The sequence below is a fragment of the Nocardiopsis salina YIM 90010 genome, assembly GCF_000341025.1.
GTDB lineage: Bacteria > Actinomycetota > Actinomycetes > Streptosporangiales > Streptosporangiaceae > Nocardiopsis > Nocardiopsis salina.
The window spans coordinates 1-51787 of the sequence record NZ_ANBF01000024.1 but is presented as its reverse complement, the minus strand read 5'-3'; the positions used below and the strand labels follow the sequence as shown (position 1 = coordinate 51787).

Sequence of the window (51787 nt, the reverse complement as noted above, 5' to 3'; positions counted from 1 at the left end):
ACGGTGAGGCTGGCGGTGGGAACCGTACCCACCGCCTCGGCCCACGCCTCGGGACCTCCGAGCTCGGCGGTCAGGTCGTCGGAGGACCCGGCCGAGCGGGTGTCGTTCCACAGCAGCGCGGGGCGCACGACCTCGCCGGTGGCGTCGACGGTGACCATGCCGTGCTGTTGTCCGGCCACGGCGACGGCCTCGACCCCCTCGAGAAGTCCGTCGGCCGCCTGCGTCAACGCCTCCCACCAGGCGTTCGGGTGGACCTCGGTCCCGTCGGGGTGCGGGGCCCGTGCCTCGCGGACGACGGCGCCGGTTGCCGCGTCGCAGATCACGATCTTGCAGGACTGGGTCGAGCTGTCGATCCCGGCGACGAGGGACATGTGGGGAGCTCCAGGGGACGGGGGTGGTGTCGTTCACAATCTATGCCGTGAACATCCGCCGCGAAAGCGCGGGTCCCGCGCATCGCACGCCCCCGACCCTCCCGGGCGCGGGCGCTGGGATCGCGGCTGTGCCTGCCGACCACTCCTCGCTCCAGCCGGCGGATCCCCGCCGTGCGGTGCCGCACCCGCCCCTGGTCGAGGATGGGCACGGCACCGCAGGTCAGGGAGCTCGATCCCTTCAGCCCAGGCAGAAGAGCAGGTCGCCGCCCTCCACCTTCTGCACCGCGTCCACCGCCAGGCGCGTGACCCGACCGGAGACGGGTGCGGTGATCGAGGCTTCCATCTTCATCGCCTCGATGGTGGCCACCGTCGCCCCGGCCTCGACCTCTTCCCCCTCCGACACCGTGAGGCTGACGGCCCCGGCGAAGGGTGCGGCCACGTGCCCCGGATCCGACTTGTCCGCCTTCTCGGCCGCGCGCACGTTCGAGGCCAGGGCGCGGTCCCTGATCTGGAGAGGGCGCAGCTGGTTGTTGAGCATGGCCACCACCGTGCGCACCCCGCGCTCATCGGCCTCGCTCACCGCCTCCAGCTCGATGAGCAGGCGCACACCCGGGGACAGGTCCACCGAGTGCTCCCCGCCCGCGGTCAGGCCGTAGAAGAAGTCTGCGCTGGACAGCACACCGGTGTCCCCGTAGACGGCCCGGTGTTCCTCGAACTCGGCGGTCGGCCCGGGGAAGAGCAGCCGGTTGAGTGTGGTCCGCCGTTCCTTGGCCAGCCCGGTGCGGTCCTCCTCGGACAGCTCCACCGTCGCCAGCTCCCCGGGACGCCCCTCGAGCGCCCGGGTGCGGAACGGTTCCGGCCACCCGCCCGGGGGCAGGCCCAGTTCGCCGCGGAGGAAACCCACCACCGAGTCCGGGATGTCGAAGCTGCCGGGGTCGGCCTCGAACTCCTCCGGCGAGACCCCCGCCCCGACCAGATGCAGCGCCAGATCACCCACCACCTTGGAGGACGGCGTGACCTTGACCAGGCGGCCGAGCATCCGGTCGGCGGCGGCGTACATGGCTTCCACGTCCTCGAAGCGCTCGCCCAGCCCGAGTGCGACGGCCTGCGTGCGGAGGTTGGACAGCTGCCCGCCCGGGATCTCGTGGTGGTACACGCGTCCGGTGGGTGAGGACAGACCGGCCTCGAAGGGCGCGTAGACCCGGCGTACCGACTCCCAGTACGGCTCCAGGTCGTTGACCGCGTCGAGGGACAGGCCGGTGGAGCGCTCGGAATGGTCGAAGGCGGCCACGATCGCCGACAGCGACGGTTGGGACGTGGTCCCGGCCATCGAGGACACCGCGCCGTCCACCGCATCCGCCCCTGCGTTGGCCGCGGCGAGGTAGGTGGCCAGCTGACCGCCCGTGGTGTCGTGGGTGTGCACGTGTACTGGCAGGTCGAACTCGCGGCGCAGCGCCGAGACCAGCTTGTCGGCGGCGGGTGCGCGCAGCAGCCCGGCCATGTCCTTGATCGCCAGCACGTGGGCGCCCGCGTCCACGATGCGCTCGGCCAGCTTCAGGTAGTAGTCCAGGGTGTAGAGCTTCTCCGACGGGTCGGACAGGTCGGAGGTGTAGCACAGGGCGACCTCCGCCACGGAGGTGCCGGTCTCGCGCACCGCCTCGATCGCCGGACGCATCTGCTCGACATCGTTGAGCGCGTCGAAGATCCGGAAGATGTCCACGCCCGTCTCCGAGGCCTCCTGCACGAAGGCGTTGGTCACCTCCTCGGGATAAGGCGTGTACCCCACGGTGTTGCGGCCGCGCAGCAGCATCTGCAGACAGATGTTGGGCACGGCTTCGCGCAGCGCGGCCAGCCGCTCCCAGGGGTCCTCGGCGAGGAAACGCAGCGCCACGTCGTAGGTGGCGCCGCCCCAGGCTTCCAGCGAGAGCATCTCGGGCAGGGTCTGCGCCACCGTCGGTGCCACGGCCAACAGGTCCTTGGTGCGCACTCGGGTCGCCAGCAGGGACTGGTGGGCGTCACGGAACGTGGTGTCGGTGACTGCCAAGCGGTCGGATCCGCGCAGCCACCGTGCGAACCCGTCCGGGCCGAGCTCCGCCAGGCGCTGACGCGCCCCCGCCGGCGGTGTACCCGCAGGTAGCGGCGGCAGTTTCGTCGCCGGGTCCACCAGTCGGGGGCGCTCCCCGTGCGGCTTGTTCACCGTCACGTCGGCCAGGTAGGTCAGCAGGCGGGTGCCGCGGTCCGCTGAGGGGCGGGCGGTCAGCAGGTGGGGGCGCTCCTCGATGAAGGAGGTCGTGACCCGCCCTGCCTGGAAGTCGGCATCGTCCAGCACTGCCTGGAGGAAGGGGATGTTCGTGGCGATGCTGCGGATGCGGAACTCCGCCACGGCTCGGCGGGCCCGGTTGATGGCCGTGGCCAGGTCGTGGCCCCGGCAGGTCAACTTCACCAGCAGGGAGTCGAAGTGCGGGATGATCTCGGTGCCCGCGGCCGAGGTTCCCCCGTCCAGCCGGATACCCGAGCCGCCGGGGGAGCGGTAGGCGCTGATGATCCCGGTGTCGGGGCGGAAATCGTTGGCCGGGTCCTCCGTCGTGATCCGGCACTGCAGAGCGGCACCGCGTACGTAGACACCTTCCTGGTGGATGCCGAGGTCGTCCAGCGTCTCACCCGAGGCGATCCGCATCTGGGACTGCACCAGGTCGACGTCGGTGATCTCCTCGGTGACCGTGTGCTCGACCTGGATGCGCGGGTTCATCTCGATGAAGACGTGGCTGCCGTCCTCGCCGACCAGGAACTCGACCGTTCCCGCGTTGAGATAACCGATCTGCCGGGCGAAACGGACCGCGTCCGCACAGATGCGTTCCCGCAGGTCGGGGTCGAGGTTGGGGGCCGGGGCCATCTCGATGACCTTCTGGTGGCGGCGCTGGAGAGAGCAGTCGCGCTCGTAGAGGTGCACGACATTGCCCGCGCCGTCGGCGAGGACCTGTACCTCGATGTGGCGCGGGGCGGTCACGGCGCGCTCCAGGAACACGGTGGGGTCCCCGAAGGCTGTGGCCGCCTCGCGCATGGCGGCCTCGAGCGCGTCGCGCAGTTCCTCCTGTTCCTGCACCCGTCGCATACCGCGGCCACCGCCGCCGGCAACGGCCTTGACGAACAGTGGGAAACCGATGTCCTCCGCCGTGGCCAGCAGGGCGTCGACGTCGTCGGAAGGGGCGCTGGACTCGAGAACGGGGACGCCGGCCTCGCGGGCCGCGTTCACCGCACGTGACTTGTCACCGGTCAGCTCCAGCACCTCGGCGGGCGGGCCGACGAAAGTGATGCCGGCCTGCTCGCAGGCGCGTGCGAGATCGGGGTTCTCCGACAGGAAGCCGTAACCCGGATAGACGGCGTCGGCCCCGGCCTCGCTCGCGGCGCGGACGATCTCGTCCACGGACAGGTAGGCGCGGACCGGGTGTCCGGGTTCGCCGATCTGGTAGGCCTCGTCGGCCTTGAGGCGGTGCAGGGAGTTGCGGTCCTCGTGCGGGAAGACGGCGACGGTGCGGGCACCCAGCTCGTATCCGGCACGCAGCGACCGGATGGCGATCTCGCTCCGGTTCGCGACGAGTACTTTGCGGAACATGCCGGCTTCCTCCTGGTCGTTCAGGTGTGCGGCTGAGGGACGGTCGGCGACGCTGCCGGGGCCGGTGGGAGATACGGATCATGGGCACCATAACCGCAGGGGCGGGGCGGCGACCGGACCGGGGTCAGTACGTCCGGATTCCCACTCGTACCTGCGCGGCGTAGGCGCCCGGGGTCGTCCCGAAGTGCTGCTTGAACACGCGACGGAAGGCGCCCGTGTTGGTGTAGCCGACCCGGTTGGCCACAGCGTCGAGTGTCGTACGCGACCGCAGCAGATCGGCCGCCGCCTCCATCCGGTTGCGGATCCGCCAACGCCTCAACGTCATCCCCGTCTCGCTGAGGAAGGCGCGCTCGACCGTGCGCGCGGAGACGTGGGCGGACTCGGCGAGCTCGTCGACGGAGCGGTCGTCGCCCGGGTTGAAGCGCAGGGTGCGGGCCACGGTCAGGGCAGCACGGGAGGTCGGCATGGGCAAGGCCGTGACGGAGGCCGGGCGTTCCTCGATGAGGGCGAGGATGCGGCGTGCGATGTTCACGTCCGGCCGGATGCGGCTGTAGGTCGCCTGCAGGAACCCCAGGAAGAGCGTGTGCAGGTCGCGGTCGACCCCGATGACGGCCGGTTCCGCCAGTGTCGTGGCGGTGGTGGCCGTGTCGAAGAACATCGGCAGGAGCACCGAGTTCTCGTGCAGGGTGAAGGCGTGCCGGGTGCCCGCCGGGATCCAGAGCGCGTGTCCGGTCTCCAACGAGCGGGGTGCGCCGCCGACCGTGAACTCCGCACTGCCGCGTGTCTGCCACAGCAGTAGGTGTTTGTCGTCCTCGCGGAGCCCCTCCAGCGTGACCGGGGGGAGATGGAGGTGCCCGGGCGGGCCCGCGTCCAGCCTGGTCTCCGGCGCTGGTGGTTTCAGCACGGTCCTCCCCGTCGCCCTTCTGTGTCCTGGCGCGAATTGCGCCCGTCTTGTCGGGAACTGCACTCCGATCGAGGTCAGGTTTGCCTAACCTATCCGACGGGCGTGCTGTGCTCGGCCGTGCTCACCTGCGCCCGCGGCCTCGAGCGCCTGCTTCCCGACCCCTGAAAGAGAACCAAGGTGAGGACACCATGACTGTCACCATGCCCGGTCGCCCATGGATGCTGCCCGCGGCCGCATCAGCGCTCCTGGTCGCGCTCGCGGGCTGTGCCTCGCCGAACGATGCGGGATCCGGGGACGGGGCCGGCGCCTCCGAACCGGGTGCGCTGCTCCCGGCGGCGGAGGGCGAGACGGAGTACCCGCTGACCTTGGAGAGGTGGGCGGGCGAATCCGTGGTCGAGGAGCGGCCGGAGCGGATCGCCGTCATCGGGTTCTCCCCCAACCTGGACTACCTGGAGGCGATGGGCGCCACACCCGTCTACACCACGGAGGACGAGCCGTGGGAGTGGAGGGACCCGGAGTGGGTGTCCGGGATCGAGCTCGTGGACTCGGCGACGCGCCACGACCCGATCAACTTCGAAGGGCTCGCGTCGACCGACCCCGACCTGATCGTCGCGTCCCACTTCCTCCAGGACGAGAGCGACTTCGACCGCCTGAGCGACATCGCCCCGGTCCTGGAGAGCGAGGAGCAGGTCCCCGGCGACCGGATCGACTGGCGGCAGACCCAGCGCACCATCGGCGAGGCGCTCGACCTCGGGACCGCGGCCGAGGAGGCGATCAGCGACGCCGAGGAGGAGATCGAGGCCGCGGCCGACGACCATCCGGACTTCTCCGGCAGGACGCTCACCATCGCCTACGACTACGTCGAGACCGGCATGGACTACTACACCGTGACCGACGGCACGGCCGAGGAGATCGTCGGACAGTTGGGGTTCGAGCCGAACCCGCTCGCCGAGGACTTCGTCGACGATCCGGGGGTCTCCGACGAACAACTGGCCCTGTTGGACGCCGACGTGCTCATCGTCTTCTACAACGATCAGGTCGGCCGCGAGGCCCTTGAGGAGATGGACCTCTTCCAGGCCCTCGACCCGGTCGCCGACGGACGTTACATCTCGGTCGTGGCGAACGAGGAGGACTCCGGGGCCAACGCGACGTGGGTGCTGCGCCGCGGCGCCAGCACGCTGAGCGTGCCGTGGGCCGTGGACGTGATCGCCGAGTGGGTCGACGGGGTAGACCTGCCGTGAACAGGGGACTGGTGAGCCCCGGTGTCCGCAGCGTCCCGGGGTTCCGGCGGGGCCTGGGGCTGTTGGTGCTCCTCGCGGCTCTGGTGGCGGCGGCCTCGGCCGGACTGGTGGTCGGGTCGAACCCCCTGGCGCCGGAGCAGGTGTGGCGCGGTCTGTTGCAGCCGGACGGTTCCGAGGGCTCGATCATCGTCTGGACGCTCCGTGTGCCGCGCACCGTGGTGGGGGTCCTGGCCGGCGCGGCGTTCGGGGTAGCGGGTGCGTTGATCCAGGCGCTCACCCGCAACCCCCTCGCCGACCCGGGCATCCTCGGCGTGAACGCGGGAGCGGGGTTCGCGGTCACGCTCGGCGTCGGCTTCTTCGGGCTGCCGAGCATCACCGGCTACGTGTGGTTCGCGTTCCTCGGCGCGGCCGCCGCGACGGTCCTGGTCCACCTGATCGGTTCGGCCGGCGGGGGCCGGGCCTCACCGGTCACGCTGGTCCTCGCCGGGGTGGCCCTGGGTGCCGTGCTGAACGGTTTCTCGACGTTCCTGACCCTGATCGACGAGGAGACCTTCCGGTCGGTCCGCAACTGGGGCCTGGGGTCGATCGCCCGGGTGAACCCCGACGACACCTTGGCTGTGCTGCCGTTCCTGGTCGCCGGGGTCCTCGTCGCCCTGGTGATCTCGGGCCCCTTGAACTCGATCGCTCTCGGCGACGACCTGGCCGCCTCCCTGGGCGTGCGGGTGACACGCACCCGCGTGCTCGGTGTCGTCGCGGTGACGCTGCTGGCCGGCGGTGCCACTGCGCTGACCGGAGGAATCGCGTTCGTGGGGCTCATGGTGCCGCACATCGTGCGCTGGTTCGTGGGACCGGACCAGCGGTGGATCATCGTCCACTCGGCGCTCGCCGCGGCGGTCCTGGTCGTGGTCGCCGATGTCCTGGGCCGGGTGGTCGTGCGGCCCGACGAGATGGAGGTCGGCATCGTCACCGCGGTGATCGGTGCACCGGTACTGATCGCGCTGGTGCGGAGGAAGAAGGCGAGCGGGTTGTGAATACGGCGGAGCACATCGGGGCCCGGCGGCCGGGCACGGCCCGCGTGGATCCCGGGTACACCACGCGCACACTGCGCACACGCTGGTGGTCTTTCAGGGTCGGCCTCAGGCGGCTGGCTGTCTCGGTGTTCCTCTTCGCGGCGGCCGTCTGTGCCGCCGTCGCGGCGATCGGGATCGGGGACTACCCGCTGACACCGCAGGAGGTCCTCGCGGCCCTCGCCGGGGGAGGGGAGAGCTTCCACCGGATCATCGTGATCGAGTGGCGTCTGCCCGTGACCGTCGCGGTGATCGTCTTCGGTGCGCTCCTCGGCCTGGGCGGGGCGATGTTCCAGTCCCTGACCCGCAACCCCCTGGGGTCTCCGGACGTCATCGGGTTCGACGCCGGCTCCTACACCGCCGTGGTCCTGACCATCATCGTCGCCGGGTCGAGCGAATACTGGTCCATCGCGGTCGCGGCGCTCCTCGGCGGGCTGGGCACGGCGTTCGTCGTCTACGTGCTCGCCTACAGGCAGGGCATCCAGGGGTTCCGGCTGATCATCGTCGGTATCGGTGTCTCAGCGGTGCTCGGCTCGGTCAACGCCTACCTGATCACCCGGGCCGAGATCGACGACGCGATGACCGTGGGTTTCTGGGGAGCCGGATCGCTCACCCGGGTCGCGTGGGACGGCATGGTTCCGTACCTGGTGATCGCCGCGACCGTGGTGGTCGCGGCGGCGCTGCTGGCGCCCGCGCTGCGACGACTGGAGTTGGGCGACGACACCGCCGTGACCCAGGGCGGGCGTCCCGGACCGGAACGGCTGGNGGCCGCCGGGCCGATCGGGTTCATCGCCCTGGTCGCCCCGCAGCTGGCCCGGCGCCTGACACGGTCCCCTGGGGTGAGCCTGGTGTCGGCCGCGGCGATGGGTGCGGCGCTGCTGGCCGGCGCGCACCTGATCTCGCTCTTCTTCGCCCAGGTGTACCGGCCGGTCCCGGTCGGCCTGATCACCGTGTGCTTGGGCGGCCTGTACCTGATCAGGCTCTTGATCCGGGAAACCCGCAAACAGGGCGGAGGGCACTGATGGGCCCGACCCACGACAACGCCAGAGAGAGGACGGCACCGAGGATGGACGAGGCCCACGTGCCCCGGAGAGACGGATCCGCGCCGGGAATGGAACGCCTCGCGGCCGTCGACGCGACGATCGGCTACGACCGGCGCACCGTCTCCGAACACCTGTCGGTCTCCGTGCCCGACGGGTCGTTCACGGCCATCATCGGCCCCAACGGATGCGGCAAGTCCACGCTGCTGCGCGCCCTGGGACGCGTGCTGCGCCCTGCCACCGGCCAGGTGCTCCTCGACGGTAGGGCGATCGATGCCTACGGGTCGAAGGAGATCGCCCGCAGGCTCGGTCTGCTGCCCCAGACCTCTCTGGCCCCGGACGGGATCCGCGTCGCCGACCTGGTCGGACGCGGGCGGGCGCCCTATCAGAACCTGATCCAGCAGTGGCGCGGATCCGACGAGGACGCCGTGGCGGCCGCGCTCGCCGCGCCCCGCCTGACCGAGCTCTCCGGCCGCCTGGTCGACGAGCTGTCGGGCGGCCAGCGCCAGCGGGTATGGGTGGCGATGCTCCTGGCCCAGCAGACCCCGATCATGCTGTTGGACGAACCGACCACCTTCCTGGACATCGCCCACCAGTACGAGCTGATGGAGCTGTTGCGGGGTTTTCACGACGAGGGCAAGACCGTCGTAACCGTCCTGCACGACCTGAACCAGGCGGCCCGCTACGCCGACCATCTCGTGGTCATGCGCGACGGGAACGTCGTCACACCGGCCCGCCGGCGCAGATCGTGACCGCCGAACTCATCGAGGAGGTCTTCGGCCTGCGTGCTCTGGTGGTGCCCGACCCGGTGACCGGGACCCCGGCCGTCGTGCCCCTCGACCCACGGACCGCTGCCGTCGACCCCCGGTGACCTCTCCGCGTCCGTTGCCGGGCGCGCGTGAACCCGCGGCGCGCCGGTGCAGCCGCCGGCGGGCCACGGGGTAGCGCGTGTCGCGCCGCTACTACCTACTATCCATGTAGGAAATGTGGTTTACTGCGTGGCATGGCAGACCGAGCACCGGTCCGGCGGCCGTGGCGGTCTCTGGCCTTCGACGAGCGCTGTTGCTGACCGGCCCACACCGGTACCGACGACCCACTCCACGAAGGCAGACGACCATGACCGTCGACGACACCGCCCACGCACCGACCCCGCTGACCCTGGAGCGCCTGTCCGCCCTGACCGCCCGGGTCGCCGAGGAGGTCCGCCAGGGCCTCCACGAGATCCGCTTCGACGCCGAGGACCGCTGGTCGGTCCGGCTCCACGCCGACGACCAGACCGACGTCTGGCTCATCTCCTGGACACCCGACCAGTCCACGCGCCTGCACGACCACGCCGGCTCCCTCGGGGCGCTGACCGTGGTCACCGGCGCCCTCGTCGAGCGGTACTGGGACTCCGGCCTGCGCGAACGCACCCTCGCCGATCACGAGGGCGGCGCCTTCCCGCTCGGTCACGTGCACGACGTCGTCAACACCGGCGCCGAAGCCGCGGTGAGCGTGCACGCCTACTCGCCGCCCCTGACCGCCATGCACTACTACGACGTCGGGCCCGACAACACCCTGCGCCGCACCTCGAGCGTCCTGACCACGGATCCCGAGCCGGACGTGCCCACCCTCGAGGACGTCCCGGACCGCGAGGAGGCACGGTGAGTGCCGTCGCCCACCTGCTCGAGCAGCGCCGCGCCCGGCTGGACCGGCTCGACCCGCACCGGGCGCGCGAGGCCCAGCTGGGCGGCGCCCTGCTCGTGGACACCCGGCCCGCCGTCAACCGCGAGGCCGAGGGGCACATCCCCGGCGCCGTGGTCGTCGACCGCAACGTCCTGGAATGGCGCCTGGACCCCACGAGCCCGGACCGCGGCCCCGAGGCCCACGCGCACGACCTGCACGTGGTGCTCTTCTGCAACGAGGGATACGCCTCCAGCCTGGCCGCGGCGCAGTTGCAGGAACTCGGCCTGACCCGGGCCACCGACCTCGACGGGGGGTTCCGCGCCTGGAAGGCCGCCGGGCTCCCCGTCACCGAGCCGGCCCCGGCCCCTTGACCCGGTGGCGGGGCAGCGCCGTCCCGCCACCGCACCGTCCCCCATCCGTCGAGGAGAAGGCACCACGCCATGACCGAGACACCCTCCACCCCCGAAGCCCCCGAAGCACGCCCGAAACGGCGCCTCAGCGAGGACTGGGCCGCCACCCTCACCGGCCTGGCGCGTTCACCAGTATCGGACTGGAGTTCGAGCTCGGGTCGCTGCGTGAGGCCGGCCGGCGCCCGATCGGGGTGTTCGCCTCGGCGACCGTGTTCAACCTGCTCCTGGGGCTGGCCCTGGCGGTCGTGCTCTTCCAGGGCTTCGTCTTCTGACCCGGGTGGTGCGCGTGTGGGCCACACCACGGTGAAGTAACGCAAAAAGGACTATTCCGACCAATAACCATGGATAGTCTCTGAACAGGCATGTCGGCCTGTGTGTCCCGGGTCGTCGCGCCCTGCGGCCGGCGCCATCGGCGCCACCGTGTACCCCCCGAGATCCTCCACCCTTTCGATCCCGAAGGAGTGCACATGCGCACCACCCCGCTCGCCGCCGGAGCCACGGCCCTGGTCCTGGCGATGACCGCCTGCGGCGCCCCCAGCGAACAGTCGGGCGGAGGGGACGGCGAGGACGGCCCGCTGCGCGTGGGTGTGAACCCCGTGCCGCACGGCGACATCCTCTCCTTCATCGACGAGAACCTCGCCGAGGAAGTCGGCCTGGAGCTCGACATCCAGGAGATCGCGGACTACAACACGCCCAACACGGCGCTGGTCGACGACGACCTGGACGCCAACTACTTCCAGCACAGGGAGTTCCTGGCCGAGTGGGAGGAGAACGGTCCCGACGCCGACCTGACCTATGTTACCGACGTCCACATCGAGCGGCTCGGCCTGTACTCGGAGGATGCCGAGGCGCCCGACGACATCGAGGACGGCGCCGAGATCGCCGTGCCCAACGACCCGGCCAATCTCAACCGCGCGCTGCGCATCCTCGAGACCGAGGGCCTGATCGAGATCGACGCGGAGGCCGGCGAGGGCGCCACCGAGAACGACATCACCGAGAATCCGCAGGACCTGGTCGTGACCCCGCTCGAGGCCGCCCAGCTCCCGCGGTCGATCGCCGACGTCGACGCTGCGATCGTCAACGGCAACTACGCGATCGAGGCGGATCTGGCCGAGGAGGCCAACGTCCTGGCTTGGGAGCCCGAGGGCGAGGACTACGTCGAGTCCTATGCCAACGGCCTCGTCACCCTGGACGAGAACGCCGATGACGAGCGTGTGCAGAAGCTGGCCGAGCTGATGCACGACGAGCGCGTGCTCGAGCACATCCAGGACTCCTGGGAGGGCGTGGTCCTGGGTGTGGACCCCGACGGCCGGGTCGTCGAGGGCGCCGACGACGAGGGGTAGTCCCTCACCGGAACCGCTGTTCCGGGCCCGGGGAGCACACCGCAGGGGTGCGTTCCCCGGGCCTTTCTGCGTCTGCGGGGATGCCCGATTTTGTGACGTGAACCACTCTGAGCGCATTCTCCATTAAAGCTACTTATTCAGTAGGGTTTACCTCGAACCCCGATCCGTTTCGAAGGACCCCCCGATGAGACAGCACAAGATCCTGCCTGCCGCCTCGGCCGCCCTCTCCGTGACGCTGACGGTCACCGCGTGCGTGGGAGAGGGGGACGGGGGCGGTGGAGACGAACTGCGGCTCGGTTATTTCCCCAACGTCACCCACGCGCCGGCCGTGGTCGGGGTGGAGGACGGCATCCTCGACGAGGCGCTCGGGGGCGTCGAGCTGAACACCCAGACCTTCAACGCCGGCCCGGACGCGATCAACGCCCTCTTCTCCGGTGAGGTCGACTCGGCCTTCCTCGGCCCGACCCCCGCCGTCAACGGCTGGTCGCAGTCGGGCGGCGCGCTGCACATCATCGCCGGGTCCACGTCCCGGGGCGCGGGCCTGGTCGTGGACGAGAGCATGGAGGGAATCGACGACCTGCCCGGCTCCACACTCTCCACGCCCCAGCTCGGCAACACCCAGGACGTCGCACTGCGCTGGTTCGCGCGCGACCAGGGCTGGGACGTCGACACCGAGGGCGGGGGAGACCTGTCGGTGCTGCCCCAGGAGAACTCCGACATCGTCAACGCCTTCGGCGCCGGCGAGATCGACGGAGCCTGGGTTCCCGAACCCCACCTGAGCCGCTTGCTGGTCGAGCTCGAGGGTGAACTCCTGCTCGACGAGGCCGACCTGTGGCCCGTGACCGACGGCGAGTTCGTCACGACCCACCTGATCGTCGATGCCGACTTCCTGGAGGGCAATCCGGAGGCCGTAGAGGACCTGCTGCGCGGCCATGTCGAGACCGTCGACCGGATCAACGACGACCCCGAGGCCGCCCAGGAGTCGACCATCGCCCACCTGGAGTCGCTCTCCGGCGGCGGCCTGAGTCCCGAGGTCGTCGCCTCGGCCTTCGACAACGTCACCTTCACCGTCGATCCCGTCGCCCCCTCCCTCCAGGGTGGAGCCGATCACGCCGAGGCGGTCGACATGCTCGAACCGGTCGACCTCGAAGGCATCTATGCCCTGGACCCGCTCAACGGGGTCCTCGCCGAGGCGGGGCAGGAGGAGGTCGAGGGCTTCTAGGGGCACCGCAGGTCCGCGAGCCGTATCCATGCAGTGTGTTGTGGCACACGTTCTGCGGGGGTCACCCTCCTCCACGCGGATCGTCCCGAAGTCGGGTGCTCCCCACGTTCCATCCCTCTGGCCTGCACCTTCGGCGCGGAGAAGGTGCGGCCCGGCAGGGCGCCCGCCCGGGTTTAGCGGACCCCGCCCGGGCGGGTCGCCCGGCCGCCCTGGTTCCACAAAACCTACTTCTTAAGTAGAGTTTCTGGTGTTCCACCGAGCAACCCCGACGAAGGATCGCCCCAGCATGCGTGTGCTCCCGCCCCGAGCCCCAGGGCCTGTCCGGCAGAGGCCGGCCAACTCGCGGAGAGCCGCGTCCCACGGCAAGACCCTGTCGGCGGCCCTGGCCCTGACGCTGGTCACAGCCGCGTGCGGGACGGCCGATGCAGCCGACCCCGACGGTTCCACCTTCACCCTCGGCTACTTCCCGAACCTCACCCACGCCCCCGCGCTCGTGGGGGTGGAGGACGGGACCCTAAACGCTGCCCTGGGCGAACACGTCGATCTGGAGACCCAGACCTTCAACAGCGGGCCCGACGCCGTCAACGCCCTCTTCTCCGGCGAGATCGACGCGGCCTTCCTCGGCCCGACCCCCGCCGTCAACGGCTGGCACCAGTCCGAGGGGCAGGCCCTGCAGATCGTCTCCGGGGCCGCCACCCAGGGCACCGGCCTGGTCGTGCGCGACGACATCGAGACCGTCGACGACCTGCCCGGCTCCACCCTGGCCACGCCCCAGCTCGGCGGAACCCAGGACGTCGCGCTGCGTTGGTTCGCCGAGGAGCGCGACTGGGACGTCGACTCCGCGGGCGGCGGCGCGATCTCGGTCATGCCCCGCGAGAACCCCGAGACCCTCGATGCCTACCGCAACGGCGACATCGACGGCGCATGGCTGCCCGAACCACACCTGAGCATGCTCCTGGCGGAGGACGACTCACACCTCCTGGTGCACGAACCCGACCTGTGGCCCGAGACCGACGGCCAGTACGTCACCACGAACCTCGCCGTGGGTTCGGAGTACCTGCGCCAGTACCCCGAAACCGTGCGGGACTTCCTGCGCGGCCACGTCGAGACCGTGGACGGGATCAACGACGACCCCGAACGGGCCCGCGAGACGGCCAACGCCCACCTCGACGACATCAGCGGAGGCCGCCTCGACGAGGAGCAGGCCGACGCCGCCATCGACAACATCACCTTCACGGTCGACCCCGCCGGGCCCTCCCTGGAGACCGGGGCCGAGCGCGCCGCCGAGATCGATCTGCTCGAACCCGTCGACCTGGACGGAATCTACGCCCTCGACCCGCTCAACGACGTCCTCGCCGAAGAGGGCCGTGAGCCGGTCGCCGGGCTGGAAGGGTAGGCCAGCATGACCACTGCCACCGAGACGCCCGTGGGCGTCGAAGCCGTACGCGTCGACGACATATCCAAGGTCTTCGGCAGCGGCCGCGGAGCCATCACCGCCATCGACGGGATGAGCGTGCACGTCGACCGCGGCGACTTCCTCGCAGTCGTGGGCGCGTCCGGGTGTGGCAAGAGCACCCTGCTCTCCCTCGTGGCCGGCCTGGAGGAACCGACCACCGGCACCGTCGACGTGGGCGGGCGCAAGGTCGCGATGATGTTCCAGGAGGCCTCGCTCTTCCCCTGGCTCACCGTGGGCTCCAACATCGAGATCCCCATGCGGGTCAACCGGGTGCCCAAGGCCGAACGCCGCCGCCGCGTCGAGGAGCTCCTGGAACTGGTGCGCCTGCAGGGCATGGCCAAGAAGCGCCCGCACGAACTCTCCGGCGGTATGCGCCAGCGTGTGGCTCTGGCCCGTGCCCTGGCCCAGGACGCCGACGTCCTGCTCATGGACGAACCCTTCGGTGCCCTCGACGCCATGACACGCGACATCCTCCACGACGAGCTCGAACGCATCTGGCGCGAACGCAACCTGACCATCATGTTCGTCACCCACAACGTGCGTGAGGCCGTGCGCCTGGGCGACCGGGTCGTGCTGCTGTCCAGCCGCCCCGGTCGGGTCATCGAGGAGTTCACCGTGGAGGGCGAGCGCCCACGCCGCATCGACTCCGCCCGCATCGCCGAGCAGGCCGCCCGCATCACCGATCGACTCCGCGAGGAGGTCTCCCGCCATGCCTGAGACCACGGAGCGGGAGAACCGCCACGTCCAGGGACTGGACGCCCTCGAGCTCCAGCCCGCGCGCGGCAAGGACGACCGGGACATCGCCAAGGTCGCCGGCCGCATCTGGTCGGCGACCTGGCCCAAGCTCGCCGCGATCGCGTTCGTGCTGCTGGCCTGGCAAGCCGTGGTCTGGTCGGGGTGGCGCTCGGAGTTCGTCTTCCCCGGTCCCGACCGGGTGCTGCCGACCCTCTTCCACGAGCTCACCACCCCCGAGTTCTGGACCGCCGTCCAGGTCACCATGCAGCGTGCCTTCACCGGGTTCGCGCTCGCCCTCGTCGTCGGTGTGCTCATCGGCCTGGCGGTCTCCCGGTTCCGGCCTCTGCGCAGCGCGATCGGGTCGCTCATCACAGGGCTCCAGACCATGCCTTCCATCGTCTGGTTCCCGTTCGCGATGCTGCTGTACGGCATCACCGAGTCGGCGATCATGTTCGTGATCGTGCTCGGCGCCGCCCCCTCCATCGCCGGCGGCCTGACCTCGGGTATCGACTACGTCAATCCGTCGCTGCTGCGCGCCGGCCAGGTCATGGGCCTGCGCGGGATCCAGCACTACACACTGCTGATCGTGCCCGCGGCCCTGCCGATGTTCGTCTCCGGGCTCAAGCAGGGGTGGGCCTTCGCCTGGCGCTCCCTCATGGCAGGTGAGCTGCTGGTGATCATCAACCAGCAGAACTCCATCGGGTGGGCCCTGAGCCAGGCCCGGCAACTCAACGACGCCGAACGCCTGCTCAGCTACATCATCATCGTGCTGGTCATCGGCATCATCATCGACATCTTCTTCAACTGGGCCGACCGTGCTCTGCGCCGCCGCTGGGGGGTCTCCCAGAACTGACGGCCTGCTCGTCCGGGGCCGTGCGCCCGCTCGCGAGCACGGCCCCGGCTACGTCAGAACACCAGGTACATCGCCACGGCCAGTCCCAGGGCGGCCGTCGGCAGCAGGACGCTCACCATGAAGATCGGCCCGTAGGCCCGCTTGTGCGTCTCACCGCTGATCGCCCGGACCGTGGTCACCACGTACCCGTTGTGCGGCAGCGAGTCGATCCCGCCCGAAGCCAGCGCCGAGACCCGGTGCATCGCCCCCGGGTCCACACCCTGGGCCATGTAGTCGGGCGCCACGATCGGCAGGGCGATCCCCAGACCGCCCGAGGCCGATCCGGTGATTCCGCAGACCACGCTCACGAAGAGGGCCAACCCCATCAGCGGAGGGCCCGCCACGTTCAGCAGCACGTCCAGGAACGAGCCGAACGCGGGCGTCTCGGCGGCCACGCTCCCGAACCCGACGACCGCGCAAGTGTTGGCGATCGCGATCAGGGCGTTCTGGCTGCCTGTGCCCATGGGGCGGAAGAACCCGGTGACGAAACGCAGATTCAGGACCCACGCCGACGCGATGCCCAGCACCAGTGCCACGAGCACTGCGGTCTTGGAGTCGATGAACTGCGAGAGCACGTTGAGCACCAGCAGCACCACCCCCAGCGGCAGCAGGGCGAACACCGGTCCGGGCAGCTCCGTGTGTCCTCCCTGTCCCGTGGCCTCGCTGCGCAGTGGGCTCTCGGCCGGGAGCTCGAACGTCTCACCCCGGCGCACCGCGCGCTGCAGCAGGGCCCGCAGCCAGAGACCGCCCACCGTCATGATGAGCAGACCGATGAACACGCCGATCCACCCGCCGGCGGTAGGGGCGGTGCCGAAGAACTCGGTGGGGATGATGTTCTGGATCTCCGGTGAACCGGGCGAGGTCATCGTGAACGAGACCGACCCGAAGACCAGGGCCGCCGGGATGAACCGGTGCGGGTAGTCCGCGACCCGGAAGAGCGACACCGCGATGGGGTAGACGGTGAACCCGACGACGAACAGGCTCACCCCGCCGTAGGTCATCACCGCACACGCCGCCACCACCGCGAAGAGCGCCCAGTCCGGCCCGAGTCGGCGGCTGATCCAGTCGGCGATCGAAGCGGCCGAACGGGTGTCCTGGATGACCTTGCCGAAGATCGCCCCCAGCAGGAACACCAGGAACCAGTCGGCGAAGTAGCCCGTGAAACCGTCCATGTAGTACTCGGACAGTGCCGTGTCCGGGTTGATCCCGCTGGTCAGAGCCAACACCAGTGAGGACAGCAGCGCGGCGACGATGATGTTCACGCCGCGCAGGGTCATGTGGACGAGCAGGGCCAGGGCCGCCACCAGCCCGATCATGCTGAGCATGCCCGTGCACTCCTTCCGGGAGGATCAGGCGTACACGGACGCGTAGAGTGACTCGATCTCGTCGGCCGAGGGCACCCGCGGGTTGTTGGCGGGCGAACCGGAGGCCAGGGCCTGTTCGGCCATGAGCGGGGTCAGCTCCCGCCACACGTCGGCGTCGATGCCGTGTGACCTCGGAGTCGGCACCGCGAGGTCCTCGTTCAACCGCCGCAGTTCCTCCACCAGGGCCAGCGAGGCCGCCTCGTCGCCGTCCCGCGGGCCGGCGATCCCCATGACCCGGGCGCACTCGGCGTAGCGGTCGGGGGCGGACGGGCGGGAGAACGCGGTCACGGCCGGCATGAGCATGGCGTTGGAGAGCCCGTGTGCAATGTGGAAGTGCGCGCCCACGGGCCGGCTCATCCCGTGCACGAGCGCGACGCTGGAGTTGGAGAAGGCCAGCCCCGCCTGCGTGGCGCCGAGCATCATCGCCTCCCGAGCGGCCCGGTCACCGGGGTCGTGGTACACGGTGCGCAGGTGCGTGAAGAGCGTGCGCATGGCTTCGCGTGCCAAGCCGTCGGAGAAGGGGTGGGCCTTGGCGCTGACGAACGCCTCGACGGCGTGCACCAGGGCGTCGACGCCGGTGTCCGCGGTCAACCGCGCAGGCATGGCCAGCGTGAGGTCGGCGTCGACCAGGGCGGCCTGCGGCAAGAGGGCCAGGCCGGCGCACAGCATCTTCTCGTCGGTGTCGACGTCGGTGATGATGCTGAAGCGAGTGGACTCCGACCCACTGCCCGCGGTGGTGGGCACCGCCACGACCGGTAGCGCCGGCGCGTCGGTGACGGTGGGCGCCTTGTAGTCGCGCATCCGCCCGCCGTGCCCGGCCAGGAGCGCGACGGCCTTGGCAGTGTCGATGGGGCTGCCACCGCCGATCCCCACCAGGCAGTCGTAGGCTCCCTCGCGCAGTACCCGCACGCCGTGGTCGACGACGGTGGTGGTCGGGTCAGGCACGGTCTCGGTGAACAGGCCGGGTGTCGAACCGGTGCCGCTCAGGGACTGCAGCAGATCCCTGAAGAAGGCCTGTTCGGCCAGGAAGGGGTCGGTCACCACCAGAGGGCGGGACAGGCCCAGGGAACGCAGGACCTCGGGCAATTCGGCGGAGGCGCCGGGGCCGATCCGCATGATCCGGGGCAGAGCGATGGCAGGGGCCACTTGGGACAACCTCGATCCGTGGAAGGGGGCGGGGCTGGGGGAGAGAGGAGAAAGGGGAGAGGAAACGCCGGTACGGTTCACCTCGGGAGCGCGGGTGCAGTTGTGGCCCGCGTCACGTTCACGCCGACCCGTTCCATGCTCGGGTGCGGGCCCGCTCGCGCAGAGAGCTCCGGCCCACACACGTGTGCCCCGCCGTGTGTGGGAACCCGACATGCGCCGTGCGCGCACACGAAAGGGCCGGGCGGACGCGGGTCAAATCTCAGGCGCCGCCCGGCCCTTCGACCGCTCGGCTCAGGAGTGCACGAGCGGGGTGTCCACCAGGTGTTCGGCGAGGAACCACGCCTGCAGCTCACCGGTACGGATGACGTCCGAGACCAGGATGTCGTTGGTGCCGTCGTCGCCCAGCTCCTGCGTGCGCGCCGCCGCGTCGTGCGTGTCCTCCAGGATCGTCTCGTGGGCCTCCAGCAGCCTGGACAGCATCGCCGGGACCTCCTCCACGCCGTTGGGTGGGCGCGGGACGTTGGTGATCTCCGAGACGTGCCTGGGGTCGCCGACCGCGACACCGCCGAGCGTCTGCACACGCTCGGCGATCTTGTCGACCAGCCCGGTCTGCTCCTCGGCGTGCTTGTCCATGAGCAGATGCAGCTGGTAGAAGGTCTGGCCGCGCATGAGCCAGTGGTGCTTCTTGTAGAGGCTGTGCAGGATCTGCGTGTCGGCGAGGACCTGGTTCAGCCGCTGGCACGAGTACATGCGCGCGTTGTAGGAGAGGCCGACCGGGAGCTGGCGGACGGTGCCGTACTCCTGGATCTCCTGCCCCTTCTGGTGGAGCCAGGGCTGGCTGCTGCGGGGCTTGGGCGTCTTCTCGGCGGTAGTCACGGGTGTTGATCCCTCCGAACTCGGTGTGCTGCCCGAAGCGCACACGCATGCGCTCCGCCAGCCAGTCTTGAACACCGACCGTTGTCCGGAGAAAAAACCCACGCCATACGCGAGCAAGGCTTTGTGCCGATTCGTCCGCCGTGTGTTGCCCGTGTGGGCGGCCCACACCCGGAGCCGGGCCCTGCTGTCCGCACGGCACGCCGTGCAACGTACGGGTCGGGGCACACCGGGGCGAAACCATCGCCCGGGCAAAAAGCCCTTACAGGGACGGCCCAGTCTCCGTCTGGCCGCGGGGAGAACGTGGCAGTATGCGAGAACGGTGGCACGGGGGGTGCCGCCCGCAGACGACGTCACAGGCCGACGGGGGGCCATGGATGATGATCATCGTTCCGGATGCGGCACTGAACAACGGACTGCGCATGCCACAGGTGGGTCTGGGCGTGTGGCAGGTCCCGCAGGACGCCGTCGTCGACACTGTCACCACCGCACTGGACGCCGGCTACCGCAACATCGACACCGCAGCCGCCTACGGCAACGAAGCGGGGGTGGGAGAGGCGCTGCGCCGCTCCGAGGTCGACCGGGAGGACGTCTTCGTCACTTCCAAGGTCGCCAATCCCGACCAGGGTTACGACTCCACCCTGCGGGCCTTCGACGTGACACTGAAGCGCATGGGCCTGGACCACCTCGACCTGTACTTGATCCACTGGCCGCTGCCCCAGCGCGACCTGTACGTGTCCTCGTGGAGAGCCCTGGAACGCCTCTACGCCGAAGGCCGTGTGCGGGCCATCGGGGTGTGCAACTTCCAGGTCGCCCACCTGGAACGCGTGCTCGACGAGGGCGGCATCGTGCCGATGGTCAACCAGATCGAGCTGCACCCGATGCTGACGCAGCACAAACTGCGCGACTTCCACGACCGCCACAACATCGTCACCGAGGCGTGGAGCCCGCTCGGCCACGGACATCTGCTCGAGGACCCCACGGTCACCCAGGTCGCCGAAGAGCTCGACCGCACACCCGCTCAGGTGCTGTTGCGGTGGCACATCCAGCTCGGCAACGTGGCGATCCCGAAGTCGGTCACGCCCGAACGCATCAGAGCCAACTTCGACGTGTTCGACTTCGAGCTCTCGGACCAGGACATGGAGGCCATCAGCGCCCTGGACGAGAGTCACCGGTTCGGCCCCGACCCCGACACCTTCGACGGGGACTGAGAACCGGTCTCAGGCGCGCAGTTCGCGGCGCTTGCGCGCCCCGGCCAGCACGGCCTCGGTGCCCTGGCGGCGCATGCGGACCACGTAGGCAACGCCCCCGGCGAAGATCGCGACGAACAGGCCCAGCACCGCGACGAGGGCGAGGGCGGAAAGCAAGAACGTGAAGGACATGGGCCCACCTTATCCGCCGCACCGGCCCCGTTCCCACCGGGGAAGCGGCTCCGGGAACAGGGGCGGCACACCCATCACGAGGGAGGTCCCTTGGCACGGACACCGCACGAGATCGTCAACCCGCTCACGCTGGCCCGCCCGGTCGGTTACGCGCACGCGCTCGTGGTCACCCCCGGGCGCACCGTCTTCGTGGGAGGCCAGAGCTCCCGACGCACGGACGGCACCATCGTCGGCGACACCGTCGTGCACCAGTTCGACCACGCACTCGGCAACCTCGTCGAGGCGCTGCGCGCGGCCGGCGCCGAACCGGTGCACGTGGTCGACCTGCGCATCCACACAACGTCCGTCCCCAGTTACCGTGCCAATCTGGGCAGCCTCGGCGCCGTCTACCGCCGCTACATGGGCCGCCACTACCCGGCGATGAGCGTGGTCGGGGTGCATGAACTCCTGGAACGCGGCGCCCTGGTCGAGATCACCTGTACCGCCGTGGTGCCCGACGCCCACGACCACGATCCGCTCGCCGAGGAACGAGCTCTGGAGATCGAGGTCGAGGAGGGGATGGTCAGCGGCCCCTTCGAGGACCGCACCGAACCCGGGAACGAACGCGCCCGCACCTGACCCCGGACGCTCGAACGGGTGCCGCCCGGCTCCGTGCAACCCCGATGCAACTACCGCGCCAGCAGAGTGTGGAGCGTCACTCTACGAGAGGATGTGGAATGCGGGCAGCCGTGGTACCGGCTTTCGGAAAGCCGTTGACATTCGAGCAACGCGATGTGCCTCAGCCGGGTCCGCACCAGGTTCTGGTGCGGATCGAGAGCTCCGGCTTGTGCCACACGGACATCCACGCAGCCGCAGGAGACTGGCCGATCAAGCCGTCTCCTCCTTTTGTGCCCGGGCACGAGGGTGTCGGCGTAGTGGAGGCCAAGGGCGAGGACGTCCGATCCGTCGGGATCGGTGATCGGGTGGCGATCCCCTGGCTCGGCGAGGCCTGTGGCCGGTGCGACCACTGCGTATCGGGTCGGGAGACGCTGTGCCTGTTCCAGAAGAACAGCGGGTACGCGATCGACGGTGCCTACACCGAGTACGCTCTTGCGCACGGGTCTTACGTAGTCCCGGTTCCCGACGGGGTCGACCCCATGGATGCGGCGCCCCTGTCGTGCGCCGGAGTAACCACCTACAAGGCGCTGAAAGTGGCCGAGGTCGGTCCGGCCTCCCGGGTCCTCGTCTCCGGGATCGGCGGGCTCGGACACTTGGCCCTGCAATACGCGCGCATCTTCGGCGCCGAGACCGTTGCCGTGGACGTGACCGACGCCAAACTGGATCTCGCACGCGAACTGGGTGCGGACCACGTCGTGGACGCCCGCACCGAGGACGTGGCGGCGCGGGTCCAGGAACTGGGTGGGGCCGACGCCGCGATCGGTGTGGCCGTGAGCAACGCCGCGTTCGAGGCCGCCTACGGGGCCCTGCGGCGGGGCGGCCGGCTCGTCCTGGTCGCGCTGCCCCCGGACGGACGGATCGAACTGCCCGTCTTCGACATGGTCCTGGGCGGGAAGTCGGTCATCGGCTCCATCGTCGGCACACGCGAGGACTTGGCCGAGGTCTTCCGCCTGCACCGCCGCGGCCAGACGCGGGTGATCCGAGAGACCCGCCGCCTGGAGGACGTCAACACCTGCTTCGAAGACGTACTGGGCGGCAAGGTATCGGCACGGCTCGTCTTCGACCTGCGCTGACCTACGCCCCGTGCACGAGTGCACGGGGCCGGTACTTCGCAGGGACCGGCCCCGTGGGGCCGCGGTCAGAGGTATCCCAGGTGGGAGAGCTCGACCGCGGCCTTCTCGTGCAGGTCTGCGTAGGCGTCCCGATCCAGCTGTCGGCGCCAGGACCCCACGCCCCACGAACCGTCCTCCAACACCAGGTGCGAGGCCGAGACCCGCGCCCCGGTGAAGGCCCGCAGCTTCTTGGCAGCGGCGACCTCGCCGCCGTGGACGTCCTCGTAGCGCAGAGTCAGGAGCTGGTCCGCGCCGATGTTCTTGCGAACCCTTGCCGACATGCGTACCGCCCCGCGCCAGCGCATCGCGCACTGCCCGATGGTGGAGGCCTCCCGGAACTCGTCGAGGTCGTCGTTGCCGGAGAGCCCGTAGAAGTGGTTCGGGAACTCCGAGGCCGGCTTCATCACGCTCGGTTTGTGCCACGCCAGGCAGATGTCGTCCTCGGCCATGCGCGCCACCACGTCGCGTCCGTCCCGGATCACCTGCACGAACAGGGCGTCGGGGAAGGCCTCGTACAGGGCGTCGGCGCAGAACAGCAGTTCCGGTGTGGCATCGCCGTAGCGCACCACCGACCGGCTGTGCTCACACGGCTCCGCGGAGATGTTGGCGGGTACCCGCACGCCCCGGGAACCGGGGCACCGCGGGCAGGTCAGAGGAGTGACCTGCCACTCCTCGGCATAGGCCTCCCGCAACAGGCTCGCCGTGCCGGCCACTTTCTCCGTGGCCAGCGACGGATTCCGCGCCACCGAGTACACGGCGTTGAGCACGGCGGTCGACCCGCCGCCGAGATGGAAGCCGGTGGCGCGGGCCAGGGCACCGGCGATCACGGGAACACCGGAGTGCGGCGCGCCCAGCACGAAAACCGGGCGCTGCACCTTGGTCCCGTTGACCACGAGGATGTAGGACGGCTGCTTCATGATTGTGTCGATTTTGGCACCCTTTGCCCGTGGTACGCGCATCGGCTGCCACTTCTGTGCAGCACAGCAGGTGTTACCCGAGCGTACGGGCCTTCCATCCAACCGACACGGTCCCCGGACCACACGGCGGCGGCAACGCGGCTCTGTGCCACTGCCACAATGAAGTATGGCCTCCACGACCTCCGACTCCGCACCGTTCGCCGACCCCGACGGTTTCGACCAGGCGGCCGAACTCATGTCCTCCGCTTCACGCATCACCGTGCTCACGGGCGCAGGGGTGTCCACCGACTCGGGGATCCCCGACTTCCGCGGTCCCAACGGGCTCTGGACCAAGAACCCCAATGCCCAGGCGCTCTCCGACATCGACACCTACATGGGCGACATCAACGTCCGACGCGAGGTGTGGCTGCAGCGCCGTGCGGCCAAGGTCTGGGAGGCCGAACCCAACGGCGCGCACCGCGCCCTGGCCGCGCTGGACACCACCGGGCGGCTCGACTCCGTCGTCACCCAGAACATCGACGGGCTGCACCAGGCCGCCGGGTTGGCCGAAGACAAGGTCATCGAGGTGCACGGCACCATGCTGAGGGTCATGTGCATGAACTGCGGCCTGCGCACCCCCAGTGAGACGGTCATGGCCCGCCTGGACGAGGAGTCCGACCCGCGGTGCGTGAGCTGCGGGGGCATCCAGAAGTCGGACACCATCTCCTTCGGCCAGCGCCTGAACCCCGACACCATCGAGCGCGCCACCCAGGCCGCGCGCGACAGCGACCTGTTCATGGCCGTGGGTACCACGCTCACCGTGCATCCCGTCGCCGGACTGTGCGACGTGGCGATGATGGCCCGCGCGAACCTGGTCGTCGTCAACGNNGCCCCCAGCCGATCGGCGAAGTGCTGCCGGCGCTGGTGCACCGCGTGCCCAAGCTCGGCCACGGCATCTTCCACGGCTTCGAGGACCTGTAGGGGCGCGCCCAGCCGGGTCAGTAGGCGCCGGAGGTGCCGGACTGCCTCGTACGCCCGGACGAGCGGGCCCCTCGCGTCCGGTGTCGGGGGTGGGGTTGCGTGCTCCGCCGTTGACGAGGCGGAGCAGCCAGGCCGCATCCGGGTGGAGCCCGGCCACTGCCCGCGCGCCTTCCAGGACGGACTCGAGCTCCTGGGGATCGTGGCCGTCGGGGACCCCGGAGAGCTGCTCGAGGTAGGCGCGCAGGTGGGACCGGAGCTGCTCGTGCCGGTCGATGCCGAACCGGGTCGAGAGGTCGTCGATGGCCTGGCGTAGGGCGAGCAGCTCGGCGCGTCCCAGTGGGCGGGACGGGGTGAGCAGGCGACGGTAGGCGAGGAAGCGCGCCGGGTCACCGGTGGCCGTGTTGTCCTGGGACAGGCCCAGCCGCAGGAGCTCGTGAGGCTCGCTCCACAGGCGGTTCACCTCCGGGTCGGTGTACCAATTCCCCAGGTCGGGCGAGACGTGGCGCAGATAGGGAAGCATGCTCACGACCAATCGCGCCGCGCTGCCGTTGATGCGCATCGCGGTGGACCGCAGCAGATGGGACGTCTGCCCGGCGAAGGGAACCGACAGCCCGTACGGGTTCGTGACCACGGGCGTTTGGTCGACGTCGCGGTGCAGGTAGAACCCGATGCACTCACCGACGTTCACCTCATCGCCGCCTTCCAGCTCGATGGTCATCGTGTAGTCCTCGTCGGAGGTGACACCGGTGTGCCGCACCCGAAGGGTCGCCAGGATCGCCGCCCACTCAGAACCCGGCAACCGCCGCCACAGTGCCGCCGTGGCGTGCCAGACCTGCTCGGGTGCCTCGGCGTCGCGATGGAGGCGGGTCAGGTCCACCGGGCCGCCCTCGACCAACACCATGAGCAGCACCAGGTTGCTCGTGTAGTTGCCCTCCCGACGGGTCAGGGGCAGGCGCGCCGGCTCGTACTCGGTGTAGGAGCGGTTGGGCGCCGGGAACGGGGCCTCACGGTACAGGTCGACGAGCAGGTCGGTGTACTCCTCGCGAGCCTCCGGTTCCTCCTCGAAGCGCTCGTCCAACAGCTCGGCCAGGAACTCCACGACCTTCTGCCGCCCGGCGAAACTGGCGAACGAGGCGTAGGCGTAGAGCTCCCCGTCGTCGATGCGCTGCGGACCGTGCTTGCGCCGCCGGCGCCTGCGCGAACCCCCGGCGTGCTGCTCCACCAGATCGTCCAGCGCCTCGACCACGGTGCGCGCGACCAGGTACTCGCCGAAGGTGGCGTGCAGGAACTCGAACATACTCGCGCTGCCGTCCGACCGCCGTGCCCGGGCCTCGTGCACGAAGAAGAACCGGCCGAGCACCTGGTGGGCGGGGGAGATGCGCCCGTGCAGCCCCGTCTCGTGCTCGCTCTCGAACGCCTCCGGCATGAGCACGGCCAGGTCCGAACCCAGGTCCTGCGCCCGCACGCTCTGGCGCCGTCGGCTGAACATGGCCAGGGCGGCCACCTCGAGGTGGCGCAGCTCGTGCGCGACCGCCTCGGCGAAGTCGTCGCCATTGAGCGATGCGTGGCGTTTCTCGACCTCCCGTTCGGCGAAACGGGTCAACAGCTGCTCGTAGAGCTGGCCGTGCGAGAGAGTGTCCGCCGCCCTGCGCAAGGCATTGTCGTCGGCGTCATGAATGAGCAGCATCATCAACAGCAGCGGTTGCTCGGCCAGCTCCCGGTAGCGCAGCAGGACGTCGGAGGTGAGTGGCTCCAGCCCCCGGCGGCTCAGCGCGGCGCCGTTGGTGGCGTTCCAGACCTGGAGCATGTGCGTCATCTGGCCCTCGTCGAAGGGGGCCAGGCGCACCACGGTTGTGCCGGACGGAAAACGGGTCCGGTCGGCGACCACGGTCCGGCTGGTGACCACGACCGCCACCGGTTGTCCCATGGACACCTGACGCTGCTGGAACTCCTGCACCTGCTCCAGGTAGTCGGAGCGGTCCACGCCGGTGGCCTGGAGGAGCTCGTCGAACCCGTCCAGGACGATGACCGGCAGCGCGCCGTCGGCGGACTCGGCGAGCTCGCGCCACGAGGTGTGGTCGTGCAGCGTGCCCTTGAGCCCGTCCTCGATCTGCACGTGGATCGGGGAGTTGGGCTGCACGTTGCGCAGCTCGATGCGGATCGCGAGGAAATCCGATTCCGGGAGCTGGGCGGCCAGCATCTCGGTGAACTTGGATTTTCCGGCGCCGGGGTGGCCCAGAATCACGGTGGGACGCGCAGTCGAGTCCGGGTGCACCAGGTGGGCGGCGAAGAAGGCCTGCAGATCGCCCGCGGTCGGTCGTCCGTCCCACCAAGCTTCGGAGGAAGGGGCGGACGTGAGGTCGGTCGTGGTCACCTGGCCGCGCGGAGGGATGTAACCGTCCCGGAGCGAGGGCAGGCGCATCCCCTCGGGCAGGTCACCGGCGCGGATGACGTTGCGGTCGAGCGTCGAACGGTGGACGGCGGCCAGTTCCTGGCGGCGGGTGTCGAGCGGGCGGCCGGAGGCGATGCCGTCGAGCTTGTCGTGCAGGTCCTCGAGACCGGTCACGAACTCCTGTCGGGAGCGTTCGTGCTCGGCCGCGTGCACCCACATCGCGAATTCGGGGACCTCCGAGGCCAACCGGAGGAGGTTCTCCGTGTAACGTTCTGCAGCTGCGGATGGGCTGATGAACCCACCATGTTCGGAGCGCGGTGCGGTCAGCGGAACGAGCGCGGTGAAGAGGGACTGGAAGGCCTCGTCGAAGGCCAAGGGCGATGAGAAAGCAGAGAGTGGATCTGCGCCTCCGCTCCCGGGGAATGTGAGAGTGTCCTGGATTTCCCGGATGGAAGGCATGCGGGGGGCCTTGTGGACGAGCGCGTTGAGCGACTCCTCCACCGGCGCCAGGTTCTCCGCTCCCGAGAGGTCCAGATCGAGATCGGCCCGTTCCGCCATCTCCTCGATCGACTGCAGGAGCGAGACCACCACGATGATCCGGTGCGCCGCCTCGATCCGCTCGGTCCGCGTCAACCGGCTCTCGCCCCGCAGTTTGGCGCCGATGCCCTCCAGCGCACCCCGGCCCTTCTCCACCAACAGCTCGCGCAGTCCGAAGAGGCTGGGAACCCCCAACGCCCCCAACCCTCCGTCGGTGAGCTTCTCGGCGAAGTCCAACAGCTCAGAGTCGTTCTTGCCGAGAACCTTCAACGCGTCCGCATAGCTGAGCTTCTTGGCCACGGCGCGGGGCCGCCTTCCTCGGTCGGGGGTCGGGGGCGGGAAGTCGCGGGGGGAGCGGGGCAGGGCTCCTCAGTGTCTCAGAGGCTGCAGGATGTGTGGACGGTCACCCCTTGTTCCTGAGCCGTGCCCGGGGGCGCTGACGGGGGACAGGTGCCCTTACGGCTCGACCGACTGCCTGTGCTGGAAGACGCCGACGGGGTCCCACCTTCTCTTGACCTCCTTCAGGCGCTGGTAGTTCGCCCCGTAATACAGATCCGACCACGCGCTGTCGGAGGTGTTCCAGTGGGGATCGTTGAGGTCGGCATCCGCATAATTGACGTAGCAGCCGTCATTGACCTCGTTCTGCTGCGGCACCCCGCCGGTTCGGGAGTAGACGTCGTGGTAGAACTCCCGGATCCACGTCAGGTGGTACTCGTCCTCGTGCGCGTCGTCCCAGAAGTTCTCGTACAGAAGTTTCATCACGGAGTCCCGGTGAACCGTGGCTGTCTCGTGCGGGGATTTTGTATTGATCCTCCCCCCGTAGGATATTACGAGCAGAAGCGCGTCGGAATTCTTGTAGTCGTCTCGGGTGAGGTGCCGGTAGATCGCGGAGATCTGGTCCTGGGGGAAGGCCGAACGCATGTAGGCCGACTTGTACTCTGCGCGCAGTGTGGGGTTGACCAGGGCCGGGTTCCCGGTCCCCAGCATCTGGGCGGCCTGCAGCCAGGGCAGGCGCCGGGGAGCTGCCAATTGGGGACGGGGCGGTTGGTCACCCATCGGTGTCGTCACCGCTCCGGTCTCGATGCCGACCCCGTCGTTGACCGCCGCCAAGAACTCCTCGAGCAGCTGTTCGGCATCGGGCTCTGAGGCATCGACCTGGGTCAACAGGCCGATCTGGCCGTTCGACCGGTGGTTGAGCTGAAGGTTGGCGCACAGGCCCGCGTACGGTGAATCCGGGCCGCTGTTGCGCTCGTGCCACGTGCCGAAGTTCTGGAGGAGCCTCGAGAAGGAAGCTTCGGTCATGGACTCCCAGTCCCAGGAGACGTCACTGAGCAGGACCTCTCCCGGTGGACGCGGGAGCTGGCCGGAGGGTTCGGCACGGGAGGTCTCCGGTGACCGAAGCCAGTACTTGGTCACGATGCCGAAATTGCCTCCGCCACCGCCGGTGTGTGCCCACCAGAGGTCGTGGCCGGGGTCGGCCTCGTCGCTGGTGGCGACCACGGCGCGGGCCCTGCCCTGGTCGTCGACGACCACGACCTCGACCGCGTGCAAGTGGTCCGCGGCCAACCCGCTCCGGCGCGACAGCAGTCCGTACCCCCCGCCCGCGATGAGACCGCCCGCGCCGACCGAATGACACATGCCGCCGGGCAGGGTCACTCCCCAGCAGCGATACAGGGTCTCGTACAGGTTCAGTAGGCTCGAACCGGGTTCGACGGAGAAAGCCCGCCGCTGTTCGTCGTACTCGACGCGCCCCATCTCCGACATGTCGATGACGACATCGACATCAGGTCTGTACACAAAATCCTCGTAACAGTGCCCTCCGCTACGGACCGAGATCCGTTTGTTGTTGCGGACCGCAGTCTGGACCGCCTCGACCACCTGTGCTGTCGAACGGACGATGCACACGTACTCGGGCCGTCCGACCCAACGCTGGTTCGTGCCCCGGACGACATCCGGGTAACGAGAGTGCTCTTCGAAGACCTTGGTGAGGCCCCTGTCATTGCCACTGGAGCTGTATCCGTTCACGGAGGAACCCTTCACATGGCTCATTTCGTGGACGCTCCTTCTCATGTAACCCTCCGATGTTCTCCATGATGGGAAGGAAAATTTCTCCTCGATGAGCGAACGTGCTCCGGCGTGCGGGGAGCCGTGAATGGCACGCCCCTCCCTCAACGAATGTTTCGTGGACTGTTCGGATCAGAAAGGTTCGCCTCGGCGCTGCGTCGCCGTTTCAACGCCAGAAAGGCGAGCAAGGCTGCAACCACGTAGACAACGGCCGCGGACGAGAACGCAAAACCGTAGCCCTCTGCGGTGGCGCTGGGAAGTGCCACCCCTCGGCTCGCCAGCCATGCCGTCTGTGCACCCGCCACCGAGACCAGAACGGCCAGGCCGATGGTGGGTCCTCCCTCCATCGAGGTGTTGAGGACCCCACCGGCCAGGCCCCTCTCGCCCTCCTCCACGTTCTCCATGGCCGCAGCGGTCGCGGCGGAGAAGATCAGCGCGGCGCCGACCGGGAAGACCACGAGCCCCGCGAGCAGCAGGCCGGCGTACGGGGAGTCCGCATGCAGATGACCGATCAGCCATAGGCCGGCCGCCCCCACCGCGAACCCAGTGGCCAGCATCGTCCTCGGCCCCAACCGCACGGCCAGTCGTCCGGCGAAGAGGCCGGTTGCGAACATCGCGACCCCGTAGGGGAGAAAAGCGAGGCTGGTGGCGACCGGGGAGTGGTCCTGGACCTGTTGGAAGTACAGCGGCAGGAAGAACGTCGTGGTGAACGTTCCGGAAGAGGCCAGCATGACTCCGAGCAGGCCGACCAGTCGACGTCTCGACCCGAAGAAGGACAGGGGCACCAGCGGACTCCGGGCCCGTGCCTCCACCAGAATGAACGAGGCCAGAAGGGCGATTCCGCACCCCAGGGGCACGAAGGTCGCTGCTGACAGCCAGCCCCGTTCGCCGGCCCCGACGAGCCCGTAGCACGTCGCGAACAGGCCAAGAGTCACCAACACTGCTCCGGGAATGTCCAACTTCGTGCGGATCGGGGCAGGGCCGGGTGGCACGACGTGGCGCATCACGCCCAGAACGACGGCCACGACCACGGCCGGGACGACGAAGGCCCAGCGCCAAGAGATCCAGTTCGCGACGAAACCCGAGACGAGAATGCCCAGGGTCGCACCCACCACGGGGAAGCCTCCCCAGATCGCGATCGCCTTGGTCCTGCGCGTGGGCTCCTGGAACACCACACCGACCAGTGCCATCGCGGCCGGCGCGGCCAGGGCCGCGCCGACCCCTTGGGAGAACCGTGCCGCCAACATGACGGCGAAGGTCGTGGCTGCGGCATTGGCCAATGAAGCGACCCCGAAGATGCACATCCCGATGGCCAAGGCCGGGCGCAAACCGAAGAGGTCGCCCAGACGCCCCCCGAGCATCAGGAGCCCGCAGAACGAGACGGCGTAGGCGTTGGTGACCAGGGCCAGGCTTGAAGCGCTCAGCCCCAGGTCGCGTTGGATGGCCGGCAGAGCGACCGCGATCACGGTCATCGCGGCGATGAGCGTGATCTGGACGATCCCCAGGACTGTGAAGGACAGCGTGGGGTGAATGACCCAGATTCGGGGGCGCTCGGCTCCGGGCGCTGTGCCGTTCCGGCGCCCGCCGGCTGTGTCCCGTTGCACCACAAGGCCTTTCCGTTGCGGTTACCTGTCACGAGTGGGGCCACCCCTCAGGGCCTGTTCGGCGAACACCGGCCCACACCGTCAACCGCACCACCCCTCGACGACGCCTTCGCCGCGGTGGCTGGCCCGGGCGACGGAAGGCGCCCACCGAACAGGCCCTAGATCTGCTTGAGCATGCCGCCGTCGATGACCAGGTCGGATCCGTTCATGTTGGGCAACTTGCCTGAGGCGAGCAGGACCACCAGGGAGGCGACCTCTTCGGGTTCGGTGAACGAACCCGTGCTCAGGCCCGTCGCGGTGGGCACCTGGGAGACGAATTCGTCCATGGACAGGCCGGCCTCCCGTGCCATGTCGCCCCCCATGCCTTCCTCAGCGGTCCAGGTGGAAGTCCGGGTGGGCCCGGGGGAGATGGTGTTGACACGTACCCCTTGTGCCCCGAACTCCTCGGCCAGGGCCTTTCCGAAGTTGGCCAGGGCGGCTTTGGCGGCCGCGTAGTCGACGAGTCTCGGCAGTGCCAGACGCGAATTGACCGACCCGATGTTGATCACGGTTCCGGAGCGCTCGAGCAAGCTCGGCAGCGCGGACCGGGTCGAGCGCACCGCACTGAAGAAATTCAGGTCGAAGGTGTGCTGCCAGTCCTCCTCGCTGGTGGAGAGGAAACCGCCGGGGCGGGCCGGGGAAGCCCCCACGTTGTTCACCAGAAGGTCGATGCCTCCCAGCTCCTCCTGGGCCCACGCCATGAGCTGGGAGGGGCCCTCCGCCGAGGCCAGGTCGACCTTCGTGGTCAGCGGCGTCGCTGCGAGGAGTTCCTCGCCGGTGTTGCGCGCCGCGGCGGCCACGTTGACCCCTTCGGCGGCGAGGGCCTGTGTCACGGCCAGGCCGATGCCCCTGCTCGCTCCGGTTACCACTGCGGTGGTTCCGCTCAGTTCGAATTCCACATTGCTCCTTCCAAGAGCTCACTGCAACACCAATGTTTAGAGACACTAGTGTCGCGCAGGTCGTCTGTCCACCGGTATCCGGGTGCACCCCGAGCGCAGTGATCGGATGCCCGACCCAGAAGCAGAGGTCAGAGGCTAGGATTCGAGGGAATGTTGATCGGAGTGAGGGCATGAGTACGGAAAGGTTCGAGGACTGGTCGGCCCACCACGAGGTCCCCGACGAGCTGGCGATGGCTCTGGACCTGGCCAACACCATCGACCTCCGCAGCTTCGGCGGCCGCCGGCCGCGCGAGTTCCTCCCGGACCGGGAGTCCCTCGATGCATGGCTCGCCCACCGCGGGTCCGCCGGGGCCGCTGCTTCGGAAGAGGACTTCGCAAGGGCTCTGGACCTGCGCTCCGCGATCCGTGAGCTCGCGGACAGTCACCACGGCGGGCGGAACGGGGGCGGGCCGGAAACCGTGCGACAGGACCGCCCCGCGTTCGACCTGGCCTTGCAGGTCGGCCTCGACGAATACGGCAACCCCACGCTCACCAGTGCGTACGAGGGGGCGCGAGCTGTCCTGGCCCGGATCCTGGCGACGGTCGTTCTCGCCGAGGCCAAGGGGGTGTGGTTCCGGGTCAAGATGTGTTCCGCCCCGGACTGCCGGGTCGTCTTCTACGACGGGTCCAAAGCCCGTAACAGCCGTTGGTGCTCTTCCACCGGGTGCGGCAACCGTATGAAGACACGGGCGTACCGGACACGCCGGCGCAGTGGCGCGGCCTGACGGGACCACGGTGCCGCCAGGGGCTCAGGACTCGACCAGATCGACCAGCTCCCGCGAGACCCGACCAGGTTCTTCGAGTGTGCTCAGGTGGCCGCATTCGGGCACGACGACGTGGCGGGCACCTGGGATCCCCCGTGCGATCTCGGCCGACATCTCCGGGGGTATGAGCGCATCGTCGGCGCCGACCAATACCAGGGTCGGACAGGTGATCGAGGCCAGCAAGGGGCGTGAGTCGGGGCGGGACATCGTCGCGCGCTGCTGACGCACGAACGTGAGCGCCCCCGTCTCCCGCGCCATCTCCCGTACCGTCGCGCGCAGCGCGTCGTCTCCCTGCCTCCTATGATGCACGAGTGAGGGGTAGGCCAGGTCCGGGATCTCGTCGAAGCCGCCGTTCTCGGCGAAGGCGATCTGTTCCGCACGGCGCTCGGACTGTTCGGGGGTGTCCGGCCTGGCCGAGGTGCCGAGGAGCGCCAGCTTCTCGACCCGTTCGGGAGCCTGGCGCAGGACTTCGAAGGCCACGTATCCGCCGAGGGAGAGTCCTACGAGCGTGAAGGTCGGAGGAGCCTGCTCGAGGAGATCGCGCGTGATGTCCGACAAATTCTCGTGCTGCATCCGCCCGGCCACGGTCACCGGTCCGCTCCTCCACAGTTGCGGTACCTGTTCTGCGAACAGGCGCGGGGTTCCGAACAGGCCCGGAACGAGAACCACCGGAGCGGCTCGGGAGACTGACTGCATGTATGACCCTTCCTTACTGAACAGATATGGTGATGACCGGGCCGCACAGCACTCGGCGGCTGGACGGTGCGCGGCCCTGAATGATCCGGGGATGGGAACAGCATCGGTCTCTTCGCCCTCAGGAGGGCTTTTGTGTCACCCGGTTGGAGGGGTCCAGGAGTAGCGAGAAGCGATGGTCGCCACATGGTCCATCTCCTCCTGGCTTCGGGACTCGGGGGCGGGTTCGCCCGCCCGTGCGGGAGCACCCGCCTCGATGAAGAACTCTTCGAATCCGGCCGGGGTGAACAGAAAAATCATCCGGGCCGTGTGCAGGCCGACATTCTTGAACCGGTGCACGGTCCCGCTCGGTATGTAGACGAAATCTCCGGGGTACGCTGTGAAGGTGCGGTCCCCGTCGAGAACTTCCAGTGCGCCGGACAAGATGTAATAGGCCTCGTCCTCCCGGTGGTGTATGTGCGGACGAGGGCCTGCCCCGGGTGGGACCGTGGCCTCGATGAAGGACAAAGCCGCGCCGGTCACCGCCCCGCGTGCCTTGATCGTGTAGGTGTCTCCGGCCAACCACACCGTTTCGCCCTCCGACGCGGGTACGTGAATGGCCCCGGAGGCGGAGCTCTCTGCAGTGCTCATCGGTCCTGGCCTTTCGTTTTCTGGTTTGTCGCTCACGGGGCGGACAGCATTCCCTCGACGCCCGCCTCGGGGTGGGGAGGAAGCCGGTCGAGGGTCATGTTGAAGTAATCGCGATAGGCGTCGCGCACCTCATCCTCATCTTTGAGCCAGTACTTGTTGCGGTGCCCGTTCTCTGTTCTGATCAGCACGTCACCGCTCAACGTCACTCTCCCCGAATCGGTCACCAGCGAACAGAACTGATGCCGCACGAACGGTGAATCTGGAGAGTTCTGGTACCACCACAAGACCGGAAGGAAATCCTCCAGCTCTCGGGGGCGTGTTTCGATCCGGTAGACAGGCTTGCCGTCGCAGAGCAGATCGAGGTCACCGTGTGGTGCCTCCACAAGAATGAAGGTTCCGTGCGGGTCCTTCTGTTCAGTACGCAGGTCCATACGGAGCGGATACCGACTTCCTCGGCCGAAACCCACGTCCACCAGCCAGGGGACCTCCCCGTCCACCCGGATGACAGTGTGCCCGAGAGCGGTACCCGGACCGCCGTCCCCGTGGACTCTGCTGGCCAACAGTGTGACCGGATAGCCCAGAGCCCGGAGCAGGTCGGCGAACGTGCTCCCGTTCAACTCCCGGCAGGTGCCGCCGCGCCACCGGAGGACGACCTTCTCCAGCGCCGCCTGCCCGAGAGCAATGCTGGTGCCGTAGTGGAAGTCGAGGTTCTCGAACGGAACGGTCATGAGATGGCGTTCGTGGAGTTCAATCAAGGTGGGGTCGTCGGGGGTGCTGGCCGCAGGCATCCCGACCCGGTTCAGGTAGGCCTCGACATCAGGTGTGTCCATTCGTGCCCTCCTTCTGCTCGACGGCGCGTTCGGCGTCATATCCGTAGAGCCAGGCCCGGCTGCCCAGCGAAGATGTGTCACCCTCGTGGTGCGTGTGCCCCGCTGCCTGGCTTCCGGAGCCGTGCAAGGCCGGCACTCTGGTTCTGGAGCCCTCCTGCACACGAGCGGTGCGGTCGAGTCTGATCTCCTCGTAACGGCGCAGAGCCGCCTCCGGCGCGCGATCTCTGTTCTGCCGCAGGCAGGCGGCCAGAACGACCGCATCTTCGATGGCCTGATTGGCGCCCTGAGCCATGAACGGGAGCATGGGGTGGGCCGCGTCCCCGATGAGGGTGGTTCGAGCACTGCTCCAACGGGAGATCGGGGCGCGGTCGTGCAAGGACCACAATCCGACCTCGTCGACGGTGTCGAGGACGGCACTCAATTCTGCGTCCCACCCGCGATAGGCGCTCCGCAAGTCCTCGGCGTTCCCGGTCGCAGACCACGACTCGGCCGAGCACCGGTCGCCCGGCATCGTGGCCGCGAAGCTGATCGACCGCCCCGCAGAGACCGGGTAGCAGACCACGTGCTGCCCACGACCCAGCCACAAACGCACCTTGGGCTCGGCGACGAGGCCGGGGAACCGGCTCGCGTCGACCAGGCCTCTGTAGATGTTCCTACCGGCGGGCTCGGGCGTATCGTCGATGAGCGCCGTACGAACCTTCGACCGGATGCCGTCGGCGCCCACGACCATGTCCGCTTCTGCGGTCGAACCGTCGTCGAAGCGCAGCGTGACACCCCGGTTGTGCTCCACCGCTGCAGTCAGGGCGGCGCCGAGGCTGACTGTCCCCCGCGGGAGCAGTTCCAGTAGTCCCCGGTGGAGATCGGCTCGATGGAGCGTGTAGTAGGGCGCCCCGAACAAGTCCTGGCACTCGGCCCCCAACCGGGTACGCGAAACCACGTGTCCGTCGTTCCACTGTCGGCGCTCGATCGCTTGGACCGCCGTGCCGACCGCGCGCAGGTGCTCAGTGAGACCGAGCCGTTGCAGTGGATGCACCGCGTTGGGGGCGAGCTGGATCCCGGCGCCGACTGCACTCAGGCGTGGGGCCTGCTCGTAGATCCGGCATCGGATCCCCGACCGGGAAAGCGCCGCCCCGAGCGTCAGGCCGGCGATTCCAGCACCGACGACAGCGATGTGCATGATGCTCCCTCTGTCCGGGTCCACCGGTCGTGCCACCGAGGCGGCACGACCGGTCTTCGGTCACTTCTCCAGGCAGAACTCGTCGATCGGGTAGCCCACGTGGCGGTCCTCGCTGGGCAGGTACCCGAGGAGGATGTCGCCGGGTTCGAGCTCGGTGCTGTTCAGGACCACGCCGCCGGGGCCGAGTACGCGTACGTGCCAGTCGTCCTGCAGGATCAGATTGACGCCGGTCCCGTCGGGGGCCACGGCGTCGATCGCGATCAAAGGGCGGGTCTCAATCTTGACCCGCCCGACCGTGACCAAGCGGGTCTGGCCCTTGACGTCCACGGCCATCACCTTCTTGCCGGCCTCGAGCTCGGACAGATAGCTGGTCCGTTCGTCCGAGCCGAGCGTGTAAGAGTGGATGGCACCAGCATTGACCCGGAAAGGCCGTGTGGGCATGTAGGGGAGGGGATGGGTCTCACTGACGCACAGGACCATTCCCTTGGAGTGCGAGCCGACCAGGATGCCCTCATCGGTCCCGAAGTGGCTGCAGGTGTCCACGCAGGCGCGTTCGCCCATGCCCACGTGTCGGGTCCGCGTCACGGTCAGTTCGACGAGCTCCAGCTCCGGTTCGTCATCGTTCGCGGCGGCCTTGAGGGCGGTGGCCTCGCCCACCTCCTTCGGTGCCATCATGACGCCGTCGGATCCGTGCTCGAGCACACCGCAGATGATCTCGCTCTCCTCGATGTCGGAGGCCATGGTGATCATGCTTCCGGTCGCACGGGCGGCCGCTGCGATCACGATCTCCAGGGGGATCTTGGTCGGATCACGGAAGCTGAGCAGACTCCAACGCTCGGTGCGCGCAGCCTGGCACGCCTCCTCGAGGGTGGGGGCGTCGATGATCTCGACGTATCGTCCGAACTCGGTGTCCGGGTGGTGAGCGGCAAGCTCGGCGGGGGTGGTCCCGTGGGAGCCCGGATCGACGATGACCAGGTCAGCGGTGCCGAAATCACCGGGCAGGGGGGTGCCCTGAGGGAACAGGACCTTCTTCACCGTCGGCGGCAACGTGTCGAAGTCGGCCGGATCGTCCGCGACGAGCGCGTCGATGCGCTGGTGGAGCGCTTCCTCGGTGATCGCGTGCTTGAGGTCGGTGTTCAGGCTCCGGATGTCGAGCCAGCTCAGCTTCATACGGTTGCTCCTGCCTCGGGGTGAGACGTCGCCGCGATGCGCGGATCGTCGTGGGCGGGGGTGCGCTGAGCTGTCCCGGGATGGACGAGCTCGACCAGATGGTGTGCTGTGGCCCCGGGGTCGGATGACTGGAACACACTGCGTCCGACTGCCAGTCCTGCTGCACCCGCGCTGAGCACGTGGTTCACGAAGCCGTCCAGTTCGGCGCCTTCGCGGCGGGTACCGCCGGCGGTGACCAACGGAATGGGGCACGTGCGGATGATGTCGCGCATCGCCGCGGGGTCGCCGACGTGCGCCGTCTTGACGATGTCGGCCCCCAGGTCCGCGGCCAGACAGGCGGTGTGAGCGACCAGTTCTTCGTCCTGCGGGTCATCGATGCCGGGACCGCGTGCGTACATCATGGCCAGGAACGGCACGTTCCACCGGTCGCAGGATTCGGCGACCGCGGCGAGGTCGCCGATCTGCCGCTCTTCCTGGGAAGAGCCCATGTTGACGTGCACGCTCACCGCATCCGCTCCCATACGCAGCGACTCCTCCACACCCGCGACCAAGTACTTGGCGTCGGGGTCCGGGGCGTGTGCGGTGCTCGCACTCAGGTGGACGATCAACGAGGTTCGGGTGAACCACTGGTGTTCGACGTAGCGCAGAGACCCCTTGTGCAGAACGACCGCGTCCACCCCGCTCATGGCGAGCGTGCCCACGAGGTCGTTGAGGCTTCGCCGACCCGTGATCGGACCGTCGCTGACGGAGTGGTCCAGGGGAACGACGAGCAACCGGTCATCGGCATGTCTGTGAAGGCGGCGCGCCCGGATTCGACGAGCGAATGAACCGTTCACTAACATTTTTCTCCATTTTCATGTCGGTGGGAACAGGCAAGGGAGTGCATGGGCGAATTTTTTCGGGTGGTCGAGGTCTGGGAGTGCAGGGTCATCGACCGCAGTCCCAGGGGAATTGAATTCGTTCCTTGGCGGCCACGAGGGCAGTACGCCGGGAGAGTCAAGACTGGCAATGTTCTCGCCCGGGGCTTGCCTTGACTTTTCAGTGAAAGGATGATTCAACGCGTCTTCCCAGTGCAGTGGGGGGATGCGGCAGGACCATTCATATCTGTCGCCGTAGGTCTTTGTGCAACGCATCACATGGGCGGGTTGCGGCGGCGCTGGTGTGCTTGCAGCGGTTATGAACTGCGAAAATGTTACCCGCTTCGATTCGAGGGACTTCACGCGAGAGGATCGCGCGTGTCTCTGTGGCCGAAATCGGCCCATGATCCCGGCTGAATCAGCGCGCAACCCGGTCAACGGCGCTTTCGCAGCCGTCATCGGCCCTTATTGGCGCCACTCGCAGTCGTGCGGCGGGGTCTTCGAACAATGGGCATGACAACGGAGCCCCTTCTGAAGCGGTTCTGGTGGCAGAACGTACTACTGGGGCTCCGTTGTAGGGAGGTTCACGGGTGAGTCGAGGGGTGCACGGTCAAGATGCCGCCAGGGCTGCTCTTTCAGAACCCGGCGCACGTGCTCCGGCCGGGGTGGTGATTCGACGAGCGGTGCACCTCACCCTTTCCATTTCTTTCAGGGGAGCTGCCAGTTCACCGGCGGCGCCCCCATCTCCTCCAGCATCTGGTTGGTGCGGCTGAAGGGGCGCGAACCGAAGAAGCCGTTACGCGCCGACATCGGGCTCGGGTGCGTGGACTCCACACACGGCACACCCGGCATCAGCGGGCGCATGTTGCGGGCGTCGCGGCCCCACAGAATCGCCACCAGGGGCTTGCCGCGCTCGGACAGCGCCCGGATCGCCTGGTCGGTGATGGTCTCCCACCCCTTGTTGCGGTGCGAACCCGGCTTGCCCGGGGCGACCGACAGCGCCCGGTTGAGCAGCAGGATCCCCTGCCCGGTCCACGGCGTGAGGTCGCCGTTGGAGGGCATCGGCACGCCGAGGTCGTCCTGCATCTCCTTGAAGATGTTGCGCAGGCTCGCCGGCAGCCGCACGTCCGAAGCCACCGAGAAGCTCAGCCCCACCGCGTTGCCCGGCGTGGGGTAGGGGTCCTGGCCCACGATGAGCACGCGAACGTCGTCGAAGGGCTGCTGGAAAGCGCGCAGCACGTTCTGCCCCGACGGCAGGTACGTGCGGCCCTCGGCGACCTCGTGGCGCAGGAAGTCCCCCATCTGGGCGATCTGGGGCGCCACCGGCTCCAGCGCCTTGGCCCACCCGCTGTCCATGATTTCGTTCAGGTCCCGTGTCGACATGGCCAGAAGACTAGCGTCCGAGCCGGGTGGTCACGGCCGATTCGGGGCATCGAAGGCCCCACGCGGGGGGATTGTCACCGTCGTGAGGGGCGACGCTGCACCTCCCGTTCGCTTTGCACCTCGCGGAGGTGGGCGCGCGCCGCCCGTTCCGGGATCCGGTACACCGAACCGACCCGCAGAGCCGTGATATCGCCCCTGCGGATCAGCCGGTAGACGGTCATCGTGGAGACCCCGAGAAGGGCAGCGGTCTCGGAAGCGGTGAGCATGGCCGCGACCTGTCCTGAGTCGGTCGTTCCCCCGGCCGAGCCGTGTGTGTGCCCGCTCTCGTTCGGCTCTCGCCCCGCGTCGTGGTCCCCCATGCCACGAGGTTAGAGCGCACACACCTGCTGATGGGGGCGAATGCCGTATTCGGCGCTTCCTTCACCCCATCCGGCTTTCCCGGAGGTCAGTCCACGCGCCAGGCACCGCGGCGCGTATGGAGGTTGAGGGCGGTCGTGACCAGGGGAACGTGGCTGAAGGCCTGGGGGAAGTTGCCCACCTGGCGGCCGGCCCGGGGATCCCATTCCTCTGCGAGCAGGCCGACGTCGTTGCGCAGCGACAGCAGGCGTTCGAAGAGTTCGTTGGCCTCGTCCTCGCGGCCGATGGACAACAGCGCGTTGGCCATCCAGAAACTGCACGCCAGGAACGCGCCCTCGTCGCCGGGCAGCTGGTCGGCGGAGGTCTCCAGGTCGGTGCGGTAGCGCAGGACGAAACCGTCCACCATGAGGTCCTTGCGGATCGCCTCGATCGTGCCGACCACACGCGGATCGTCGTAGGGCAGGAACCCGACCTCGGGGATCAGCAGGAGGGCGGCGTCGAGCTCCTTGCTGCCGTAGTACTGGGTGAAGGTGTTGCGCTGGGGATCGTACCCGTACTCGCAGACCTCGGCGTGGATGGTGTCGCGCAGGGCCCGCCACCGTTCCACGGGGCCCTCCTTGCCGAACTCCTCGATGCTGCGCACAGCACGGTCGGCCGCCACCCATGCCATGACCTTGGAGTGCACGAAGTGCTGGCGCGGCCCGCGTACCTCCCACAGGCCCTCGTCCGGCTCGTCCCAGCACCATTCCAGGTAGTTGACGAGGGAACGCTGCAGCCCCCACAGGTGGTCGCCGCCGCGGATCCCGTGCCGCCGGGCCAGGTGGAGCACGTCCATGACCTCGCCGTAGACGTCGAGCTGGTACTGGCCCACGGCCGCATTGCCGATCCGTACCGGGCGGGAGTCCTCGTATCCGGGCAGCCAGTCGGCCTCCCACTCGGTCAGGCGCCGCTCGCCGCGGATCCCGTACATGATCTGCATGATCTGAGGTTCGCCGGCCACCGCCCGCACGAGCCACTCGCGCCAGGCCCACGCCTCGTCCTTGTACCCGGATCGGATCAGCGCCTCCAGGGTGATGGTGGCGTCCCGCAGCCAGCAGTAGCGGTAGTCCCAGTTGCGCACCCCGCCGATCTCCTCGGGCAGGGAGGTGGTGGGCGAGGCCACGATTCCGCCGGTGGGCCGGTAGGTCAGGGCCTTGAGGGTGATGAGGGAGCGCACGACCGCCTCGCGGTGGGGGCCGTCGTAGGAGCACTGCGCGGACCAGTCCTGCCAGAACAGCTGGGTGCGCGAGAGGGCCTTCTCCGCGTCCAGGTGGTCGGACTCCTCGGTCTGGGAGGGGTGCCACGTCATCACAAAGGGGATGCGCTGGCCCGCGGTGACGGTGAAGGTCGCTTCGTGGGTGAAGTTGTGGCCCTGAAGCTCGACGGGGGCGCTCAGCCACACGGCGTCCGGACCGGCGATGGCCACGAGCTCGGACCCGGCCCGGTGCATCCACGGCACGACGTGGCCGTGGTCGAAGCGCAGACGCAGGGAGGTGTGCATCTGCACCGAGCCGCGCACGCCCTCGACGATGCGCACCACGTGCGGGGCGCCGCCGCGCGGGGGCATGAAGTCGATGACCCGTACCGTTCCGGTGTCGGTCTCCCACTCCGATTCCAGGACCAGCGTCTCGCCCCGGTACCCGCGGCGGGTGGCCTCGCGCGGACCCTCGGCGGGGCGCATGGTCCAGCACCCGTTCTGTTCGTCACCGAGCAGCGCGGTGAAACAGGAGGAGGAGTCGAAGTCGGGCAGGCACAGCCAGTCGACCGACCCGTCCCGACCGATCAGCGCCGCGGTCTGCATGTCGCCGATGAGTGCGTAGTCCTCGATCCATCCGGGCACGCCGCTCACCCCCATCACGTCGTCATGGTCACTGCGCCGGGCTTCGCTCCCGGCCGGGCCGGGTGGTCGGTGCCGTCGCGGGTCGCATCGCGCACTCCGGTGTGCGCGCTTCGAGGGGCCCTGTCCTTCCCGGCGGCCACACGTGGTCGCCGGCGGGCGTGGGCCACCGTCTCGGACACGGCCGCCTCCCCTGGCCGCCCGTCGTCACACGGGATATGTGCCCAGGTGGGGGCAGCCGAAAAGATCGGTACGGCAGAACCCGTAACGGGGACGCCGGTCTCCGCCGCGCTCCATCTTCCACGCCTCGGAGGGTGCTGGCCACCCTCAATTGCACGTGCATCCGAGAATGCACGAGGTATGTCGGTATATGGGATGCTTCGTCGCCGCAGACGTTATCGACCGGTGACCCGGGGCCCGTCCTCAGGACGGCTGATGGTCCGACGGTTCCGGCGGCCGCTGTGGTGCTTCGGGCATACGCATCCTCGGCAGGAACACCTGTGCCAGCGGGCCGATCGCGACCATGAACACCAGGGTCCCCACGCCCACCGTGCCGCCGAGGAGGAACCCGCTCAGGGCCACCGTCACCTCGATGAGGGTCCGGGCCAGGCGCACCGACAGGCCGAGGGAGGCCAGGCCGGTCATGATGCCGTCACGTGGACCCGGGCCCAGCCCCACGCCGATGTAGCAACCGGTCGCCACAGCGCACACCAGCACGCCCAGGGCCAGCAGGAGCACGCGCAGAGGCAGAAGGCCGGTCTCGGGCAGCAGCCACAGGGACAGGTCCACCGAGAGCCCGATCACGACCACGTTGCTGAGCGTGCCCAGACCTGCCTTCTGTCGCAGGGGGATCCACAACAGCATGAGCAGGGCTCCGACCACGATGCTCCACGTGCCGACCGTCCAACCCGTCTGTTCGGACAGTCCCTGGTGGAGCACGTCCCAGGGCATCGCGCCCAGGTCCGAGCGGATCAGCAGGGCACCGCTCAGCCCGTACAGGTACAGGCCTGCGTAGAGCTGCGCGAGGCGGCGCAGCCGGGGCCGGGGGAGTACGGGTGTGATCAGCAGGCGCTCGACCAGGGGCGGGGCCGTCGGGCGGCGGGACGGTTCGGACACGGGCGGGCTCTCCTTCGGGTGCAGGTCGGATGGTGGGATGAAAGTCCTCCGTCGGACCACATCGGTAGAGTGGCTCGTTCAGAGGTCGGATTTGAAGAGCCAATCCACGAAAGTGGACCGTTCTCGGTGAGGAGTCCCCCACATGACGAGGCAACGCACCGACCGCCCGGGCACCGGAGGCGGAACCCGCCGCATCAACGGTCCGCTCCTGGCCCGGCTCATCGGGGCGGCCCCCGTCGAACGCCCCTACTATCTCGCGATCGCCCGGTCCGTGAGCGGGCTGGTCCTGGACGGGCGCGTGCCCACCCACACCCGGCTCCCTGCTGAACGCGACCTGGCCGCCGCACTGGGCGTCAGCCGCAACACCGTCACCGCCGCCTACGCGTGGTTGCGCGACCACCGATTCCTCGACAGCAGACAAGGCGCGGGCAGCTGGACCGTGCTGCCCGACACCGGGGCCAGGGGGCCGACCCAGTTCGCGCCCACCACCGAACACATCGACATGGGGGTTGCCGCGCCGCCGGCCGTCGACGGGTTGCGCGAGGCCTCCTTCCACGCCTCCCAACAACTCGCCGCCCACACCGGAGGGATCGGCTACTACCCCTACGGGCTTCCGGAACTGCGCCACGCCATCGCCCGTCGCTACGTCGAGCGGGGGCTTCCCACCACACCCGAGCAGATCTTCGTCACCAACGGGGCCCAGCAGGCGATCACCATGGCCGTGGAACTACTCGTGCAGCAGGGCGACGACGTGCTGGTGGAATCGCCCACCTACCCGCACGCCCTGGACGCCCTGAGAAGGGGCGGTGCCCGGATCCGCAGCACCGGGGCGACTCCGCAGGGCTGGGACATGGACTACCTGGTGGACGCCTTCCGCCAGTGGAAACCCGCGACGGCCTACATGATGCCCGACTTCCAGAACCCGACCGGGGCACTCATGGACGACGACGAACGCCGTGTGCTGGTCCGGGAGGCCCGCCGCGCCGGCAGCCACCTGGTCGTCGACGAGTCCGTCGCGGAACTGGCCATCGACTCCGGCGACCTGCCCGCCCCGACGGCCGCGCACGACACCGACGGCCGGGTACTGACCGTGGGGTCGGTGGCCAAACTCCTGTGGGGCGGACTGCGGGTGGGGTGGATCCGCCCGCCCCCGCCGATGGTCACCCGGCTCATGGCGGTACGCCAACGCTTCGACCTGGCCGGCTCCGTCCACGACCAGCTCATGGCCACGCACCTGCTCGCCGACGTGCTGCGCATCCGTGCCGAACGCAGCCGCCAGCTGCGCCGCAACCGCGACGCCCTGCTCGAGGCCCTGCGCGAGCGTCTGCCGTCGTGGCGCCCCAGCGTTCCCGCGGGTGGGCTCGTGGTGTGGGTGTCGTTGCCCCAACCCGTGGCGACCGCTCTGGCCGAGACCTCTGCGCGGCACGGGGTGCACCCGGCAGCCGGCCCGGTCTTCGGTTCCGACGGGACCCTGGAGCGCCACCTGCGCCTGTCCTACACGCAGCCGCCGGACGTGCTGGCCGATGCGGTGGACCGGTTGGCCGCCGCCTACGACGAGGCGCTCGACCACCCGTCCCAACCTCGGGGCCGCCTCTACGTCTGAGACCGGCGCCGGGCCGACCGCGGGGTGGACCCGCCGCGGCACCGGCCCGGCGCCGGGCTCACAGCGAGAAGCGGCGGGCGAAGCGGGTCACCTCGGCCAGCACCTCGTCGCGGTTGGTCTCGTTGAAGATCTCGTGGCGGGCACCTGGGAAGATGCGTGCGCTCACGTCCTCGCCGCCCAGCGACTCGATACCGGTGATCGTGTCTGAGACCGGGACCAGGGCGTCCTCGGAGCCGTGCAGCCACAGCAGCGGCATCGATCCGATCGAGCCCGCCGCGCGCCCGCGCTCGAGCTCGGTCATCATGCCGTTGACCGTGGGCCGCTTGAACGGGCCGTGCCAGACCAGCTCGTCCTCGACGTAGGCGCGCCCCACCGCGCGGTCGCGGGAGAGCGTGGACGGGTCGATCGGGTCGTCGGGGATCTCCTCGGCCGCGTGCAGCTGCTCGAGTGAGGTCCACCGGCCCAGGACCGGGCCCGAGAGAACCAGTGCCCGGACGGACTCCGGGTGCTCCTGGGCGTACCGTGCCGCGATGAGCCCGCCCATGGAGTGGCCGATGAGCACCAGCGGGAGCGTGCGGTAGGCGGTGCGGGCCTGGGAGACGACGCGGTGCACGTCCTCGACCACACCGCTGTAGTCGTCGATGAGGACCCGTTCCCCGGAGGAGTTGCCGTGCCCGCGGTGGTCGGCACCGTAGACCACCGCCCCCGAGGCGATGAGGTCCTCGGCGACCGCGTGGTACCGGCCCAGGTGCTCGCCGTAGCCGTGTACCAGGACCGCCAGCCAGGTCGGTTCGCTCCCGGCCGCGGCCCAGGCCCGTGCGGCCAGCTTGGCCGTGCCCGCGGGGTCGCCCGCGATACTCCACTCGCGTGTGGTGATCACCGTGTGGTGCCTCCTCGTCCGTTCCCTCGTCTGGAAGCATGCCTGCCCCAGGGTCTGCCGAACGAACTCTAGAGGCCGCAAGCGGGAGCGGCGAGGCGTCGGGCGCGTAACGATCGGGGATCGACAGGGCACGGAAGTTCTCAGCGGCCCCTAGTGTTCCCCCGATAGACGTGAACTGTGCCATAAGGCGCGAAATGCGTTACTCGCTGTGAAATGGGATCATCTGTGTTGAACAGTGGGTAGCGCTCGGTCGGGTAGAGAACGAACGACCCGACCGAGAGAGCTCAGAGTGGAGAGGGTGACGCCCGTGCTGGCCGACTCCTATGGCCGTGTGGCGACCGACCTGCGAGTGTCGCTCACCGACCGCTGCAACCTCAGGTGCTCCTACTGCATGCCCCCCGAGGGCCTGGAGTGGCTGCCCAAGCCCGAGTTGCTCACCGATGACGAACTGCTCCGGCTCATCGACATCGGTGTCACCCGCCTTGGCATCACCGAGGTGCGCTTCACCGGTGGTGAGCCGCTCCTGCGCCGCGGCCTGCCGAACATCCTCGCCGGGACCACCGCGCTCGGCCCCCGGCCCCGTACCGCACTGACCACCAACGCCATCGGGCTGGCCCGAACCGCGCCCGCCCTGGCCGAGGCCGGGCTGGACCGCGTCAACGTCTCCCTCGACACCCTCCAGCCGGAGGTCTTCGAGAAGATGGCCCGGCGCCGCCGCCTGCACGACGTGCTCGACGGATTGTCGGCGGCCGCCGAGGCCGGGCTCACGCCTGTCAAGATCAACGCGGTGCTCATGCGCGACCTCAACGAGCACGAGGCCGCCGACATGTTGCGCTTCAGCATCGACCACGGCTACGAACTCCGCTTCATCGAGCAGATGCCGTTGGACGCCCAGCACGGCTGGCGCCGCGACACCATGATCACCGCCGACGAGATCCTGCGCTCCCTGGAGGCCGAGTTCGACCTCCGTCCGGCCGACACCGAGACCCGCGGCAGTGCCCCGGCCGAGCTCTTCCACGTCACCGGCGAGACCTTCCCCAACGGCGAGCCCGCCAACGTCGGTGTCATCGGATCGGTCACCCGCCCCTTCTGCGGGGCCTGCGACCGCGTGCGCCTGACCGCCGACGGGCAGGTGCGCAACTGCCTCTTCGCACGGGAGGAGTCGGACCTGCGCACGCCGCTGCGCGACGGTGCCACCGACGAGGAGATCGCAGAACGCTGGAAGGCCGCTGTGGCACCCAAGCTCCCCGGCCACGGCATCAACGATCCCAGCTTCCTGCAGCCCTCCCGGCCCATGTCGGCCATCGGCGGCTGATCCGCAGAAGTCGGGACAGAAGGAAAACCGGTTGCTGTTCCTCCCCGGCTCTGGCTCGATGTGGGCGACGCCCCGGCCCCGCGCCGCCCACACACCCGCCCGAAGGAGGAGGTGAACCGGCGATGTCCTACCAGGAGGTTGCCGGCACCCGCGTGCCCATCCGCATGTGGGCCGACCCCGAGGGGTCGACGGCCAGGCGGCGGGCCAGCTGCGCAACATCGGCGGGGTTCCCTGGGTGCACGGTCGAGGTCGTCGCGCACTGCGCCAGGTCGTCTGCGTCGAGGGATGAGCCGCCACCGGCCCGGAGCTTCGTCCGGGCCGGTGCGCCATCCTGGAACCATGCACGACACCGATCCCGCTCCTCACAGGACCGCAACGGCCGCCGTCGTGCTTGCCGGCGGGGCAGCGAGACGCATGGGCGGGGCCGACAAACCCGGCCTGGTCGTCGGCGGGCGCACCCTGTTGGAAGGGGTCGTGGCCGCCGTGCGCGCCCACAGCGCCGGAGCTCACGTGGTCGTGGTCGGGCCGGAACGTTCCAGCCCGGCGGCCGAGTACGTGCGTGAGGACCCGCCCGGGGGAGGCCCCGTGCCCGCGCTGCGCGCGGGCCTGGCGCGTGTGCAGGCGCCGCGTACGGCGCTGCTCGCCGCAGACCTGCCGCACCTGCGCGCGGCCGACCTGGCGGCCCTGGAGGAGGCTGCCGAGCCGGGGCCGGGCGCGGTCTACAGCGACGCCGAGGGGCACCCGCAATGGCTCACCGGCCTCTGGCACACGGAAGTGCTGCGCCGTGCGCTCGAGCACTACGACGGGGCGTCCCTGCGCCGCCTGCTGGGCCCCCTGGAACCGGTGCTCCTGAGCCCGGCCGACGAGCGGGCCGTGGCCGACTGCGACACCCCCGAGTCCCTGGCCCGCGCCCGTGCCGACCGCGAGCGCCCGCCCGAGCGCTGACCCCCGGTCCGGGGTGGGCTGCACGCGCGGTGCATGGGTCCGCCTCAGCCCTCGAACTCGTCCCAGGGCACCGTCTCGCGCAGGAACCCGCGCATGTCCAGGAAGTTGGCCAGGTAATCGCGGTGCTCGTCGCAGGCCGTCCACACCTTGCGGCGCTCCGGGGTGTGCAGCTTGGGGTTGTTCCACACGATCGCCCAGGTGGCCCCGGCGCGGCAGTCCCGCCGCGAGCACTGCAGATCCGTGGCGTTCATGACGGCCCCCTCGTGTCGATGCGTTTCCTCCGACGGCCGTGCGCCGGATCCGGGCTGCAGCGTACCGGGCACACGAAAAAGCGGCGCCGGGTGGTTACGGGGGCAAACCACCCGGCGCCGCGCGCGATGTTCCGACGGGGGCTCGAAACATCGCCCCGCGCTTCGACGGGGGACCGAAGCGCTGATCCCAATGTACACCGATGCCCCCCTCTGTACGTCAAGAGTCAGTTACGACGTAGTCTCGGGACAGTCCCGTCCGGGCAAGGGCTTCGGGCCCACGGGGTGGCCGGAATCGCCCTGTGGCGGCACTTGTGGGCGCCTGCTCAGGGGGTCCGTGCTTCGGCGCGGGTCAAGAACGACCGAATCGGGCCCCAGGCCCCGGGCAAGCCCCGGTCAAGCGCCCCCGATGCGTCCCGGGGGTTCTGCACGAGCGTGAGCGAGGGGCCCGTGTGGCCGACGGGGAGCCGGGGCAAGGAGGGGAGCGAGGCCGCCGCACGGGCGGCCGGCGCACCGACCGACACGAGGGGTTGCCATGTCCGACCACACCTATCGAGTCACGGAGATCGTCGGGACCTCGCAGGAGGGCGTGGACCAGGCGATCCGCAACGGGGTCGGCCGTGCCTCCGCGACGCTGCGCGGGCTGGACTGGTTCGAGGTCACCGAGGTCCGCGGACACATCGAGGACGGCGAGGTCGCCCACTTCCAGGTGGGCCTGAAGGTCGGGTTCCGTCTGGAGGAGTGACCGTCTCCCGGCCACCTCCCCGACGTACGAGGGGGACGGCCCGCACGGGGTGTGCGGACCGTCCCCCTCGTGTGCCGCGGCAGCAGGGTCAGGCCTGGTCCGAGCGCTCCCCGCCCGGCTGGACGTCGACGTGGACGTGGTCGAGGTGGCGAAGGACCTCGTTGTCGGGGTCGGCCTCGTAGTGGCGCCAGCCCATCGACGGGGCGTACGTGCTCCAGATCTTGTCGTCGAAGATGATCACGTCGATCTCGTAGTCGGGGGCGTGGGCGATGAGCCAGTGCGCCATCACCCAGCCCTCGCGCCGGTTGTCCTCGTCGACCGGACGGAAGAAGATGTCGATGGCGCGCCCGTCGTAGTGCGCCGAATCCTCACCGTGGCCGGTGTCGTAGCCGCCGGGCTCGTACCCGCCCAGGCTCGGCTCGGCGAAGACCTCCTCGATGCCCTCCTTGAGGTTCTGGGCGCGCGGTGTCAGGCCCGACGGCTCCAGGTCCTCCTCGACCTCCAGGTCCGGGTTCTTCGTGGATCGGCAGGTCATCGACGGCCCGGCGTCGTCCTCGGGCCCGTCCTCCAGAACCGTCATGACACTGTCGGGGATGTCACTGGTGTCGGGCGTCTCGACGGGGGAGTCAGCGCCCTGGTTGTTCGCGACGGCGGCGGTGGCGGCTCTTTGGGCCTCTTCGCGCTCCAGCTGGACCTGGTCGTCCCCGACCGTCACCGAGCACTCGGGTCCCCATGGGGTGGAGGTGGGGAAGGCGACGTCGATCCGGTCGATCGCCGCTCGGGTGGCGATGACCCCGATCACGGACAGCACACCGAGGAGTGCGACCGAGATGATGAGGCCGTACCAGCGGCGGTGCGGCATGGCGGCTCTGTGCGTCATAACCTCGTTTTCCCTGGGTCAGGGCCGGCCGTTGTGCGGTCCGACCCGGGCTTCCACACGGACAACCCGCGGCCCCGGGCAGAGATTTCCGGCATGCACGACATATTCCCCAGATCACACCCCGGTCACGGGTTCAGGACCGACCACAGGACGAACAGGCCGCCCAGAACCAGCGTCAGCGCCCACACGCGGTCCATGGTCACCCCGCGCCACCGCAGGGCGTGCACCCCGAAGAAGTCGTAGGCGATCAGTGCTGCCACGCCTGCAGCGCCCACCATCGCCAGCGTGTGCACCCCGGTGGCGGCCAGCCCGACGAACGTGGCGTCCCACAGGCTCCAGGTGGAGTCTGCGGCCGCGCCGGTCTCCACCTCGCCCGCTGCCCCGGAACCGCCGCTCTCGACGCCGTGTGCGCCGTGTGAGCCGTGGTCGTGGTGTGCGTGCGTGAGCTGCCCGGCCAACACCGGGAACAGCATCAGGCCCGCCCCGTGGGCCGACGACATCAGGAAGGCCCACGTGCCCACCTGCCACAGCGGCATGCGGATCCCGTACCAGTGGAAGTGGCGCCGCCGCAGCAGCATCCAGAGTCCGTACAGGACGATCGCCGCGCCGCAGGCCACGGGAAAGAGCACCGTGGCCGCCATCGACCCGGTCACGGTGATGGCCACCGCCGCCACCGCCACGGCTCCCGCATGGCCCAGCCCCACCGCCGGCAGCGAACGCAGGACCTGCGCACGTCCGCCCTCCTGCAGGCCGCGCGTGACGGCCAACAGCCAGCCCATCCCGGGATGCAGGCCGTGGAAGGCGCCGAGCGCGACCAGGGTCCAGAGTTGCGCGGCGGTCACGGCGCCAGAATCACACGGCCCCCGCCGTGGGACAACGGATCACGGTGGATCGACCGCTTCCGGACAGCGGGCGCGGCGCCGGTTTGTGCCCGCCGGTCGCGGGGCAGCGAGTGTCCTCCCCGGGGGCGGCCGTGCGGGCGGTCACGGGCCGGGAGAGGGGCCGCACCGGACGACGCTCGGGACGCGCCACGGGACACGGCGACATGTGTTTCCACATACGTCGGGGCCGGCGCAGTGGAAGCACCGGCCCCGACCGTGCCGGTCCGGTCCGGCGTCAGGGGCAGATCGCGTCGAGGTCGGTGGCCTCGGCGCCCACCTGGCGGCCCGGGTCGGCCGGGGAGGGCTCGGCCAGACCGGTGTAGTCCTGCCACTCCGTGGACTCTCCGTCGGTGCCTTCTTCCCCGGGCGCGGCCTCGTCCTCGGGGACCTCGCCCGAGCCCTCACCGGACGCGTCGCTCTCGGGATCGTCGCCCGGAACGTCGTCACCGCCCTCTCCGTTGCTCTCCTCCGTGGAGGTGGCGATGGCATCGGCGACCAGTTCCTGCACTTCTTCCCAGTCCGGGTCGGCGGTGCTGACCTGGGGCGGCGAGAGCTGCAGCGCGCTCATCGACCCGGTCTCGGTGACCCGTTCGCCCAGGTCGACGAAGGCAGGCACCTTGGACTGCGGCACGTCCGTGGTCAGGGTGCGCTGGGTGGCGCCGGCCAGGTCCCTGTAGCTGGTGAGCAGGGTCGTGGGGTCGATCTGCTCGGCCACGTACTTGACCAGGCAACCCTGGCGGCCCATGCGCCCGTAGTCGTCGCTGCCGATGCGCGAACGCCCGTACCAGAGGGCCTCGTAACCGTCGAGGAGCTGGTCGCCCTCCTCCAGGACGCCGCCCTGCATGCCGTAGGGGATCGGCTCCTCGATGTGGACCTCGATCCCGCCCACGGCGTCGATGAGGTCGCGGAACCCCATCATGTCGACCATGGCGTAGTACTCCACGTCGAGGTCGAGGTTGTGGCCGACCACGTCCTTGAGGGTGTCCGCTGCGGGGTCGCGCACCTCCTCGTCGAAGGCCAGCTCGTCGGGCTCGTCGGCGATCGCCTGGTAGACGTCGTTGAGCAGCAGATCGAACCCGTAGGGCTCGGGGTAGCGCTCGGCCAGCTCGGAATCCTCGGGGAACTGCACGTTCTCGAGGTTTCGCGGCAGGCCGATGAGCACGGTGTCACCGGTCTCGGTGTCGATGCTGGCCACCATCATGGTGTCGGTGCGCACACCGTAGCGGGTGTCGTCGGAGTCGGCCCCCAACAGCAGCACGTTCATGCGTTCGGCGCCGTCCCACGGGTCGGCCTCGTCGTGGTCTCCGGCCTGGTCGTCACCGAACACGTCGCTGACCGTCTGGTAGGTGGTGTAACCCGCGTGCAGCGCGTAGGCCGAGGGCACCGCGATGGTCAGCACCAGCAGCGCCACCACGGCGCCCGCCCCCATGCGCAGCCCGCGCGAACCCCCCGGAGGGCGCGTGATCACCCAGGAGTGCACGACCACCGCGATC

At 69.3% G+C, this 51787-nt stretch carries 45 protein-coding genes and 3 pseudogenes (1 of these 48 cut by a window edge); 21 read left to right on the top strand and 27 right to left on the bottom strand.

The window, feature by feature from the left end; genetic code table 11:
• From D474_RS0102810 to D474_RS0102800, 3 genes are all read right to left on the bottom strand, one after another.
• Positions 1-371, bottom strand: part of the annotated coding region (locus D474_RS0102810; RefSeq protein ID WP_017612082.1) for an FGGY family carbohydrate kinase (this coding region is incomplete at its 3' end). Its footprint begins 143 nt before the window's first position; 371 of its 514 annotated nt are in view.
• A gap of 238 nt (positions 372-609) precedes the next feature.
• Complete coding sequence (locus tag D474_RS0102805; protein ID WP_017612081.1) at positions 610-3984, bottom strand: pyruvate carboxylase; 3375 nt, start codon at positions 3982-3984, stop codon at positions 610-612.
• Positions 3985-4108: 124 nt separating this feature from the next.
• Positions 4109-4888, bottom strand: coding sequence for an AraC family transcriptional regulator (locus D474_RS0102800; protein ID WP_017612080.1), 780 nt, complete (start codon positions 4886-4888; stop codon positions 4109-4111).
• Between the two features lie 188 nt (positions 4889-5076).
• Between D474_RS0102800 and D474_RS0102795 the strand changes: the two genes are divergently transcribed.
• From D474_RS0102795 to D474_RS0102740, 12 genes and pseudogenes are all read left to right on the top strand, one after another.
• The gene (locus D474_RS0102795) at positions 5077-6129 is read left to right on the top strand and encodes an ABC transporter substrate-binding protein (protein WP_026118115.1); all 1053 of its coding nucleotides are present in this window, start codon (positions 5077-5079) and stop codon (positions 6127-6129) included.
• Positions 6126-7160, top strand: a complete 1035-nt coding sequence (locus tag D474_RS0102790) for a FecCD family ABC transporter permease (RefSeq protein WP_017612078.1) — start codon at positions 6126-6128, stop codon at positions 7158-7160. Before D474_RS0102795 ends, D474_RS0102790 begins: the two co-directional genes overlap by 4 nt.
• Complete coding sequence (locus tag D474_RS0102785; protein ID WP_017612077.1) at positions 7157-8218, top strand: iron chelate uptake ABC transporter family permease subunit; 1062 nt, start codon at positions 7157-7159, stop codon at positions 8216-8218. Before D474_RS0102790 ends, D474_RS0102785 begins: the two co-directional genes overlap by 4 nt.
• Positions 8219-8307: 89 nt before the next feature.
• A pseudogene (locus D474_RS27425) lies at positions 8308-9107 on the top strand (ABC transporter ATP-binding protein).
• A 245-nt stretch (positions 9108-9352) separates the two neighbouring features.
• Positions 9353-9883 carry a cysteine dioxygenase gene (locus D474_RS0102775; RefSeq protein WP_017612075.1) on the top strand — a complete coding sequence of 177 codons (531 nt, stop codon included), beginning with the start codon at positions 9353-9355 and terminating at the stop codon, positions 9881-9883.
• Entirely contained in the window at positions 9880-10272 is a 393-nt protein-coding gene (locus D474_RS0102770; RefSeq protein WP_017612074.1) for a rhodanese-like domain-containing protein, read from the top strand. The genes D474_RS0102775 and D474_RS0102770 overlap by 4 nt, the downstream gene beginning before the upstream one ends.
• Complete coding sequence (locus D474_RS33120) at positions 10269-10583, top strand: hypothetical protein (RefSeq protein ID WP_083931718.1); 315 nt, start codon at positions 10269-10271, stop codon at positions 10581-10583. Before D474_RS0102770 ends, D474_RS33120 begins: the two co-directional genes overlap by 4 nt.
• Before the next feature lie 195 nt (positions 10584-10778).
• Positions 10779-11654: a MetQ/NlpA family ABC transporter substrate-binding protein gene (locus D474_RS0102760; RefSeq protein WP_017612073.1), complete on the top strand. Its 876-nt coding sequence runs from the start codon at positions 10779-10781 to the stop codon at positions 11652-11654.
• Positions 11655-11838: 184 nt separating this feature from the next.
• A complete protein-coding gene (locus tag D474_RS0102755) occupies positions 11839-12876 on the top strand; it encodes an ABC transporter substrate-binding protein (RefSeq protein WP_017612072.1) in 1038 nt (345 codons plus the stop codon).
• A 286-nt stretch (positions 12877-13162) separates the two neighbouring features.
• Positions 13163-14272 (top strand): ABC transporter substrate-binding protein, encoded by a 1110-nt coding sequence (locus D474_RS0102750; protein ID WP_017612071.1) that lies wholly within the window; start codon positions 13163-13165, stop codon positions 14270-14272.
• Between the two features lie 6 nt (positions 14273-14278).
• Positions 14279-15049, top strand: a complete 771-nt coding sequence (locus D474_RS0102745; protein WP_017612070.1) for an ABC transporter ATP-binding protein — start codon at positions 14279-14281, stop codon at positions 15047-15049.
• On the top strand, positions 15042-15920 hold the full coding sequence (locus D474_RS0102740) for an ABC transporter permease (RefSeq protein WP_017612069.1): 879 nt from the start codon (positions 15042-15044) through the stop codon (positions 15918-15920). Before D474_RS0102745 ends, D474_RS0102740 begins: the two co-directional genes overlap by 8 nt.
• Positions 15921-15973: 53 nt before the next feature.
• Here D474_RS0102740 and D474_RS0102735 read toward each other — a convergent pair whose 3' ends face one another.
• The 3 genes from D474_RS0102735 to D474_RS0102725 all read right to left on the bottom strand — a co-directional run bounded on the left by D474_RS0102735 (position 15974) and on the right by D474_RS0102725 (position 19345).
• Positions 15974-17284: a GntP family permease gene (locus D474_RS0102735; RefSeq protein WP_017612068.1), complete on the bottom strand. Its 1311-nt coding sequence runs from the start codon at positions 17282-17284 to the stop codon at positions 15974-15976.
• 24 nt (positions 17285-17308) lie between these two features.
• Complete coding sequence (locus D474_RS0102730) at positions 17309-18469, bottom strand: iron-containing alcohol dehydrogenase (RefSeq protein WP_017612067.1); 1161 nt, start codon at positions 18467-18469, stop codon at positions 17309-17311.
• A 291-nt stretch (positions 18470-18760) separates the two neighbouring features.
• Positions 18761-19345: a Dps family protein gene (locus D474_RS0102725; protein ID WP_017612066.1), complete on the bottom strand. Its 585-nt coding sequence runs from the start codon at positions 19343-19345 to the stop codon at positions 18761-18763.
• A 374-nt stretch (positions 19346-19719) separates the two neighbouring features.
• On the opposite strand from D474_RS0102725, the gene D474_RS0102720 reads away from it, so the two are divergent.
• A complete protein-coding gene (locus D474_RS0102720) occupies positions 19720-20553 on the top strand; it encodes an aldo/keto reductase (RefSeq protein ID WP_017612065.1) in 834 nt (277 codons plus the stop codon).
• Between the two features lie 9 nt (positions 20554-20562).
• Here D474_RS0102720 and D474_RS32550 read toward each other — a convergent pair whose 3' ends face one another.
• Positions 20563-20724 (bottom strand): hypothetical protein, encoded by a 162-nt coding sequence (locus D474_RS32550; RefSeq protein ID WP_017612064.1) that lies wholly within the window; start codon positions 20722-20724, stop codon positions 20563-20565.
• 90 nt (positions 20725-20814) lie between these two features.
• On the opposite strand from D474_RS32550, the gene D474_RS0102710 reads away from it, so the two are divergent.
• On the top strand, positions 20815-21342 hold the full coding sequence (locus tag D474_RS0102710) for a RidA family protein (RefSeq protein WP_017612063.1): 528 nt from the start codon (positions 20815-20817) through the stop codon (positions 21340-21342).
• A 44-nt stretch (positions 21343-21386) separates the two neighbouring features.
• A complete protein-coding gene (locus D474_RS0102705) occupies positions 21387-22454 on the top strand; it encodes a zinc-dependent alcohol dehydrogenase (RefSeq protein WP_338045265.1) in 1068 nt (355 codons plus the stop codon).
• A 65-nt stretch (positions 22455-22519) separates the two neighbouring features.
• Here the strand turns inward: D474_RS0102705 and D474_RS0102700 are convergent, their stop codons facing one another.
• Positions 22520-23410 carry a sulfotransferase family protein gene (locus D474_RS0102700; RefSeq protein ID WP_017612061.1) on the bottom strand — a complete coding sequence of 297 codons (891 nt, stop codon included), beginning with the start codon at positions 23408-23410 and terminating at the stop codon, positions 22520-22522.
• 166 nt (positions 23411-23576) lie between these two features.
• On the opposite strand from D474_RS0102700, the pseudogene D474_RS30800 reads away from it, so the two are divergent.
• Positions 23577-24370 (top strand): annotated as a pseudogene (locus D474_RS30800) (SIR2 family NAD-dependent protein deacylase).
• A gap of 64 nt (positions 24371-24434) precedes the next feature.
• On the opposite strand, the pseudogene D474_RS34395 reads toward D474_RS30800, so the two are convergent.
• The 4 genes and pseudogenes from D474_RS34395 to D474_RS0102680 all read right to left on the bottom strand — a co-directional run.
• Positions 24435-27599, bottom strand: a pseudogene (locus D474_RS34395) (NACHT domain-containing protein); the annotation flags it as partial.
• Between the two features lie 156 nt (positions 27600-27755).
• The gene (locus D474_RS0102690; RefSeq protein WP_017612059.1) at positions 27756-29348 is read right to left on the bottom strand and encodes an FAD-binding oxidoreductase; all 1593 of its coding nucleotides are present in this window, start codon (positions 29346-29348) and stop codon (positions 27756-27758) included.
• Between the two features lie 119 nt (positions 29349-29467).
• Positions 29468-30967, bottom strand: coding sequence for an MFS transporter (locus D474_RS27420; protein ID WP_239646986.1), 1500 nt, complete (start codon positions 30965-30967; stop codon positions 29468-29470).
• Positions 30968-31125: 158 nt separating this feature from the next.
• Entirely contained in the window at positions 31126-31905 is a 780-nt protein-coding gene (locus tag D474_RS0102680) for an SDR family NAD(P)-dependent oxidoreductase (RefSeq protein WP_017612057.1), read from the bottom strand.
• Between the two features lie 170 nt (positions 31906-32075).
• Between D474_RS0102680 and D474_RS27415 the strand changes: the two genes are divergently transcribed.
• Entirely contained in the window at positions 32076-32669 is a 594-nt protein-coding gene (locus D474_RS27415; protein ID WP_017612056.1) for a CGNR zinc finger domain-containing protein, read from the top strand.
• Between the two features lie 24 nt (positions 32670-32693).
• Here the strand turns inward: D474_RS27415 and D474_RS0102670 are convergent, their stop codons facing one another.
• From D474_RS0102670 to yczE, 10 genes are all read right to left on the bottom strand, one after another.
• Positions 32694-33404, bottom strand: a complete 711-nt coding sequence (locus D474_RS0102670) for an alpha/beta fold hydrolase (protein WP_017612055.1) — start codon at positions 33402-33404, stop codon at positions 32694-32696.
• 135 nt (positions 33405-33539) lie between these two features.
• Complete coding sequence (locus D474_RS0102665; protein ID WP_017612054.1) at positions 33540-34031, bottom strand: quercetin 2,3-dioxygenase; 492 nt, start codon at positions 34029-34031, stop codon at positions 33540-33542.
• A gap of 32 nt (positions 34032-34063) precedes the next feature.
• Positions 34064-34861 carry an arylamine N-acetyltransferase family protein gene (locus tag D474_RS0102660; RefSeq protein WP_017612053.1) on the bottom strand — a complete coding sequence of 266 codons (798 nt, stop codon included), beginning with the start codon at positions 34859-34861 and terminating at the stop codon, positions 34064-34066.
• The gene (locus D474_RS0102655) at positions 34848-36038 is read right to left on the bottom strand and encodes an FAD-dependent monooxygenase (protein ID WP_083931719.1); all 1191 of its coding nucleotides are present in this window, start codon (positions 36036-36038) and stop codon (positions 34848-34850) included. The genes D474_RS0102660 and D474_RS0102655 overlap by 14 nt, the downstream gene beginning before the upstream one ends.
• Positions 36039-36098: 60 nt before the next feature.
• Positions 36099-37208 (bottom strand): 3-dehydroquinate synthase II family protein, encoded by a 1110-nt coding sequence (locus tag D474_RS0102650; RefSeq protein WP_017612051.1) that lies wholly within the window; start codon positions 37206-37208, stop codon positions 36099-36101.
• Complete coding sequence (locus D474_RS0102645; RefSeq protein WP_026118109.1) at positions 37205-38050, bottom strand: 2-amino-3,7-dideoxy-D-threo-hept-6-ulosonate synthase; 846 nt, start codon at positions 38048-38050, stop codon at positions 37205-37207. The genes D474_RS0102650 and D474_RS0102645 overlap by 4 nt, the downstream gene beginning before the upstream one ends.
• 723 nt (positions 38051-38773) lie before the next feature.
• Positions 38774-39448, bottom strand: a complete 675-nt coding sequence (locus tag D474_RS0102640) for a uracil-DNA glycosylase (RefSeq protein WP_026118108.1) — start codon at positions 39446-39448, stop codon at positions 38774-38776.
• A gap of 74 nt (positions 39449-39522) precedes the next feature.
• Positions 39523-39807 carry a helix-turn-helix domain-containing protein gene (locus tag D474_RS0102635; RefSeq protein WP_017612048.1) on the bottom strand — a complete coding sequence of 95 codons (285 nt, stop codon included), beginning with the start codon at positions 39805-39807 and terminating at the stop codon, positions 39523-39525.
• Between the two features lie 86 nt (positions 39808-39893).
• Positions 39894-41699, bottom strand: coding sequence for a glycoside hydrolase family 15 protein (locus tag D474_RS0102630; protein WP_017612047.1), 1806 nt, complete (start codon positions 41697-41699; stop codon positions 39894-39896).
• Between the two features lie 405 nt (positions 41700-42104).
• The gene (yczE, locus tag D474_RS0102625; RefSeq protein ID WP_017612046.1) at positions 42105-42797 is read right to left on the bottom strand and encodes a membrane protein YczE; all 693 of its coding nucleotides are present in this window, start codon (positions 42795-42797) and stop codon (positions 42105-42107) included.
• A 142-nt stretch (positions 42798-42939) separates the two neighbouring features.
• Between yczE and yczR the strand changes: the two genes are divergently transcribed.
• Entirely contained in the window at positions 42940-44400 is a 1461-nt protein-coding gene (gene yczR, locus D474_RS0102620) for a MocR-like transcription factor YczR (RefSeq protein WP_017612045.1), read from the top strand.
• A 58-nt stretch (positions 44401-44458) separates the two neighbouring features.
• On the opposite strand, the gene D474_RS0102615 is transcribed toward yczR, so the two are convergent.
• Positions 44459-45280 carry an alpha/beta hydrolase gene (locus tag D474_RS0102615; protein WP_017612044.1) on the bottom strand — a complete coding sequence of 274 codons (822 nt, stop codon included), beginning with the start codon at positions 45278-45280 and terminating at the stop codon, positions 44459-44461.
• Positions 45281-45587: 307 nt separating this feature from the next.
• Between D474_RS0102615 and moaA the strand changes: the two genes are divergently transcribed.
• Both moaA and mobA read left to right on the top strand, forming a co-directional pair.
• On the top strand, positions 45588-46595 hold the full coding sequence (gene moaA / locus D474_RS0102610) for a GTP 3',8-cyclase MoaA (protein ID WP_026118106.1): 1008 nt from the start codon (positions 45588-45590) through the stop codon (positions 46593-46595).
• Between the two features lie 339 nt (positions 46596-46934).
• The gene (gene mobA, locus D474_RS0102605) at positions 46935-47540 is read left to right on the top strand and encodes a molybdenum cofactor guanylyltransferase (RefSeq protein WP_051050908.1); all 606 of its coding nucleotides are present in this window, start codon (positions 46935-46937) and stop codon (positions 47538-47540) included.
• A gap of 44 nt (positions 47541-47584) precedes the next feature.
• Here mobA and D474_RS32545 read toward each other — a convergent pair whose 3' ends face one another.
• On the bottom strand, positions 47585-47791 hold the full coding sequence (locus D474_RS32545) for a hypothetical protein (protein WP_017612041.1): 207 nt from the start codon (positions 47789-47791) through the stop codon (positions 47585-47587).
• Positions 47792-48323: 532 nt separating this feature from the next.
• Here D474_RS32545 and D474_RS0102595 point away from each other — a divergent pair.
• On the top strand, positions 48324-48533 hold the full coding sequence (locus D474_RS0102595) for a dodecin (RefSeq protein ID WP_017612040.1): 210 nt from the start codon (positions 48324-48326) through the stop codon (positions 48531-48533).
• Positions 48534-48621: 88 nt separating this feature from the next.
• On the opposite strand, the gene D474_RS0102590 is transcribed toward D474_RS0102595, so the two are convergent.
• The 3 genes from D474_RS0102590 to D474_RS0102580 all read right to left on the bottom strand — a co-directional run.
• Positions 48622-49413: a hypothetical protein gene (locus D474_RS0102590; protein ID WP_026118104.1), complete on the bottom strand. Its 792-nt coding sequence runs from the start codon at positions 49411-49413 to the stop codon at positions 48622-48624.
• A gap of 125 nt (positions 49414-49538) precedes the next feature.
• Positions 49539-50255: a hypothetical protein gene (locus D474_RS0102585; protein ID WP_017612038.1), complete on the bottom strand. Its 717-nt coding sequence runs from the start codon at positions 50253-50255 to the stop codon at positions 49539-49541.
• Between the two features lie 274 nt (positions 50256-50529).
• A partial coding sequence (locus D474_RS0102580) for an LCP family protein (protein WP_017612037.1) occupies positions 50530-51787 on the bottom strand: 1258 nt, incomplete at its 5' end.

What these genes read in the sequence shown, in the direction of transcription:
- D474_RS0102740 (WP_017612069.1), top strand. Translation starts at nt 15,042, where the DNA reads ATGCCTGAGACCACGGAGCGGGAGAACCGCCACGTCCAGGGACTGGAC.
- D474_RS0102745 (WP_017612070.1), top strand. Translation starts at nt 14,279, where the DNA reads ATGACCACTGCCACCGAGACGCCCGTGGGCGTCGAAGCCGTACGCGTC.
- D474_RS0102795 (WP_026118115.1), top strand. Translation starts at nt 5,077, where the DNA reads ATGACTGTCACCATGCCCGGTCGCCCATGGATGCTGCCCGCGGCCGCA.
- D474_RS0102655 (WP_083931719.1), bottom strand. Translation starts at nt 36,038, where the DNA reads ATGCACATCGCTGTCGTCGGTGCTGGAATCGCCGGCCTGACGCTCGGG.
- D474_RS0102690 (WP_017612059.1), bottom strand. Translation starts at nt 29,348, where the DNA reads ATGAGCCATGTGAAGGGTTCCTCCGTGAACGGATACAGCTCCAGTGGC.
- D474_RS0102630 (WP_017612047.1), bottom strand. Translation starts at nt 41,699, where the DNA reads ATGGGGGTGAGCGGCGTGCCCGGATGGATCGAGGACTACGCACTCATC.
- D474_RS0102720 (WP_017612065.1), top strand. Translation starts at nt 19,720, where the DNA reads ATGATGATCATCGTTCCGGATGCGGCACTGAACAACGGACTGCGCATG.
- D474_RS0102705 (WP_338045265.1), top strand. Translation starts at nt 21,387, where the DNA reads ATGCAACTACCGCGCCAGCAGAGTGTGGAGCGTCACTCTACGAGAGGA.
- D474_RS0102645 (WP_026118109.1), bottom strand. Translation starts at nt 38,050, where the DNA reads ATGTTAGTGAACGGTTCATTCGCTCGTCGAATCCGGGCGCGCCGCCTT.
- D474_RS0102735 (WP_017612068.1), bottom strand. Translation starts at nt 17,284, where the DNA reads ATGCTCAGCATGATCGGGCTGGTGGCGGCCCTGGCCCTGCTCGTCCAC.
- D474_RS0102700 (WP_017612061.1), bottom strand. Translation starts at nt 23,410, where the DNA reads ATGAAGCAGCCGTCCTACATCCTCGTGGTCAACGGGACCAAGGTGCAG.
- D474_RS0102650 (WP_017612051.1), bottom strand. Translation starts at nt 37,208, where the DNA reads ATGAAGCTGAGCTGGCTCGACATCCGGAGCCTGAACACCGACCTCAAG.
- D474_RS0102595 (WP_017612040.1), top strand. Translation starts at nt 48,324, where the DNA reads ATGTCCGACCACACCTATCGAGTCACGGAGATCGTCGGGACCTCGCAG.
- D474_RS0102750 (WP_017612071.1), top strand. Translation starts at nt 13,163, where the DNA reads ATGCGTGTGCTCCCGCCCCGAGCCCCAGGGCCTGTCCGGCAGAGGCCG.
- D474_RS0102640 (WP_026118108.1), bottom strand. Translation starts at nt 39,448, where the DNA reads ATGTCGACACGGGACCTGAACGAAATCATGGACAGCGGGTGGGCCAAG.
- D474_RS0102670 (WP_017612055.1), bottom strand. Translation starts at nt 33,404, where the DNA reads ATGCAGTCAGTCTCCCGAGCCGCTCCGGTGGTTCTCGTTCCGGGCCTG.
- D474_RS0102590 (WP_026118104.1), bottom strand. Translation starts at nt 49,413, where the DNA reads ATGACGCACAGAGCCGCCATGCCGCACCGCCGCTGGTACGGCCTCATC.
- yczR (WP_017612045.1), top strand. Translation starts at nt 42,940, where the DNA reads ATGACGAGGCAACGCACCGACCGCCCGGGCACCGGAGGCGGAACCCGC.
- D474_RS0102755 (WP_017612072.1), top strand. Translation starts at nt 11,839, where the DNA reads ATGAGACAGCACAAGATCCTGCCTGCCGCCTCGGCCGCCCTCTCCGTG.
- mobA (WP_051050908.1), top strand. Translation starts at nt 46,935, where the DNA reads ATGCACGACACCGATCCCGCTCCTCACAGGACCGCAACGGCCGCCGTC.
- D474_RS0102805 (WP_017612081.1), bottom strand. Translation starts at nt 3,984, where the DNA reads ATGTTCCGCAAAGTACTCGTCGCGAACCGGAGCGAGATCGCCATCCGG.
- D474_RS0102660 (WP_017612053.1), bottom strand. Translation starts at nt 34,861, where the DNA reads ATGGACACACCTGATGTCGAGGCCTACCTGAACCGGGTCGGGATGCCT.
- D474_RS0102635 (WP_017612048.1), bottom strand. Translation starts at nt 39,807, where the DNA reads ATGGGGGACCACGACGCGGGGCGAGAGCCGAACGAGAGCGGGCACACA.
- D474_RS32545 (WP_017612041.1), bottom strand. Translation starts at nt 47,791, where the DNA reads ATGAACGCCACGGATCTGCAGTGCTCGCGGCGGGACTGCCGCGCCGGG.
- D474_RS0102760 (WP_017612073.1), top strand. Translation starts at nt 10,779, where the DNA reads ATGCGCACCACCCCGCTCGCCGCCGGAGCCACGGCCCTGGTCCTGGCG.
- D474_RS32550 (WP_017612064.1), bottom strand. Translation starts at nt 20,724, where the DNA reads ATGTCCTTCACGTTCTTGCTTTCCGCCCTCGCCCTCGTCGCGGTGCTG.
- D474_RS27415 (WP_017612056.1), top strand. Translation starts at nt 32,076, where the DNA reads ATGAGTACGGAAAGGTTCGAGGACTGGTCGGCCCACCACGAGGTCCCC.
- D474_RS0102775 (WP_017612075.1), top strand. Translation starts at nt 9,353, where the DNA reads ATGACCGTCGACGACACCGCCCACGCACCGACCCCGCTGACCCTGGAG.
- D474_RS0102665 (WP_017612054.1), bottom strand. Translation starts at nt 34,031, where the DNA reads ATGAGCACTGCAGAGAGCTCCGCCTCCGGGGCCATTCACGTACCCGCG.